This window comes from Agarivorans sp., from assembly GCF_050295395.1.
Taxonomy (GTDB): Bacteria; Pseudomonadota; Gammaproteobacteria; order Enterobacterales; family Celerinatantimonadaceae; genus Agarivorans.
This window is the reverse complement of sequence record NZ_JBNKPP010000269.1, coordinates 1-56555: the sequence shown is the minus strand read 5'-3', so window position 1 is coordinate 56555 and position 56555 is coordinate 1. Positions and strand designations below refer to the sequence as shown.

The window sequence follows — 56555 nt, the reverse complement described above, 5'->3', positions numbered from 1 at the left end:
CAGCAAGGCAGCGCTGGCCTGAACATGATGAAAATGAGTGGGCCCGCTGTGGCTGTGACCAGCCCCGCCAACAGCTATACTGAACGTAGCTTCGAGCCCGCCAGCCTTATCGCCAGCAGCGACTACGACCCACAAGTAGAAGCCGCCCTTAAGCACTACTTCAAGTTGCATCGCACCGAATTAAACGGCACCAAATACCAATGGTGGAAATTTGATTTAAATGGCGATGGCCAAGACGAAATCATCACCTATGTAGACTGGTGTGGTAGCGGCGGCTGTAGCCTGCTGATTTTTGAAGGACACAACAATAGCTGGCGCTTCTTAAGCAAAACCACCTTAGTGCGCACACCCTTCTTCTTAGCTAGCTCCAGCCATGCGCGCTGGCAAGATTTATTGCTAGAAGTGTCCGGCGGCGGTGCTAAAGCCAGCCTGCGCTTACTGCGCTTCGACGGTTTAAGTTACCCACTCAACCCCAGCATGCAGCCCGAAGCACCACAACCCGCGCCTCTCAGCGGCGTGACCTTCCACGCCGAAGCCTTTGGCCAAGGTGCGGGTCGCGCCCTAAAATAAGCCCCTGCTACAGCGCTGGCTCCTAAGCCATGCGCAGAGTACAATGCCCCTGATTTTTCAGGGGCAAGTTATGACACAGCAATTCGACGTAATTATTATTGGCGCAGGCGCCGCCGGCTTAATGTGTGCGGCCACCGCGGGCTATCGCGGCCGCTCGGTATTAGTGCTAGATAATGCCAAAAAGGCTGGTCGAAAAATTCTTATCAGCGGTGGCGGCCGTTGTAACTTCACCAATACCCAAGTTGGCCCCGAAAACTACCTATGTAGCAACCCCCATTTTGTTAAGTCGGCTTTAGCTCGCTACCCCTCTAGCGACTTTATTGAGCTGGTAGAGCGCCACGGCATTAGTTACCACCAACGCGACCACGGCCAACTGTTTTGCGACGACAGTGCCAAAGACATCGTAGACATGCTACTCACCGAATGCGACTGGGCGGGAGTGAGTATTCAACTGCGTAGCGAAATCTTCGCCATCAGCCAAAACGACCAACAAGGCTTTAGTGTGCAAGCGGGCGGCCATAGCTACCAGGCAGAATCCTTAGTCATCGCCACCGGCGGGCTGTCGATGCCTAAACTAGGCGCCACCCCGTTTGGCTATCAAGTGGCCGAGCAATTTGGCTTAAAAGTATTACCCACCCGCGCCGGCTTAGTGCCCTTTACGTGGCATAGCGAGCAAAAACAACGCTTTGAAGCCCTCTCTGGTATCGCCGTGCCCAGCTGTATTACCGCCGCCAATGGCAAGCAATTTAGCGAAGCCTTGTTATTCACCCACCGCGGTTTATCGGGCCCAGCTATTTTGCAAATTTCCAACTACTGGCTGCCCGGTGAGGCAATTAGCATCGACCTGCTGCCCAAGCAAGATGCCCTCGCCCTACTGGAACAAGTGCTGCAACAGCACCCCAAGCAAAGCCTAAAAAATACCCTCAGCCAATGGTTACCCAAACGCCTAGTAGAAGCGCTATTTGAGGAAAATCTGCTCAGTAAAGCGCTTAACCAACTCGGCCACGGTGAGCGCGAACAAATCGCTGCCAAACTAAAAGGCTGGCAACTAGTAATGAATGGCACCGAAGGCTACCGCACCGCCGAAGTCACCCTAGGCGGCGTAGATACCAACGAACTCAGCTCTAAAACCATGCAAAGTAACAAGGTGAAAGGCCTCTACTTTATCGGCGAGGTGATGGACGTAAGTGGTTGGTTAGGCGGCTTTAATTTTCAATGGGCCTGGGCCAGCGGCGTCGCCTGCGGGCAAGATTGTTGATTATTTTGATAAAATTATAACGAAGACAAAATTGTATTTTTTTGCACATCAAAATGCTTAACAGTATGATAATTAAAGGTTTAATGTTGTCTTCGTTTTGCTGACGTAGCATTAAGTATGAACTTAAAGTACTGAACGATACTGCTACTCTTATATTCATTTACCTTGTTATTCTTCGCGCAAAAATTCACTTTGTCGAACCGCTGATAGCGCTGAAGCCTTATGCTCTAGAAGGTTTGGCTGTATAAACCTATAGCCCTGCTACAACGCTCTTTGCTTTCAGCCAAATTAACAACAATTAAGCCTGATCAGTTTTATCACTCGAAGTAACTCGTGTTCTATAGCCTCGGTAGGCTCAAACCCAATGTTTAATCGTAGACAATCTTGATAACGCTCTGAGGCGGTAAACCAAGGGCCAATACGTATGTCTAGCCCTGCCTCTTGAGCGGCGGTGGCTAAGCTAGGCGCATCTAAGCCTGGTATTTGCAGCCAAAGCACCAAGCCCCCCTCTGGTTGAGTTATACAACTACCTTCAGGCAAATGCTGCCCCAAAAAATTTAAATAATGTAACTTGTTTTGGCTGAGTTGATAGCGAGCTCGACGCAAATGGTTTGCATAGGCTCCCGAGTCAATAAAATCGGCAACCACATGCTGAATAAACATGGGTACGCCAAGCATACGTTTAATAAACGACGGTAAAAATAGTCCGGGCTTACACCAACCTAAGCGGTAACTTGGTGCTAAGGTTTTAGAAATAGAGCCGCACCATATAACATAACCACTGGTATCATAATACGCCGTGGGTAATGAGCTTTGTTGATGGTGGGGTAACTCATAATAAACATCGTCTTCAATAACCGGTACTTGGTATTGCTCCGCCAGCCCCGCTAGTTTTATCTTCTGTTCTGCCGTTAAGGTAATGCCCTGCGGATTCATATGGGTAGTACAGAACAGTCCAGCCTGAATCTCCCCACGCTTTAAGTGATGCTCTAGCCTCTCAAGGTCGATACCGTCTGCTGTAGAGGGAATTTCTATCAGCCGCAGAGATAACTCAGACAACAACTCTAACAAACCGTTATAACAAGGCGAGCTCATTGCCACCGTATCGCCGGGTTTGGTGCAAACCAATAATGCTGTTTTTACTGCGTCCATACAGCCATGGGTAATCACCAGCTCATCACTATTTATAGGAAACCCATGTTTACTAAAGTGGCAAGCGAGCGCTTGCCGTAACAACGGCTCCCCCTGCAGCTCTGGGTAGTCGCTAAGCGTATCGGTTATACGCCTCATCACTCGTCGCATGCTGCGGTCCAGTTGTTGGCGACTGAGTTTATCAAGCTGCAGGCGTGAAGTACCTAAGGGCCCTTTGGCTATTGCTACTTGCTCAACTTGGCTTTGGGGTATAGCGACTTGACTAGAAAAGGTTCCCCAAGTGGGTGAAGAACAAGCTGGCGGATAGTCGGCAATAACAAAACCCGACTGAGGACGAGCAATAAGCCAGCCCTTCGACTGAAGCTCGGCATAACAATTTACCGCTGTAGAAACACTAATATTGTGCAGCAGGGCAAACTGGCGCAACGACAACATTGTGCTTCCCGGTGTGAGCTTGCCAGTCTGTATGTCGTTAACGACTTTTTCCGCTAGGTCTCTAAATTTTGCCATGTTCACCAACAACTGTATTGGAAAAATCAGCAATAATTGTATCTGTACTGAAACTATACCGTAAAGCACAATTTCTGTATCTGTAATCACTGAGATAGAGCGATGCGAGCTAAAGATTTGGTACTGATTATTACTGTTATGGTCATTTGGGGCTGTAACTTTTCGATGATAAAACTGGGCGTTAAAGACTTTGATCCCTTGTTAATTGCAGCGGTTCGTTTCTTATGTGCGACTTTTCCAATGATATTTTTTATCGCTAAACCCAATGTTAAATGGCGTTATCTGCTTGCTTACGGGCTGGTATTTGGCACAGGGATCTGGGGCATGGCTTCAAGCTCTATCACCCTTGGGCTGTCATCTGGGATGGCATCGGTATTGCTTCAACTAGATGTATTAACAACGGTATTTGTTGGAGTGCTGCTTTACAAAGAAACTCTTTCGGCGAGAGCGGTGGTGGGTATTTTAATTTCGCTGCTAGGGCTTACCGTTTCAATTATATACACCAACGGTAACATTACTGGGTTAGGTTTACTTTGCATAACGGTTGCCGCTATTTGCTGGCCGTTGGCTGGGGTGATCATACGCATGTCGAAAACGCGTTCAGCATTCGCATTTAACATATGGGGTATGTTGTTTGCGCCTATCCCATTAATTGCTTTAAGTGTGGCATTCAATGGCTGGGACGTTATCAATGCCACCTATCAACAATGGAACAGCAACGCATGGATGTCGGTGTTATTCCAAGCCTATCCCACCACTTTGTTCGGTTATTGGGTTTGGAACAAAATGGTTCTTAAATACCCGATGAGCCAACTGGCACCATTAACGCTATTGGTATCGGTATTTGCCTTGCTAAGTGGTTACCTTGTATACGGAGAGCAGCTTACCGTGCCCCAGTGGGTTTCCTGCAGTGCCTTTCTTATTGGTATTGGCTTGGTGTTATATCCGAGTAAACAGCAACCTCAAGTTCCGGTTAATCACTTGAAACGTTCTTATGAGTCATAGGGCGTATTTGCCCTATCAACATATAGTGATTAAGACCCGAACAAAAAAGCAGGCAAACGAAGAACTTATTTGATGAACTCAAAAGTCACAAAAATAGCGTATTTTGCTAGATGCACTGATTAAACCATCTCGCGATCCACTCAGCGAGATTTTTGTTACTATTAACAAGATATTGCACCACCTAGCTAGATGAAGAACAACAGTTTTTCCAACTGGCAGGTGATGAGCGACACAAAAAACAACAATTAGCTCATGTCTATATCGAAGCAATGGCCGGCTAAAACAGCTTACAAAATTAAGCTTTAAAGGGAGGCACATGTTCATCATCAAATATTATCTGCTTAGCTCGTTACTCTCGCTAATCGCGGCTATTTACATTCCAAACCCGGTAATCAGTATACTGCTATTTTGGATTGCGCTTTCCTTGGCCTTAGTGAGTATCGCTTACCTGTTTGATACTCCATCTATTTTCAGGAAGAGACAAGACGGTAAAATTGTTTGGTGGATCCGCTGGGCTTTTATTCCCTTCTTACTGGGGGCGAAAATCTACAATGCTTGGCAGAGGCGGCACGATAGTGTGCCTCCTATTCAGCAAGTTGGCGAAAATCTTTATCTTTCTCGTCGCCTGTTTCCCAGTGACTTAGAGTTTCTCGAATCTCACGGTATCTCATGCATTGTCGATGTCACGGCAGAATTCGCCGGGCTAGAGAGTGCCATGACCGACAAACAATTCCACTACCTTTCTATTCCGGTTTTGGATCATAAAACGCCTACTTTACTGCGTTTACGCCACGCGATGAATTGGATAGATAGCCAAATCGCTTGTGGCCGTTCGGTGGTAGTACACTGTGCCTTAGGCCGTGGTCGCTCGGTATTTGTAGTAGCGGCCTATTTGTTGAGTAAAGATGTATCGCTTTCGGTGGAATCAGTGATGCAGCAAATCAACAGTGTGCGCAGTACCGCTAGGCTCAACCGCTTGCAGCTCAAAACACTGCAATCGATCCGTGATAAAGAATTACTTACACTGGAAGACCCCATCTGCATGGTGGTAAACCCTAGCGCCGGTGGAGGGAAATGGCAGCAGTACGAACAACAGGTAATTCGCCATCTTACCCAAAAACATCGGCTACACATTCACCAAACAGACGAGCACACCACTGCAACCAGTCTAACTCAACAAGCAAAACAAAGTGGGGCAAAGCAGATCTTGGTATCTGGTGGCGACGGAACGGTGACAGAAGTAGCAAGCCAACTGGTCGATACCGACATCACACTTGGCATCATCCCCTTGGGCACAGCCAATGCCTTATGTCATGTTTTGTATGGCGTAGGCGTGAAGTTTTCGCCGGTTGAAAAGGCCTGCGACACTATTCTTGCAGGGCATCACCAACGCATAGATACAGCAGCATGTAATCAACGTTTAATTTTATTAGTACTGGGTATTGGTTTTGAACGGAAGATGATCGAACACGCCGGCCGCGCAGATAAAGATACCTTTGGACAGCTAGCGTATTTGGCGGGCTTTTTTAACGCCGTCATTTCCGAAGATACTCACAGCCTGCAAGTGACCATACCAGAGCACATGAGCAACGAAGCTAAATGGAATGAGAAGACTATAGATGTTCACAGTTTTGTGGTTGCCAACATCGCCCCTTTTAGCACAATGCTAGCCCAAGGCGGTGGCGCACCACTGCCGGATGATGGCCAACTGCATATTACCTACCTTGACAGCCTTGAGTCTCTTGGCGGGCGGCTAGTCGCCTTATCGGATTTAACATTAACCAGCGTAGGAGCTCAAAACAAATCAAACCTGTTTAAATACATGCGCGCGACTGAGCTTACCATTACCGCTGATAAGCCCATCGACTATGTCATCGATGGCGAACTCTATTGCGACAGCAGTTTAGAAATAAAGCTCAGCCCTCGCTCTTTGAATGTTTTTGTGCCTGCTTAGCTTCATTAAAGGCAATAGCTTCGGCGGCTAGAGGCTTAGTGAGCCCTTGCTTAACGTATCTATCCTTGGTTATCACCATCATTGCCCACAGTGAGCAAAACACACCACCTGGCTAGCAACATGAAATAATTACAAAGAGCCATGGGATCTAGGAAATTATTACCGATAAATTTAAAGACAAGCACCCCATCAAGATATTAATTAATTTAAAACAAACAGTTATATAGTTGGCACAGTAATCGCCATATCACTAATGAAGGCGCGGAAAATTTTTTAGTTTACTCAGCTAGAAAATCAACCGTGCTATCAACAATGAGTAGCTAACGGAGTCAAATTATGGCAACGGCCAAAAAAAGTACAGAAACACCTCAAGAGCAATTAGAAGAAGCCTACCATCTTGCAGGGCAAGCAACCTCAGATGCTGTTGGCGCAATGAAAGAGCAAGCCAAAGATAAACTGGAAGCAGGCACCGAAAGCATTCAACAAGCTACCCAATCAACAGAAAACATGGTTAAAAAGCACCCTCTGTTGAGTGTTGGCTGTGCATTTCTGGCAGGCTGGGCGGTATCTAAGCTGATCAAATAGGCTTGTATTTTGCTGCAAGCAGATAGGAAATGCTCTATGGATGACTCAAACAATACCGACAAGCAGCATAAGGGTTCGGCTACTGCGGATAGCCGAACTCCAGGGGAGGCTGAAACTCAGCAAATAGAACAAGCCATTAAGGGCTTACAAGCGCTACTATCGCAAATCAGCACACTCTCTTCGTCGCTTAAAACATGGTCAAACTCTAGCTTAGATTTGTTTCTGCTGGAGATGAAAGTCAACATGGCTGCCGCTCGCCAAATCGTATTGTGCAGCATCATTTTTACCCTGCTAGCGGTATTGTTTATCTTTAGCCTGTGTGTAGCGGCTGGGCTAGTCACTTTCCATTTTACCGCCCACTTATTGCTAAGTGTGGCAGTGTTTATAGGCTGCTTAGGCTTAGCCTTAAGCGCTTTAGCGTGGTGGCAGCTGCGACTCACCCACTTCCTTGGTTTTAAAAATACCACTAAGCAATTACAAGAGGGATGGTATGCGTTCTCTAATCAAACTAGACCGAGCCATGCAGATAAAACGCATTGAGGGTAAAGCGGCGCTTGAGCAGTGCTTACTGGCTAAGCAAACTCTCAAGTATAGCTGTAAACGGTATGTGCAAGACCATCCATGGACAACGCTTGGAATGAGCGCCTTACTGGCGATAACAGTAACGAAACTTGGCAAAAGCTCTCGAATTAAGTCCTCCATCTCGTCTATTAGCTTGCTGTTAAATGGCGCCTTAAATCTGAACCAACAACTTTCTACATCCGCAACAAGCTCGGCTGCGCTCTCAAGTGAAACTAAGGCCGAAAGACCCAACGACGCACCAGCGTTCAAGAATTCTATGACTTAACATTTGGATAGACATGAAGAGTACTTATGGCCGAGCCAATACGAGTATTGGACAAGCAGCTACGCACTCCATGATGCTGCTGCAGGCGGCTTTTATTTCAAACCGCCTTAAGTAATGGCAGTATCACTTGGAGACATCATGCTACCGCTTGTGCAGCCACTCAAGGGGACCAACATATGCTACCTCATTTTCAACATTAACTTTCTTCGCTAATTTAACGTAAGTTAATGGCGGCGGCACCTCCGAAGGCGCGCTAACTTAGCCGCCATTGCTCAGCACTTAAGCTTGTAACAGCTCTAGAGCGCTGAGCAGTTGAGTATTCAGTTCGGCATTGCTTAACTTGCCTTGTTCACTATCGAAATTATCGTGAAAGCTAGGCACTGATAGGCTTGCCTTCACCGTGCCACCAAAAAATGGCATCGACGCTTCGGCGCTGGCTAATACGCTCTTCGCGCCGCCGGGGCCGGGAGAGGTAGACAATAGAACCAAGGCTTTGTCTTCATAAACTTTTGAGTTAATCCGCGAGGCCCAGTCAAACAAGTTTTTATACGCTACAGTGTAAGAGCCATTATGTTCGGCGAAAGAAATTACCAAGCCATCGGCCGATTGGATTTTATCAATAAAGGCTTGAGCCAAAGGAGGCTGACCCAATTGCTGCTCCTTATCCTGGCTAAACAGTGGCAGCTCATAGTCATTTAAATCCAAAATTTCGATTTCACAATTCTTTAATTGCGAGACGGCATAAGTCACCAATTGTTTATTGATAGAAACACTACTGCTAGAGGCGGCAAAACCAACTATTTTCATAGGACTGTCCTTGTTAACGATGAAGGAGAACTTTAAGCACTCTACCGCAGCCAGCCTTAATATTCACCTCAGCGATGAACGATTAAACCAAGTTAGCACAATCGCTCAATGATGTTTAATCGCCAAGTGTCAGCGGAGTGTGGGGCTAACCCAAACTACCGCTCGATATTCGGTGACGCTACAGCTAAAGCTCTGCGGCACGCTTTAGTAGCGTGCTGATGTGGTTCAGTACTTTAAACGCAGTTAACCGAGCTGGGGATCAGCTCGCTAAGACAGGTGTTGGCTCACCGCAGGCTTGGCGGCCTGATACAGCCTCGTTGATTGGCTTAAATGGACCATTAACTCACAACTTACACTGCTTACCGACTTACTTTACATTTTCAGCGAGGAAGCATTAAGCGCTATTTCCCCCCTTAACCAAACCTTAAGCGTTTCATTCTCTACAACGAAGCCATCAATTAAGAACAAAATGTAGTAATTCATTCTATATATTCATCATTGTATGGAATAACGACCCGAGGGATACTTTAGTCACACCGAGGCAACAGCTCGGGAACAACAAACGATTACCGATGAGGAACATAAACATGAAAAACATAACCATTCTAGCCGCTGGCCTACTTGCAACTGTTTCTGTATTTGCTTCTCCACTTACCGTTAACAGTAACACCACTGTAAATGCGGGTACTTTTGAAAGTAAAACTGCTGCCTATGATGCCGGTTTTGCTCTTGCTGACTCTTTACAAGAGATGGACAACAGCCAACTTAGCGAACAACTTGCACTATGGGCCTACACTCGTACCAGCAACATTGAAGTAGCTAAACCTGAAGTAAAAGTGGTAGAAGTGGCCAACAGCCGTGACAACATTCAATACCGCGCCGAAGTTAACGTTGACTACCGTTTTAAAACCGTTGAAAGCAACTAATGTAGAAACAGAATAAACAAGGCGGGCTGACGTAGTTTAACGCTCAGCCCGCCTTGTTTAGTTTTAGCCAATAAGCCTTAGGCTTATTGGCTAATTTTTAATAGGCTAACAAACTCGCTCACAACCAAGCGCCTACTTTCATAAATTGGCTAGTAGCATCTTCAGGAAGGTCTAAGTCCTGATTATGCGCGTAATCGATGAAATAAGTCCCTGTCTCATACAAATTACTCACATGCTCTGGCATACCTGTTGTAACGGTATACAGTGCCTTACCACCACTAAAAGTACTGGTAACTTTAGAAAGTAAATTCCCCACGGTAAGACCTTTTCCCTGTGCTAAATCTGCCGTATCTTGGGCAAAGTCGATCCCCGAATCAACTAAACGTCCCGTGGCATATCCTCCTGCAAGAAAGGTAGCAATACCAATAACTAAGCTTTTACGCTGCTCGGGTTGTAGCTCATCCACTTCAGCTGCTGCTTGGCGGATCGCGTCACTGGCTTCTTCACTATATAAACGGTGTTCTTCGACTTCGTTACGCGACAAACTAGAACCCGATAACAAAATCTCACGCTCTTTAAGTAACTGTTCGGTGGTATCTTTTAAATCCAAGGCTTGAGAAATACATAACATTGAACGGTTAACCAATGCCGAAGAAAGAGTGTACATCAACATCATCTCTGAGCCAGCATCTTCGGTCCCCTGACTGACAGTGTAACGAGCAACCAAGTCGGTCACCATTTTAGATGAAAGTGAATCACAATCGGTCTCTGCAAAAACTGGGTCTTGGTACCAATTGTCTATGGCTAACATTACTGGCGCCTCTAGCTGCTCTTCTGCAGTACTGGTCTCCTTATTAGTCGCAAATTGACTCAACAAATCATCAGGGCTAGTAGCACAGCCAGCTAATAGGCTAACAGCAACAGCCAGTGCTGCTAATCCAGTTTTTTGTTTAATTACGCTCATATTAAAGTCCTTTTTAAGTTTTTTTATCTAATATTTTTGGCGCTTAACTTAGCAACAAGTTGTTTTGCTACATCTTCAGCCGCCAGTTTTAACGCATTGTTTTTGGCCACGATTGCCGTTGGCCCTAAACCGAAATACTGAACCGGGCCCACTTTCGCTACCGCAGCACCGCGTTTATGAATCGCTAAAATTTGCGCGGTCACCGACACCGGTACCTTGATATTGCCAGTCACTTCATCTTGTAACTGCTCATCAATATCGAGGGTACCAATGGCAAGGTAATCGATGGGATCATCCAAGGACTTCAAGCCCTTAAGGGCTTCTCGGCGGGTTTGTGCGGTAACGTCATTTCCCTGTTCGTAATCACGAATAAAGTTTTCAACATCGAGCAAATAGCTGGTTTCTTCTTCGAGCAGATCCGCGTCTATCACTAAGTAATTGGCGTCGGTAAACACATCGCCAATCGCCACGTTAATTTCATTGGCGGTGGAAACACGCCAAATACGTTGGTCGTTATAACGGGTTTCTTTCGAGTTTGTAGTGGTACTGTTGGTATTGGTTTCGCTGAGCTCGCGGTGAGAGTCAGAACCAGATTTTTCAATACGCTTGGTATTAGTATCGCTAATAGCGTTGGTCTTCTCATGCTGAGAGTTGACTGACTCAAGTTCCCGCGCCACAAACACAAAGGTGAGGTAGGCTTGCTCTGCCGCGGAGCTTTGCTCGCCTTTATTGACCAAATAACTGAGTACTTTAGTTTCGTTAATGGTGGCGCGCACAACTACTTTAAAACGTTTGGTGCCGCTGTCTTTTTCGCTATCGAGTACCACGTACTTAATGATGAAATCCCGAATATGGCTATTCATGTCATCTTTTACTTGTAGATAATTAGCGTAGTGAGAGTCGTGGTTTTCACTGATCCAGCCCTCTAATGCCGCTTCTAAAGCAGCAGTTTCGGCAGCTAATTTTTCGTCTTTATCCAACCATCCGCTATAACTCGCTTGTCCCACACCTTTATATTCAGCGACACCGGCAAAACAAGCATTGGTGGAAAACACCAATGCGAAAAAAATGAAGATTAGCCGTTTCATAAAGCGATTCCTTTCCGTTTAATTAAATAGTTTCTTATGCTGCTTTAGCTGTTGATAAAGAGACTTGCTGTCACTATGTTGCTTCACCCAGCTACGCTGGGGTTGCGGCAATTGATGAATAAAATCGTCAAGCAATACTTCCATGGCATCTTGGTAGGCCGCCCATTCGTCTACTTGTTTGTGATTGGGAGAAATCAATTTAGCCACAGCGTAATGAATGTGGCCCTCTGCCAAGGTTTTTTCCGAGAAAGGCTCATCTAGGCTAACTTGCATACGGCAAGCAAACAGCATGTCGTCTTTGTAAGGGGCTTTTTTAAGATTGCTCAGTTGTAACTTAAATACATAGTCAGGTTTGGGCAGCGTCAGGTTGAAGACATCGCCATTAGCAAAACGCCCCGCCATTTTGTTACCAAAACCGGCACCACGAACATAGGGCAACACCGCCACTCGGCCTTGATTGGCTAGCTGCGCAGTAAAATATTGACCTATGTATTGAGTCACCCCTTGCTCGGAATAGTTGCTTGGCAGCAGTGGCACTAAAGGCTCAGCCAGTGACACTTCAGCGACTTGAAAACGACGCGTCACCTTGGTTGAAGCCAACAACTCGGGAAGTTTTTGACTGGCCAAGGCCAACAAGCCTGGCTGGTCTTTACGGCCAAGATAAAGATCTTCAAACAGCTGCTGCTGAGCGTCTTGCACACTGGCCTTACTGCTTTGCACGTGGTTTTTAGCCGCTGCCACCGGAACGCTGGACAGCAATACCCCGCGCTTATAATCAAATAGCAACAATTGAGCGCTGACTTTGGCAATTAACTTGCGTTTATCACCAATTAACTCGGTGCTGAGGTATTCCTTTTCGATACCTAAAGAAATCACCACGCTGTTACCTTTGCGGTAATCGGCTAAATCAAAACGCACATTCAACGCCGCGGTTTTATGTTGCTGCATCTGTTGCCGCAAGGCCTGATCGAGACGGCCCACAGCAGAGTCAGTTTGGGCGTTAATGCGCAGGGCTTGAGGGTAGTTTTCTTGCAATAATTGATGCTGGCCTAAGTAGGATACTCCGGCAAAATACACATCTTGCTGCGCCATACTGCAAAGCGAGAACAGGCTCAGCAGCAATAGTCCGATACTCTTTAATACTGTTTTTTTTACTGCCATGAATACGTTACGTCCTAGTACTACTGGGGCTTATAAGTTGATTGGGGTGTCAATATTCAGCCATTGGGAAAGCGACAAGCGCTGCCAGTTTAGCTTCAAGCTGGTTAAGGCTTTTTGCCGGGCGTTTTGCTCTGAGCGATAATCACGCCCTTTCGCAAAATAGTTGGCCTGCCCCAGCACCTGGCCTTGATCAAGGCTCACCACATTCAAGTGCAACTCGCATAAATAGGCCTCGCGCGAGTCCTGAACACAATCAAACTGCTGTTCCAAGCTAATACCAGATTGTGCTTGCTTGGCCACCTCGATACTGCGTAATTGCTGCGCTGACAAGGTTTCTTTAACCAGTGCCAACACCTCATCGGCGGCTTGGGCATACAGTTGCACCACCGCCAAGCGCTCACTATTAGCAAGGTCGTTTTGATAAGCCATGTAACGCTTTATTTCGCTGACAGGCGGTGGGCTGTCTAATACGCTCAGTTGCTGAATGGTGCTCCATTGCTGCTGCATTGCTGCCACAACACTGGGGTAATAGATCGTTTCCTTTAAGCTCCATTGCTCAGCGGAATAAGGCTTTAACAAAGGTCGTAATTGGGCATCTTTGGTCTGCCAACGCAGCTTTTGCTGCTGGGCAAACGGCGCACGCTCAAGCGCTGCGCGGGCCCAGAAGAGATCGCCCTCTTGTTCAATCTGGTCAAATTGATAGTGGCTCAAATCGACCGGCTTGATCAGGGTATGAGTTTCTAGCTTAAGAGCTTGGCTATTTATCCCATCTTGCTGACGCACCAGTTGGCTTAATTGCTCTTCCACTTGATGATTAAACTTACCGGCAATATCCAACAGAGCATTGCGCTTGGCTTGCTCCACAGTGCTGCCACTGGCCACACCAAAAATCAGCTGCGGGTTATCGGCTTCGACCGAACTCACCCAAGCAGGCAGAGCCATAACTGAGCAGGAAACAGCGCTTAACAACAGGCTCAAGCAAGCAATCTTCTTCATAACTTATCGACTCATTCCAATACTTTAAATTTGACTCACTTGTTGTTCGTAATAAGTCATCGCTTGGGTGACTTTCTTCAAGTACTTTCGAGTCTCGCTATAGGGCAGTCTTTTCAGCAAGGTGTGGTATACCTGCTCGGAACTCATACCATTGATTTTTACCGCCGCCTCTTTAATTCTCATACTGGAACCATTGAAGGTTTTAGCTACGTTACCGGCGCCGGTGTTATACGCCGCAATGGTGCAATACAGGCGACTCTTAGGGTCAGTAATGCTCGACAGGTAACGGTAATAAAGAATATGTAAATAGGTGCTACCAAAGGTCACGTTTAAATCGGGAGTAAACAGTTGATCCTTACTCGGTGCCTTTTTGCTCTTATTCAGATGTTGGTTCACATCGATGCCGGCACTATTCGGTACGATCTGCATCAGACCAAAAGCCGGGATCGGCGAGACCGCCATGGGGTTAAAGCTAGATTCGGTTTCCATGATGGCATAGATAAGCTGCTCAGGAAGCTCGGTACTTAGCGCCGCACTTGATACCAAACGGCGATATGAAGAAGAACGTTGCCAACGCTTACTCTCTATATTTAAGCGATGTGAACGCACCTGTTTTGCTGCAGGGTCAGTTTTAAGTTTAGCCAGCACTTTCTGATATTGTTGCTGTTCTTGTTCGCGGTCTTGAATGTTTTTCCGAGTCAGTTCCAGCTCTTCATCTAACTTGGCTTTCTCTGCGGCATCACGACTCTGTTGGCGCGCGGCTTCGGTAGATTTTAAGTACTCTCTTAGCTGCTGTTTTTCTTGGTGCAAACTGTCTAGGGTTTCACCAATGGCTTTCTCCGCTTCGCGAGGTTGCTGGCTGGCAATCACCTGCTTGGCTAATTCGGGCACCTGCTTAACTGGCACCGCCAAAGCGTCGGCCAAACTCGTTTCCGTTTTAGCCTGCTGTATAGCCTGTTGCTTCGCTTGACCAATCGGCTCTAGCAGTTTCTTCTCAACCCAACTGGCAACTTGCGCGGCGCTTTTTTTGGAACCCGCGGCTTGTTCCACCAACACTTGCTGACTGTCAAAGTCCACTACCAGCTTTTCTTGAAGATCTTCAGAGTAAATCACCGCTTTATGTTTGGTGGATACCTCGGCGTAACCCCACTTGCTAGCGACATTGTTTTTAAAATCCAGTAGCTCTTGACGATATTGGGCAGCATAGCTTTGATACTCTTCGTCGGCTTGCTGCTTAAAGCTATCAAACTCTTGTTGGAAGTCTGCGGCAAAGTCAGCAAAATCATCCGCTTGAGCATGACCACAGAGCAAGCTAAGCCCTAGCACGCTGGGTAGTATTAATTGTTTTATTGCCGACATCCTTAATCCTTAATAGAAGCGCTGATATTCGTATTTAGTCAGCAGAGACTCGTTAATAATCTCGCCATCAACTGCAGCTAAGGCATAAAAGTTAGGTTTCACCAAGTGGCGTAACTCTTCACTCAAGCTGGCTACCTCATCGTCAGTTCCCAAGATGATGCTTTGCTGTAAGTCGTAGAGCCTTTCGGCGTAACTCACTGAGTTATCGTAGTTAATTTGCCCAATGGCGCGGTTAAGAAACATTCCGCTATAACCCAAATTGCTGGTTTCCATGAAGTAGGACAAATTCACCGTATCCGCAGCAATGCTATCGGGTGAACTAGAGCTAATAGCAAACAATGTGGCGCTATTAAGTTGATTGGCGGTAAAGGGGATCTCGGGGCTGAAATCATCCACCGTAGCCATTACGCTAAACCCTTCTAAGCGCTGGCCTTTATAAATAGCCGTCAGCAAATACTTGTCGTTGAAAATATATTCAAAAGAATGTTCGGGCGAGAGCGTTGAGCTTTTGATGACTTTGGGCTTACCCACCAACATCTCTAGGTAGTCTTTGGTAATGCCCACATCGATTTGACTTAAGGTCTTATATTCAACGTTGTGCGTAAAGTTAGAGATAATAGCTTCATAGATGCTTACCGCTAAGTCTTTACTGTCATTCCACTGGCCAAAACCCAGCATTAAGGCAATGATGGTGAGTAGAAAGTTGCGAAAGCGGGCACGAAAATCACTTTCCGAATTCACTTCGGTATTAAGGCTTTGTTCCATCCTTAGAAAACTCCATGATATCAACCTCAGTAGCGAGTCCTAGCTACTGAGGTCTAACAATGTTTAGTTAGCGTTGAATTCCGCAAGAGCTTGCTCGAGGCTTTGCTCAGCTTTATGAGCTTTAAACTCTTGATACATGAAGTCTTTCTCTGTTTGATTTAAATCTGCACTACCGGCACTTAGGGCTTGATTAAAAACCAGCTGACTTTGTTGTTCATCCATTACTACGTGAGCACAGTAATGATCTTTGCCATTGATGGTAGCAATGCCAAATTGATCCGCTTTACTACCGGCTAGGCTTTCACTGGTAATACTCTTTGACACTGCTTCAAAGGAAACCCCGGTTTTATTTTGCTGGTCAACATCTTGGCGCTGCAGATAATTCTTTTCTAAGGCCTCAACCTTGGTCTGCAACTGCTGAGCTAAAGCCACTCTTGCATTACTTACCGCTACCTTCTGATCCACCGACAAGTTACCAGAGTAAACCACACAACTTGCCGCCCCCAGTCCTTGTTCAGGGCTAGGGTTAAGTACCCAAGCGGGAATCGATTGAAAGTTGTCATTCACTTTGACGGGAGTGGTTTCGGTAGAGGCGCAAGCACTAACAAGGCTAACAAGCCCAAGGGCCAGTAAAAGACGAACAGCCATATTCATCGTAACATCCTGTAATAAGTAGTTATTATTTTTTGAGTATTTAGTCTAAGCGCAAGTCTATAATCGCCCATCTGTTATTTCAATAATTTAAAATGACAAATGACAATTAACAGACTTTTTATTGACCCCAATCTGCCCAAATCGGTTTAGCGTATATAAATTAACCACTTAACGAATGACAATAACCACAAGCTAGGAGCCTAGCTGATACACGGCAAGCTCAGCAGAGCCAACCACTCTGGCAATCGGGCTGTGGGGTAGCGGTAACATGAAAGTGGCCGACAGCCATGATGATATTCAATAGCCCGCCGCGCTTAATCTAGATTAGCGCTGCAAAGCCATTAAAAATAACGAATACAGAAATGAAAAAAGACTGCTCAGAGCCATCTATTTACCTAGCCGCTGGGTGGCTAAGCCGCCATGTTGCGCAAGCCAACGCAAAGGCGCGAATTTAAAACTTAAGTCCGCGCCTTTGTTTGCCGCTGACAGGCGGTTCAATAAGCTAAAGCTAGTTGGCCTGCTTGGGCACTATTCTTACACCATCACTATCAAATAAATGGCAAGCCGCAGATTCACAACTTAAGCTAATGTCGGTATATAGCTCAGGGCTTTGGTCACCATTTAAGTGAACTTTAAAGCCATCTACTTGGGCGCAGCGACCAAACATGTAAGTGGCATTCCCCAAACGCTCTGTCACTTCATTGTTAAAGTTAAGTTTTACATCCCCTTGCAGTTCTAAACTCAAGTGCTCTGGACGAATACCGAAAGTCAGCTTTTGCCCTTGTTGTAAGTCATAACGCTGGCCATCCATGCGCAAGCTATCACAGCCATTTAATAACAGCTCAACGTAGCTGTCGCTGACCTGCTGTACTTCGGCGGGTAAGAAATTCATCTTAGGTGAACCAATAAAACCCGCTACAAACAAGTTGTTTGGCGTATGGTAGAGTTCCATTGGCGTGCCCACCTGCTCGATATGCCCTTTATTTAATACCACTATCTTATCCGCCAAAGTCATGGCTTCGACCTGATCGTGGGTCACGTAAATCATGGTATTTTTTAGCTCTTGATGCAGCTTGCCAATTTGAAAGCGCATATCTACCCGCAGCTCGGCATCTAGATTGGATAGCGGCTCGTCAAACAAAAATACTTTAGGGTCACGCACAATGGCCCGGCCAATTGCCACGCGCTGGCGCTGGCCTCCCGACAATTCCTTGGGAGTGCGAGCTAACAAGTCCTCTAACTGCAAGGTTTTAGCCGCACGCATCACTTGTTTTTGCACTTCGGCTTTGGGATGGCCATTCATCCGCAAACCAAATCCCATGTTGTCGGCCACATTCATATGGGGATATAAGGCATAGGATTGAAACACCATGGCAATGCCACGTTCTGCTGGGTCGCGCTGATTCACTAAGTTGCCATCAATGTAAATTTCACCATCACTGATGTCTTCTAGGCCTGCAATCATACGTAAGAGGGTTGATTTACCGCAGCCCGATGGCCCGACAAATACCACAAAATCACCTTCATCAATGTCTAAGTTAACACTGTGAATGGTTTGTACATCACGATAACGCTTAGTGACATTTTTAAGAGAGATATCAGCCATGGTTCACCTCTAGCTGTTCGGTTGTTTCTGACGTAATCTGAAAAATAAGCTGTTGTTCAGCAAATGTTTGACTGTGGATCTTCAAGAAGGCCTCACCTTCGTCGTAAGCGCGCACCCATAAGGCTGCAACCCCGCCGTCGATGCTCAAGACCTTAGGCCCCAGCACCTGTAAATTAGCACTCGTTTCAAAACTCAGTACATCTTTGAAATAAGGCAATAACAGACCATTTTGGTCGAGGGCTTGAATAGTTACGCGGCTCACGTCTCCTTGTTTAGCCAACAAGGTTTGCGTTTGCGCCTCCACCAATAATCGGCTTGGCAAAGTAGACGCAGCTAGCCATAACTCTTCCACCATTTGCTCACCGATGTAACCGCGGATCCGTAAGTCATTCCAAGCATAACCCCAGTCGCCTAACGGGAAGTCACCTAGGTTCCATTCGTCAATCACCACCGGTGGATTGGGCAAGTTAGGGAACATGGCTCGGTCAGCGAAGAAGCTTTTACACTCACCTGTGGGCATGAAAATCTCAACCCGCTCGCAGTTGGTCAGTATCACTAAAGGCAAAGGTTTAGCCTCGGGCCGCTCGCCTCTAGTCCAATAAGTAACGGGCTTTAACACGACTTGTTTACTGGCAGGCTGTTGGCTGGCATACACCGAGGCAGCAAACTTAGGCATGCGGAAGGCGTCGTTGATTCCGTGATAACACACCTTATCGCCACTGCCAAAGTCGCGGTGGGTATTGTAGTCAAACAAACACCAAGTAATTGCGCCGCTAATATTGGGATTGGCATGGCTAGCATCCAACACCTTTAAGTGGCGCATAACATGTTCAATTTGCCAGCTTTCACAGTCGGTGCGCTTGGTGGGGAACATATGCCCGGCGTATTCGGTCACCAAATAAGGTACCGGCTTAGCTAAACCAGTGACATTTTGCGGACTGCGCAAGTTTTTACTGCCATCACCCAGCACAAAGTCGTTCATGGTGTAGACGTCTTCAAGGAACTCACTATCTTGAATGCAGCGCACTCCACCAGTTTGCCGCGTTGGATCTAGCTGTCGTGCCAAACGATTAGTTTTAGCATAAAACTCATGGTTATCGGGTGACTCGTTAATTCTTACGCCCCACAGAATAATGCTGGGGTGATTCCAGTCGCGTTGGATCATTGCGCGAACATTGTCTAAGGACTTCTGTTGCCAAGCTTCATCGCCAATGTGCTGCCAGCCAGCGATTTCTTCAAATACCAACAAGCCCAGCTCATCACAGCGATCTAAGAAATCTGGAGATTGGGGATAGTGAGAGGTTCTTACCAAGTTAAAACCTTGCTCATTCTTAATAAGCTCGGCATCCAGCTGTTGAGCACGTTTGCCCATGGCATAACCCACATAGGGATAACTTTGGTGACGGTTCACCCCGATAATTTCAAGACGTTGATTATTTAAGAAAAAACCCTCGGTACGAAACTCTGCCTCTCGCAAACCAAAACGGCTTTGGCAACTGTCGAGACAGTCTTGGGCACTTAAACTCACCTTGATCTGATAAAGATAGGGATTATCACAATCCCACAGCAAGGCGCCTTCGGTTAAGTTAAACTGACAATTTACGCTGTCGGCCCATTGATCTAAGCGCAAGTGTTGGGAGGCCAGTAGCTCCGCAGCGGGGTCGTACAAGTCAAATACCAGCTCAATTGGTCCGCTTATCGGTGCAAATTGCTGCAAGTAAGCGTCAACATTGATCAATGGCTGCGCCAAGACATTCTGGCTTTGCACTTTTAGATTTTTGATCCGTGCCGCGTCGTGGTGATGCAGCGTCACATCGCGATAAATTCCCGGAAAACAAAGGTAATCAATGGCGCCACCAAAGGGCGGTATGGCGGGGTTTTCTACCCCACTCAACAATACGCTAATCAGGTTAGCCCCTAACTTAAGTTGCGGCGTGAGCAGCGCATCGAAGGGGGTATAACCATCACTATGCTCAGCCACCAGCTGACCATTCACATACACCTTGGCATTGCTTAATGCGCCAGCAAAATGCAACAGCATAAACTGGCTCAAGTCGGCTTCGCTACACTCCAGCGTGTAGTAGTAGCTAAAGTCGCGGTGCAAGCGGGTTTCATCAAAATAATTAAGTGGAATATCTACCGCATTATGTGGCAAATCAACCTGTTGAGCCTGACTTAAATCACTCGATGAAGGGCTAATTGCATGCCCTTCAAGGAACAGCCAGTGGTTATTAAGTAAAGTTTTACAAGGCATTATTTAATTGCTCCGGTCATGCTGGCAATAAATTGTTTTTGCATAGCAAAGAAAAGAAGAAGGCTAGGTAAGGTCGAGACCACGGTACCCACCATAATTAGGCCAAAATCCGGTGCATAGGCAGAGGCAAAGCTCGATAGCACCAAGTTAATAGTTTTTAAATCACTGGACTGCAGCACAATCAGGGGCCAAAGAAAGGCGTTCCACGAGGCCATAAATACAATAATAAAGGCCGCCGAATAGCTTGAACGCATAATGGGCACGTACACGTAGAGAAAGATTTTCCACTCTTTCACGCCGTCAACCCGCGCCGCATCAATCAGTTCTTTGGGAAAGGTTTTGGTGCACTGGCGGAAGTAAAAAATAATAAAGGCGCCAGATACGGTTGGTAGAATCACCGCCAAGTGCGTGTCCAATAAGCCCGCCTTACCAAACATGGTAAATAACGGGATCATTAAGGCCGCAAAAGGGATCATCATAGTGGTTAGCAGCGCCGCATAAACTCGGTCGCGATTCTTACTCTGGTAAATCTCGAAGGCATACCCGGCAATCGAGCACACCGCCAAGGTAGCAAAGGTACTTAACAGCGCGATTTTACTGGTATTCCAGAATATTAAGGGTAAATCCACTTGTGAAGTCAGGTTATTAAAGTTCACCAATAGCTGATCACCAAAGGTGAATTTGCCCATGTTGATATCACTGGTTTTATTGGTGCTGGATACCACCATCCAATAAAACGGGAACAAAGAAATCAGGCTCATCAGCAGTAAAAACACATGCATGCTGATATTTTGAATGCGTGAACGGCTCATATTAACGGTCCTTGGCAACTTTGAATTGCAGCAATGCCAGTACTGCGGCAAAGGCAACAATCACGTAAGACACAGCAGCCGCGTAACCAAAGTTAGGCACGAAACTGAATGACAAATTGTAGATATACAGTGACAAGGTCAGCGTCGAATTGGCTGGCCCACCGTTGGTAATATTCATGACCTCATCAAACAGCTGTAAGGTACCAATGGTGGAGGTAATACTGGTAAACAGAATCACCGGTTTAAGTAGCGGCACGGTAATAAAGAAAAACTGTTTGATTGGGCTTACCCCGTCGATACGCGCCGCTTCATAGACCGACTTATCAATGTTTTGCATCGCCGAGAGATAGAAGATCATGTTGTAACCAGTCCAGCGCCAGGTAATCGCGATAATAATCGTCACCTTGGCCCAGAACGGGTCGGCCAACCAGGCAATCGGTTCATCAATAATATGCAGAAATAGCAAAAATGAGTTAATCACCCCATCTAACTCAAACATACTTTTAAACAAGATGGAGTACGCCACTAGCGAGGTCACACAGGGCAAAAAGATAGCGAGGCGAAACCACTGTTTATACTTCAGGCGTGGCGAGTTTAAGCACGATGATATTGCCAGCGACAATAAAATCATGATCGGCACCTGAATCACCAAGAAGGTTAGGGTATTGAGCAAGGCGGTTTTAAACATGGGGTCATGAAATAAACGCACCACATTACCAAAGCCGACAAAATGGGTGACAACCCCCCTACCCGAATGCAGTGACAGCCACAATGAGTTTACTATCGGATAAATGGTCATCAGAGCGATAAGGCCTACCGCAACACTGACGAACGCCCATCCGTTCACATCATACAGCTTGTGAAGTTTAGTCTTTGACATCTGTGAACCTTTCTAAGAACTGAGCTGGGGGAAGCTCCCCCAGCCAAACGACTTACATGATTTGGTATTTAAGGTTGTTTTCTACTCGTTTGAGGATTTCATCCACGGGTTCACCCTTGAGTAAGGCCGGGATTTCGGCGGCAATCGCGTTATCCACTTCTTGAGTGAACATGCCGTACTGCACCTGAGGAATCTCGCCCACCCATTTAGCAAAGTCTTGGAATACTTTCTGGCCGCCAAAGAATGGCGCTTCTTCTGCGTAAGCCGCGCCGCTACTAGCTGGCAAATACGTGGCTAAGGCACCGCGTTCTAGCAATAGCTTTTGATACATGTCGGTATCATGGGCAAAGGTGGCATTTAAAAACTCAATTGCCGCCTGTTTGTTGGCGCTAGCATTTAATACATACCAGCTAGAACCCCCTTGGTTTGAGGCTTGTTTAGCGCCTTCAAGCTTAAGCCGTGGGATCGGTGCCACCCGCCATTTACCCGCTTGCTCTTCTACGCTTTTAATCGAGCCGATAATCCAAACGCCCGACGTGACCGTGGCGACTTGTCCAGCATTAAAGGCCCCTACAAAACTTGACCAACCCGAAGTAGGACGGACAATTTTGGCATCGTTAATCTTCTTAATGGTAAGCAGGGTTTCTTTAAGGGCTTGGTTATCGGCAATGTTTAACGAGCCGTCTTCCTTAAAGAACCACTCGCCACCGGACTGCATCATAATGTGCGGCAATACCACATCATTGATGTCGTAGGTCAGCATGTTTACGCCGGTTTTTTGTTTAACTTGTTTACCGATTTCGATGAACTGATCCCAGTCCAAGTTCTGCATGTCTTGCTCGCTATAACCGGCTTGGCTAAGGTAGTCAGAACGATAAAACAAACCGGCCACTCCCGAGTCAAAGGGAATACCGTAAACGTTTTTATCAATGCTCATCACTCCCACCTTATAGGGAGCAAATTGGCTGTAATCCACCGTATCTTGCATCGGTGCAAACGAGCCAGGATAAGCCTGTAAGAATTTTTGAGCGTTGTAGTCTTCTATCAACACGATGTCGGGAAGCGAGTTGGTGATCCCCGAGGCCAACATGGTGTGCAGTTTCTGCTCGATATCTTCCTTACCCGAATCCATCACAGTAAGACTGAAATCAGCGTGCGTTTGTTGATAGCGACTGGCGGCTTCATTCATGGCTGCCACATTAAAGTTGGGATCCCATGCCCAAACGGTGAGTTCTTCAGCGGCAATTGCGCAACTCGCCAAGCTTAGGGAAGTGCTTAATAGTAGGGTGGTAATTTTATTTTTTGTTGTCATGGTAGAATATTCCTTTGGCTATATTCACCATCCAACATTAGAGTTGCCCCCCCGCTAATACAATCGCGCACAGCGGCTAAATCTACAGCCAAAGTGATCAGGTTCACGCTTTGTTAGGGAGAAATGTTGAGGATTTGATCAACGTAAAAAATAATTAGGAAATATTTCCTTTAAAAACACCCTCTATTTTGCTTAAAAAGGAAATATTCAGACTAAGTAAGAGTATTATTTCCCTAGTGCTTGCTGACTAAAGCTATCTCGCCATATGAATTGATAGCCCAACATCACATCTTTCTTATACTCTCGTCCAGCAGCCAACTCGAGAAACAGATCTACCGCCGCCTCGCCCATTTCCTTTGGGTACAGCCGCATGCTGCTTAGGCTAGGATTTAAATGTTCAGAAGTGGGAATGTCATTCATGCCCACTACTTTTATGTCGTCGGGAATACGCAGATTATTTTCCTGTATGGCACGGTACACACCAATTGCCACAATGTCGGTAGAAGCAAACACCACGTCGGGGATTTCTGCTTGCTGCAGCATTTCGGTCATTGCCACATAACCCGACTCGATACAGAAATTTCGACTCACCTTACACAGCGCTTCTCGATACACTCCGAGAGCCTGAGTCATGCGCCTAAATACATGTAAACGGGTTTCACTATTACCGATGAAAGCGGGTCGAACAGCACCACTTTTTAAAATGTAACTCACTACTTCTTCCGCCGCCGCCGCACGGTCGAACTGTACCGAATCACAGAGTTTTTGCAGCGGATTCGAGTCGATGAAAATTAAGTTTTTATTCATCGAATAGAGGCTATGCGCTTCCTGCTCAGAAAAATGCCCCACACAAATCACCGCCTGACTTTCGCTTAATAAATGGCGATTGGCAGTCAACTGACTCTTAAAAGTATTACGCAAGGCCACGTTGTGCTTGTGGCAATAATTTTCAATGCCGATCCGAATAGAGGTATAAAAAGGGTCACCTAACTCTTCACTAGGGGTTAAAAAATGCACCACAGCCAAGCTCAATTGAGCGTCGGCCACAAAGGCCGAATTACCCGCAGAGGGTTGGGCGGGTGCTTTGGCCTGTTTACGCTGTCGAGGTGATTGGTAATTTAAGCGTTCCGCGGTGCTAATAATCAGCGCTCGTGTTGCTGAACTAACCGACATCGAACTGTCGTGACTTAGTACTCGAGAAACCGTAGAAGGAGCCACCCCCGCTTGCTGGGCAATATCTTTAATTGTCGCCAAAACTTTCCCAAATAGTTTCCTAAATTTTTCCTCATTCTATACCGACAAAAACACTAAAACATGCAGTAAAAACAGAATAATTAGTGACCCACCTCGCTAAATGAGAACTTTGTTAGTCTGTAACTGAATCATTGAGGTATCGAAATGACGGCTCTACAGGTATTAAGCAACATAACGACAACTATGCACTCCCGCCGCACAATACAACAACCATAAAAGGGTATAACCATGGCCACTCTTAATATGGCCATGGTTGAGCGGGCTTAGGCTTGGCTCGCTAGCTTCATCCCAGCGCGAGCCAATTCAGCGAGGTCTTTATCGATGAAGAACAGTAACTTATTGTCATTTTCCACCAAGGCAATCTTATCTAAAATCCCCTTAAACAACTTCTCTTCTTCATGTTGCTCGGCGACATACCATTGCAGAAAGTTAAAGGTAGAATAATCCTGAGAACTGAACGCAGTATGGGCCAGCTGGTTGATTTTCTGAGTAATTAATTGTTCGTGCTGATAAATTTCATCAAACATGCTGAACAGCGAGTCAAACTGATGCGGGGGCGCATCAATCGCGCCCACAATAGGTAGGGCTCCAGTTTCGCTAACGTAGTTAAATAGCTTGGTCATGTGCTGCATCTCTTCCTCAGCATGACCGCGTAAAAACGCCGCTGCGCCTTCAAAGCCCTGATCGTCACACCAGGCACTCATTTGTAAATAAAGATTGGACGAGTAAAACTCCAGATTGATTTGATTATTTAGGCAATCAACCATTTCCTTTGCCAGCATTTTTGCTCCTTAATGAATAGTTTGCCTAATCAATGCCAGAGCCACTTTTAAAAATCAAATTTAACAGACAACAACTTATCCAAGCTCAATAAAGGCAGTGCTTCCGCTAAGCGATAGCGCCCAGCCATGGCATACTAATAAACCAGCGCCCCCAATTAAATGAGCCTAAACCGTGAAGAAAATCGCCATATTTGCCGATGTACAAAACATCTATTACACCTGTCGCGAAGCTTACGGCAGACAATTCAACTACCGCAAGTTATGGCAGCGACTACAAAGCCAAGGGGAAATTGTCACCGCCTATGCCTATGCGATTGACCGCGGTGACCAGCAACAACAGAAGTTTCAAGACGCTCTCAAACACATCGGTTTTGAAGTCAAACTGAAACCCTTTATTCAACGCAGCGATGGTTCGGCAAAAGGCGATTGGGATGTGGGCATTACCATCGATGTGCTAGAAGCGGCGCCGGATGCCGATATTATTGTGCTGTTGTCGGGAGACGGCGACTTTGCCATCTTGCTCGACAAACTGATTCACAGCTACCATTGTGAAGCTTGGGCCTATGGAGTGCCTAGCCTCACCGCTCATGCCTTAATCAATGCGGCCAGCCGATTTCAGGCCATCGAGCAAGATTTACTGCAATAAAGCTGTTATTTTTTGCCCAATTGTCGGCGTTTTCGGCTATTATCGCGCCCCCCCTAAATAAATGCAGGGGCTTAACCTTTTATTTTCCCTCGACGAGGACGCCATTGTGAGCCAAACCGATTTCACTAGTCTTGCCCTACACCCTGACTTACTCAACAATTTAGCCAGCTTGGGTTATAACACAATGACGCCAATTCAAGCACAGAGCCTGCCGCCAATATTGGCCGGTAAAGACGTGATAGCCCAGGGAAAAACCGGCTCTGGCAAAACCGCTGCCTTTGGCTTGGGCCTGCTCAATGCCTTAGAAGTGAAACGCTTTCGCATTCAAAGTTTGGTATTGTGCCCCACTCGTGAGTTGGCAGACCAAGTGGCTAAAGAAATTCGCAAACTGGCTCGCGGCATTCACAATATTAAGGTATTAACCCTGTGTGGTGGCATGCCCTTCGGCCCACAAATTGGCTCTTTAGAGCACGGCGCTCACATTGTTGTGGGTACACCGGGACGACTCGAAGAGCACCTTCGCAAGGGTACCCTGCGTTTAGATGACCTTAAAAACCTGATCTTAGATGAAGCCGATCGAATGCTAGAAATGGGCTTTCAGTCAGCCATTGACGCAATCATTGAGGCCGCACCCCAGCAGCGTCAAACTCTGTTATTTAGCGCCACTTTTCCTGAGCAGATTGAAGCCATTGCTACCAACATCCTGCGCCAGCCTATTCGAGTCGAAGTGGCCAGCAGCCACGATCATGCATCAATTGCTCAGCATTTCTATAAGGTAGACGAGTCGCAACAGCGCTTATTGGCATTACGTTTATTACTGCTGCAACATCGTCCAAAATCCAGTGTGGTTTTTTGTAATACCAAGCGGGAAACGCAAGAGCTGGCCGACGAGCTACGCGTACTAGGCTTTAGCGCGCTGGCGCTACACGGCGACTTAGAGCAGCGCGAGCGCGACCAAACCTTGGTGCAATTTGCCAATAGCAGCGCCAGTATTTTGGTTGCCACCGACGTGGCCGCGCGAGGCTTAGACATCGATGCGCTAGATGCAGTATTTAACTACCAGCTAGCCCGTGACAGTGAAGTACATGTGCATCGAATTGGCCGCACCGGTCGCGCTGGCAGCAAAGGCATGGCCTTCTCATTCTTTAGCGATAACGAGCACTACAAAGTGGCGCTATTAGAAGACTACCTACAACGCCCCATCGAAGATGAAGACTTACCACCGATGAGCTTGCTAAATCAACAGCCTGCAGAACCGCTAATGGCAACTTTGCAGATTGATGGCGGCAAGAAACAAAAAGTGCGTGCCGGCGATATTCTAGGCGCGCTAACCGGAGAAAACGGCATTGCCGGAGCGCAAGTCGGTAAAATCAACCTATTTGATAACCGCGCCTATGTAGCAGTGGAACGTTCGGTGCTTAAACGGGCCCGTAAAAAACTAGAGCACGGTAAAATGAAGGGCCGCACATTTCGAGTACGTCACCTGCCCTGTTAAAGGCTGATGCCGCTTAATAAGTATTGTAATTAAGCACCAAGCTGCCACCTTTTATGGCGCTACCATAGTTAAAAATCAGGCCTATGTTGAGGTTGTCTAGCCAGCCTTTGCCATAGGCCCCAGTGCCCATCAGCAAGTCAAAACCCAATTCGTAATAATGCGGCGTCTCTAAGGCTTGTCGAGTATGGCCGGTTAAATCAACCCGCGACCAACTAAGCTGTCCCGCCAAAGAAACATCCCAAAGCCGCCCTAAGGGATGGGAATACGCCGCGGTATTACGCCAATAGGTTCCTTGAATATTAAATTGATGAGCGCTAAGAGCAGAGCCAAAACTTTCACCATAGAGCTGGCTCAGCCGCGAGCGATAACGAAACTTATGGCGGCTCCAACGCTTTTGATACTCCAGTGCAACCTTGGGTTCTAGCATCCAAGCATTCAGTGAAAAATTACTTAAAATGCCATCAAACAAAGGCTGAAATTGCTGACTAATCGAGTTGTTATAGCTATAACGCTGCTCCATCCGCCTGAGACTGCCTCCCAACTCGGCGCTTAAGCGCCAATTGGACCACAGATCCCAATGCACGCCGCCCGCCAAATATAATGAATAAAACCGCACTCGCTCTTGGTCGCGCCGCGCATCTATTTCCTCAAACAAGCTAATTTCGTGATAGCGCTGAGTAAAACCCAAATGGCCAGTAAAATAAGATTCCCAGCTAGCGCCATGCCACGGCAAAAACTCAGTAAAAGGCAGAGTAAACGCTTTGATCTGGTTTTTGCGTTTTCTCGAGTCTTCATCTCCTAAGTCCTCATCGTCGATGGGGATAAACTTTCTAGGGTTGAAGTTAGCTACGCCGATAGTAAGGGTTTCACGATCATGAAGCACCGCATCGGCGGCGAAACTACCGGCTAAGTTACGTTGCACAAAGGGTAAAATTTCATGTTGCATGTGTCCTGCAACCAGACGCGCCTTAGCCTGCGTCGACAGCACCAGTCCTAATATCGCCAACAAGCGCCAAGCAAATACGCCACCAATAGGCACTCGGTAGTTAGCCAGCTTCATTGCTCCCTCTGCGTCAAACCGTTACGACAAATTAAAACAATATAAATAAAACGCAGACAAAAATACCATTATTTTTATTTTTGCGGGTATATGATTCATAAAATTGCGACAAATTAGAGCAAAACTCTAATAAATAGATGGGTAAGCTGAAGCGTGAAGCTAATAGTAGGTGAGCTACGCCACTACTGGTGAACTAATGACGCTGCCGACTAAAAATCGTCAGCAATATGCCACCCAGCACTAAACAAGCGGAGAATAAAAATCGCCAACCTAAAGCTTCATCCAACAGCCACCAACCACCAGCCGCGGCAATAATTGGCACTAATAATTGCAGTACCGCAGCTTGGCTAGCCGATAGTGAAGCTAAGGCAACATACCAAAGCCAATAACCTAGTCCAGATGCGACAGCGCCCGAGGCCGCTGCCAGAACCACCCCCAGAGCAGTAAACTGCCCATCTTTAAGCAGCCACGGTAGTAGCAATACTAACCAAGGAAGGCTCAAGCAAAAGTTAATATAAGTATCGCCACTGGGGCTGGTAGACGTTCGGCCAACTAGGCTGTAGATGCCCCAAGCAATGCCCGCCACAAGCATTAATACGAAACCGATAATAGACAAGGAAAATTGCTCGCTAGGCGCAAGTAACAATACCAAACCACTGAAAGCGCATATGACTCCCAGCAGCTCTGCCGGTTTGAGTGGCGCCCCTTTCCACCAAGAGATCAACAACATACTTAACTGCACCGCGCCAAACAGGATTAAAGCCCCGATACCGGTATCTAAATACACGTAGGCAAATGAAAAACAACTGGCATACACAAACAACATTAAAGCCGAGCCAAGCTTGGCTCGCCGCAAGCGCGGCAACCGACCTTGAGAACAACGCAGCAATAGCGCCAGCGTCAACGCACCAGATAGCAATCGCACCCCGGTAAAACTGGCAGCATCAATTTGTTGTTCCCCCAGCGCCAAACGACACAGCAGCGAGTTAGCAGCAAAAGCCAACAAAGCCAGAACAGTACTTAGCAGGGGTTTCAGCTTGATGCCCTCAGCCATGGGCAGACCAAACCGCAAATTCATTGCCGCTGGGTTCACAAAAGTGAAAGCGGCGACCACCGGGAAAATGAAAAATCGCTTTGCTGATTGTGCCACCGGCAGCCAGAATGTTGGCTTGGGTTTGCTCTAGATCATCACTGTAAAACATTAATAAGGCTGCGCCTTGGCGACTATCGGAATGCAATGCAGCCAAATAGAACCCACCCGCTAAGTTAGGCTCGGAAAACGCAGTATAGGCCTCGCCAAAGTCTTCAAACTGCCAAGCAAAGACTTGAGTGAAAAACTGCTTAGTAGCGTTTAAATCACCACTGGGATATTCCACGTAATTCAATGTTTGGTGCTGGTTCATGCTTGCTCCTTGTGGTTCCATCTAGGGAATTATAAAAATAGCTGTCCTTCGAGGTAGGTTTTGGCATGACCAGCAACACAGACTCGCGAGCCCTGTACCTGACAATGTAATATTCCTCCTCGGCTTGAAGCCTGGTAAGCGAGCAATGTGGTTTTAGCTAGACGCTTACTCCAATAAGGGGCCAAGCCGCTATGAATGGAGCCAGTAACCGGATCTTCACCACCGCCATTAGCCGGCCAGAAATAGCGCGACACAAAGTCGTACTCAATACCCGGCGCGGTAGCTACCACATCGTAAGGCGTTAAAGTTTTTAGTAGGGCTAAATCCACTTCCAACTGCTCCACTTGCGCTTGTTGCGAGTAAATAACGAAATAAGCCTGTTGGTTGCGCCGCACCTCTATAGGGGCAATCGATAAACCATCTAGTAGCGCCGCCGGCGTTTCAAAATCTAAGACCGGAGGATAACTGGGAAAGTCCATGGCAATGAGGCCTTGCTCGCCACGTTGCGCGCTTAGCTCTCCCACCTGTAAGGTGGAAAAACCAATCTTGGATAGTTCTGGATGCTGCTGAAATAGTACATGGGCCGCCGCTAGGGTGGCGTGGCCACAAAAATCAATTTCACACAGCGGCGAAAACCACCTGATCATGTATTCATCGGGTTCAATTCTCAACACAAAGGCGGTTTCCGACAAATTATTTTCTCTGGCAATATTTTGCATCAGTTCATCTTCTAACCAAGATTCGAGCAACAGCACCGCCGCAGGATTTCCTTTAAATAAATCCTGAGTAAAGCTATCTACTTGGTGAATTTTTAAGTTCATAATAATCCTTAGTATTTGTTCAAATCATTGATTAATTTTTTTATAAAAAATATATCACGTGATTTTTCTAAGCTTCTCACAGACTTAAGTAGTTTACGAAAGATCACACATAGCGCTTTACATTACCCCAATATAAGTTACACTGCGCTTGCTGGTAAAGGTTACAGCGGATATTTATGCCCCATACAAATACGTCGATTTTTAGCAATTTCCACCTGTTTGTTCGTAAGTAATTTCTGCATCTTTCGGCACCCCAATTTATTCAGATTCGGATAAATTTTACTTATTATTTTTGGAGATTACTCATGGCTACAGGTCGCGTAAAATGGTTCGACGAGCAAAAAGGTTTTGGTTTCATCGAGCGTCAAGACGGTAAAGATGTATTCGTACACTTCCGTGCAATTCAAAGCGAAGGTTACAAAACTTTAGCTGAAGGCCAAGAAGTTACTTTTGAAGTAGAAGAAGGTCCAAAAGGTCCTCAAGCTGCTAACGTAAAAGTTGCCTAAGCTGCTCATTAAGGCATGAGTATCTAACTGGTTAAAAATTAGTTCGACACTCGCTTTAAGCGATAAAACGGTCCCGATGGACCGTTTTTTATTGCCTACGATTTAAGCCCGCAGCGATTTTGCTACTGCGGCCGCCACATGAATCACCGTGGTATCATATAAAGGCAAGTCACTATCTGTTTGCTTCAATAACAAACCAATTTCGGTGCAGCCTAAAATAATAGCTTCAGCTCCCGCTTGTTTTAAGCGCTCAATTTGCGACAAATAGTATTGTTTAGAAGAGTCGTTGATCTGTCCTTGGCAGAGTTCCTCATAAATAATCCGATGTATCTGTTCTCGCCCTTGGCTATCGGGAATGACCACTGCTAAACCTTGCTGCTGCAAGCGCTGCTTATAAAAATCCTGCTCCATGGTGAAACGGGTACCGAGCAAACCTACCTTGCAGATCCCATCCTCCAACAAAGCCTGGGCGGTAGCATCACCAATGTGTAATAAAGGGATATCGATAACCTGCTCTACCTCCGCGGCCACCTTATGCATGGTATTGGTAGCAATTAGCAAGAAATCGGCGCCAGAAGCTTGTACCGAGCGCGCGGCCTGCTGCATGCTAGCTGCCAAAGCAAGCCAATCGCCTTGATGCTGTAAGCGTTCAATTTCAGCAAAATCCACGCTCACCAAATTCACTTTGGCGGAATGCAAACCACCTAGCTCTTGTTTGATGCCTTGGTTAAGCAGTTGGTAGTAACTCAAGGTAGACTCCCAACTCATGCCGCCAATCATTCCTATTGTTTTCATTTAAGACCTCATTGCGCTTAACGCCATCTCACCGGCTTTTCAATTTCATACAGATCATCAGCAATGTTATCGACACGGCTTTGCACCACCGCCTGCGCATCCTTTAGCCCTTGATTGTAATAAAAGGCGCCGATTTCATCGGCGAAGAAGTCCAGCAAGAACTCGGCATCAAACTGCCCCACTTCAAGATCTAATTGCTGTTCACAATAGCTTTGTATTTTCTCTACTAGGGCAGCCTTTTGCTCTGGTTCAAAAGTGATTTCAGCCATTTTCCAGCTTCTTCTGTTGGCGGCTAATTAAATCATTCAATTGCTGCTCAGTTTTAATCTGCAACTGCCAGTAAGCGACATTGATCCAACGACCGAACTTATAACCGACCTTTTCCAGCTCAGCCACTTTACGAAAGCCGAGGCGTTGATGTAAGCCTTCACTGGCCTGATTAGGTAAAGATATTCCGGCTAAAACAGTGCTAATAGGATAGTCATCCAGTTGCTTCAACAACTGCTGATAGAGTTGTTTGCCCAAACCTTTCGACTGCGCATGTGGCGCTAAATAAATAGAGCTTTCAGCGCTAAAACGATAAGATCTACGAGGCCTCCAAGCGCTAAGATAAGCATAAGCCACCACTTGCCCATGTTGTTGGTAAACCAGCCAAGGAAAACGCGCACTAACCTCAGCGATGCGCTGAGCCATAGTATCTTCGCTCACCGGCTGTTCCTCAAAACTCGCGCTACTATTTAGTACGTAATGATTGTAGATTTGACAGATAGCGGCACTGTCTTCGGTGCGTACCGCTCTTATGGCTTCCCTTTGCCCGTCCATGTAGATGCCCCTTGCTTGTTATAAAGCATCATCACAACACATTCATGCTAGAAAAAAAAGCATCTGATAAACCCATAAAGTTAATATAAAAAAAAACGAAAATATTAATTTGTCATATGCTCGTATTAAACCGCTGAGAAGCTTGAGTCAGTATCTTGGTTTGGATATATTGGCCAAGAAAAACGTTAAAAAGGGCTAATAACCAAACTAACAATAAGTTGTATTCAAGGATCGTTTGTGAAATTTATAGCAGTAGCGCTTAGCGTCATCTCATTCCCACTGTTCGCCTATAACAGCTACTTAGTAGCTGACCAACCCACCGAGTACATCGATGCTAATGCCCAAATTAACTATCGTTATCATCATAGCAGTAACGGCAATACTCCTGCTGGTATCAGAGGTTTAGTTGGTATTCTTGACCATTACGCCATGTTGCAAATGACCTGCTCTAATGAAGGTAAGGTAACCATTAAACACAATTTACTGAATAGTCATTTGCAGCAGGTTTATGTAGATAATCACCCCTTACTGAGCCCTTTGGGAAACAGCCAAGTACTAAATGCCTCTAGTCAGCAAATCGAGCAATTACGACGCGGTAAGTATCTACATTTTAGTCAACCCCCCATCACCTTGGGTAATATTACTCTGAACCAAAAAATCATTTCACTACGAGGCTTTGCCGAAACCTATCAACGCATGCAAAGCTTATGCAGTGACAGCACTGGTACTTAACCCGCTAAGCTTATCAGGTTTTAGACACAAACCGCTTGAGCATCCACACATCACAGCCGCTATGTTCACTGGCGGCAAATGGTGTGCTTAAGTGCTGAAAGCCCAAAGCTTGGTACAAAGCAATCGCTTGACTCATGCTACTAAGGGTATCGAGGTAACATTGCTGGTAGCCCAGCGCTTGAGCTTGCTTTAAACAATGTTCAGCTAAAGCCCGTCCATAACCATGGCCTCGGGCTTGCGGACTAACAAACAATTTACGTAATTCACAGGTAGCCGTTGCGGCATCAAACTCCGCGATACCAGCGCAGCCCCACACTTGCTGCTGTGCCTCTAGTACATAATAAGCACTAGTGGCCGCTTGATAATATTGGCTCATTGCCGCTACTTCTGGGTCTGAAGGGCCAAAGCCTTCACCAATGGCATTAAACTCACGGCCTCCCTGCTCAATAATCTGCTGCACTCGGGCATCATCTCTAGCTTCGATGGGGCGAATAATAAAGCTCACTGTCACTCCTAGCTTGTTGGTTAAAACGATCATTCAATCAAGCCGCTCACTCTAGTCAGTTGCGCGCCAAGCGTAGCATGATAGTTAGTGTGGCAAGGCTTGACGAATGTTGTCGGCGGCGGCTTCACTTACCCAAGTCTGCCATATCATCGGATACTCTCGAAGAAAATAATGCATACTTGCCTCAGCATCGGCTTGGTGTTGTTCCATCCAAGCTAACAAGTGATTCATTTGCAAATTAGTAAAAGCGCGCTTGCTAATGTAGCCGTAAGCCGCCGGGGCCGAATTGGCAAAATTTTCGGTGCTAATACTGTGCACCACAGCTGGCGGATACATCGTCACCTTAGGCTGCTGACATTGTTGCTGAGTAGTACAATGAGTAAATTCTTCTGTGTCAACGCCACTGGCAAAATCCACCTTCACCATCGGATACTTGCCTAGTACCGCAGTAGGGGCCCAATAATAACCCACCCAACCTTGCTGCTGCCGATACGCGTCGGCGATAGACTCAGATAAACTTGCTCCTGAACTGGGGGTTATCCATTTGAAACCGGCGTGTTCCAGTTGCAAGGCATCGAACAAATGCTTGGCCGAGAAATAACAATTCCAGCTCTCAGGACAACCATAAAAGCCTGACTGAGCAGCGTTATCAGGATGAGGAAACAGCTTAGCATGGCGTTTTACGCCTTCAATCGTGGCCAGTTCTGGGTATTGCTCAACCAAGTATCGGGGAAGCCAAAATCCTTCTTCCCCTCCATCTAACAAAACCGTTCCCGCCACTCGCAAACGTTTATCAGCCACTCCTTGGTCTAATAAGCCTTTGACCGAGTTAGTCCATACCTCTGGGGCTATATTCGGCTGTCCTTTTTCCAACATCGACTGCATAGTCGGCATGGTCGCGCCCGGCACCAGCTCAACATCACAACCATAGCCATGCTCAAGAATAAACTGATCTAAGTGAGCGATGATGGTGGCCGAACTCCAATTCATATCGGCAATAGTGACCTTGCCGCAGCTCGGTTCAGCTTGCGCGCCAAGGCTTAACAACAGCCAAACAGCATGTCTACACTGCATATCCTCATCCTAGTGCATGCTTAGGGGATGCCAAGGCCGAGCAAGAACCAAGCTAAAGCCCGACCTTTTCAGCTTGTTAGTATTGAATAGGCGTGATTAAAAACCAAGTACAAGCCTCAGAAAACCCGCTCATAAAATGAATATTAGTTGGGGAAATCGCCAAATCAGCCCACTTTAGCGCTAGCAAAGCCACTGGCGAAGCGAAAAGCTGAGCTTAACGGCCAGCCTGATGCTTGGCTAAAATGCTGTCTAGGTGGCTAGCAAAGGCTTTGCGGTCAGCTTGGCTCAGTGCAGCAGGCCCACCGGTATGCACGCCACTGGAGCGCAGGGTGTCCATAAAGTCACGCATATTTAAGCGCGATTTAATATTGCTCTTGGTATACAACTCACCACGTGGGCTTAAGGCTTGTGCCTGCTTAGTGATGACTTCGTCCGCCAAGGGAATGTCTGAGGTAATCACTAAATCACCCGCCGACACCCTAGCCACAATTTCGTTATCCGCCACATCGAAGCCGGAGCTCACTTGCAAGCTGCTGATCACTTTAGATGGAGGGGTTTTAATGTATTGATTAGCCACTAAGGTTAAGGGAATCTGAGTTCGCTCGGCAGCACGAAACAAAATCTCTTTAATGACCACCGGACAAGCATCGGCATCTACCCAAATTTTCATGATTATTCCACCCTTAGTTAAACGGCTCTACTATGCCAGCAACGGCTGCAATTACAAGTCGCTAGCCAAGATTGAAGCACCACATCCAGCCACTTGCCCCACTCGACTATACTGAAGCATCACTAAGCCTTGCATGTTAGGCGTAAAGACATTGGCGCTTAGACACAACTTACTGTAAGCTGCACGCCCGCATAAGGCGGCCACGCTAAGAACTGACCACAAGAGACCATGCTATGAGCTTTGCTTCCCTCGGTTTATCAAAACCTTTATTAGATGCTGTTGCCGAACAAGGCTACGACACTCCCTCACCTATTCAAGCCAAAGCAATTCCGGTGATCCTTGAAGGTAAAGACATTATGGCCGCCGCGCAAACGGGAACCGGTAAAACCGCTGGGTTTACCCTGCCCTTATTAGAGCGCTTAAGCAAAGGCCCCAAGGTGCGCGCTAATCAGGTTCGCGCCTTAGTACTTACTCCTACTCGCGAATTAGCCGCACAGGTGGGCGAAAGTGTCAGTAACTACGGCAAACACCTAGACCTTAGCTCTACGGTAGTTTTTGGCGGGGTAAAAATTAATCCGCAAATGCAAAAGCTAAGACGTGGAGCCGATGTATTGGTGGCTACCCCCGGTCGCTTACTCGACCTTTACCAACAAAACGCCTTTCGCTTTGAGCAACTAGAAGTGATCATCTTTGATGAAGCCGACCGCATGCTCGACATGGGTTTCATCCACGACATTAGAAAAATCCTCGCCCTGCTACCCAAACAGCGCCAAACCCTGATGTTCTCGGCAACCTTTTCTGAAGAAATCAGAACGCTGGCAAAGAGCTTAGTGAAAGATCCGGTAGAAGTGTCAGTAGCGCCACCCAATGCCACCGCAGCTAGCGTCAGCCAATGGATCGTACCGGTAGATAAAAGTAAAAAAGCCGGCCTATTAAGCCAGTTAATTAAAGACAACGACTGGCAACAAGTCTTGGTATTTAGCCGCACTAAACACGGTGCTAACCGCTTAGCCAAACACTTAGAACAGCGTAAAATTTCTGCCGCGGCGATTCACGGTAATAAGAGTCAGGGGGCCAGAACCCGCGCCTTAGCTGAATTTAAAAGTGGTGATGTACGGGTATTGGTCGCCACCGACATTGCAGCTCGCGGCTTAGACATCGACCAACTACCGCAAGTGGTTAACTTCGACTTACCCAATGTATCGGAAGACTATGTGCACCGCATTGGTCGAACCGGCCGCGCTGGTGCATCTGGTCAAGCTGTATCGCTGGTTTGTGCCGAGGAAGTGGGTGACTTAATTGGCATTGAGCGCTTAATAGGGCAACTGTTAGAGCGAAAAGAAATCGCCGGCTTTGAGCCCAGCGTGAAGCTGCCAGCAACTAAAGATACCCGCCCGCCGAAGGGGAAAAAACCGAAAAAGGCCAAGCCAGCAAGAGCCGAGCATAAAGATGGTCAACGCTCTGGAGAGAATGCCCGCGGCAACAAGCCGATTGGAAAAAACCGTCGCCACACCGGCGACAATAAAACCAGTCGCCGTTTTAGCAAGCCCAAGTCGAATAACTCAGGCAATCAATAAGCCAAGCAGTAGCAACTAGCCGAGGAATTCTCGGCGAGTTGATTTACTCGCCTTAAACTTACCCCCATAAGCCGAAGTTTGGGTGCTAGAACTGGCATCCATCACTCCGCGCGCCTTCACGCAGTAGTGAGTAGCCTCAATGCTCACCGCCACATCTTCAGTGCCCAGTAAACTTTGTAGCGCCACTAACACTTGTTGGGTGAGGCGTTCTTGCACCTGAGGTCGCTGAGCAAAGAAGCGCACAATACGGTTGATTTTAGATAAACCGATAATTTTGTCTTTGGGCAAATAGGCTACTTTGGCGAAACCATCAATGGTCACAAAATGGTGTTCACAGGTGCTGGTGAAAGCAATATCTGAAACCTTCACCATCTCTTCTAGGCCCATCTTATTTTCGATGATACTAATGCTGGGAAAGGCCGAATAGTCGAGGCCGGCAAACACTTCATCAACAAACATCTTGGCAATACGATGCGGCGTTTCGGCGAGGCTATCGTCTGTTAAGTCTAAACCGAGGGTCGCCACTACTTCCGTCATACTGGCCTTAATCTTCTGGTACTTCTGCTCGTTACTCAAGGTATTTTCCACTAATGGAGTTTCAATACCCTTGTCGATCAAAGCTTGGCGTACTTGAATGGCCTCTGCAGACAAGCCAGCGTCTGTACTAAATTGTTTTTCAGCTAGCGCTACTTTCATAATCACTTCCTATCGCTGGTTTGTTTGCTCATCTACCGCCAGGTTCTACGCCACAACCCGCCGGCGGAAGCGAGGCCATAACCACTAAACAGCGTCTCTGTCAGGGCTTACCCTGTAACACTCTGTTTAATATTTAACAACGAAGGCGCAATAGTATTCACTTTTTGCGCGGGTGCAAGTCGAACCACTAAGGAAAGGCTAAAATTCGCTAAATTAAACTGCTCACAGTAGCCTTTACTTTGTTTTGGCCAACTTATCACTGTTTATTCTCTGTCACGTTTTCCAGCCAGCGTCACCGATACAGAATCGGCAAAACGCAAGGCATGGGGTTTGTCCACGGTAATGCTGGCACTTAATACCCGCGGTTCATCCATCACCAATTGCAACAAGTCGGCACACAATTTTTCCAGTAAGCGAAATTGTCCCTGTTCAACATGAGCAATCATTGCCTTGGTTATCACCTTATAGTTTAAAGCCAATTGTTCGCTATCGGCTTCACAGGCTTGACTCGCTTGATAGCGAATTTCGGCATTAATCACCACGTCTTGCTGCTTGCTCAACTCTTCCTGATTAAAACCAATATAAGTACGCAGCCTTAGATTGGTAATGGTGATCAGGGCCGGCTCTAAGCTAAATCCTCGCAATGGCGCTGCCAAATTAGAAACATTACTCATTTACATCTCTCTTTGCATTTCGCTTAATAAATACCTAGCTTAATTTACCGCGCTTTAACAAGTTCTAAGCCAACTAATTCGGCATTCTGTGAAGACAAGGAAGTACCCTTGCGCTACTTTTTAATCACCAAACTGACCGAACCCACAGTAAAGCCAAATTTAGTTAGGCGAGATTCATTAATCAAGGTTGTGGGATTAACCAAATACATCTTATCTTCCACCACAACATCGAGTGGCTTACCGCGGTACTGCAAGCTCAATACGTAGTCCATAAACATGGCGTTACCAGCCAGCCGAATCGGCGCAGCAATCGGTACATCGTTGGCACTGGCAAGGTAGCTGCCATCGGCTTGCTTTTGTAACTGCCATACACGTCGTTGCTGCTCACCATCATCAAACACAAAGTACTCATCTAACTGACCGTTGCCCGCCTCATCCCAGCTCGCCTGTATGCTGGCATTAAAATAACGAATCAATTCACCCGAGCGGTTTTTAACAATGCCATGAGCGCTCAGTTCACCAGTAAAAAACTCACTCAATACCAGGCGCGGTTGGTTATTAGCGTAATGCTCCACATCGGCGCTAGAACAAGCAGTTAAACCGAACAGGCCCAACAACAAGATAAGGACTCGGCAGCGAAGTGTAACTTGCGACATAATTGTTCTTAACTAGAGAATGATAGTTATAGTACGGCGGATAAAATAGAAAGGATCGATCAAACTAAAAAAATGATTTAATTCCAATCGCGAGGAGCAAGCTGCTGGCATTTAATACAGTCTAAGGTTTTGCCCAACATGTTAGCGCGTCCATGATAGTCCAGCACCCATGGACGGTTTTGCCAAGGAGGGAGGTGGCGCACATGCTGCAAATGGCCGCAAGCCAGTCGTGCCACCCAGTGACGATCTTCATCTAACTGAAAACCCACAATAACCTGTTTCATTTTTTACCCTAGCGGCTAAACATTTCCCTTAACACCATATGGGTACGCACCATGACCATCTTCTCCATTTGCTCTAATTGCAAACGAATTGCTTCCAAACGGGCCATTGAATCAACTTCAACGTAAAGTAGCATGTCTACCTCCCCAGAAATAGTTTGGCAGCGCTTAATTTCTGGGATGCTACGCATAATTTCAGTATATGCTTCACAGTGGTGTTCATTATAGCGTAGCTCCAAATGTGCCACGATGGGGGCAGAACTTTGCTGACTGCCTAGTTTGGCGTGATAACCACTGATCACTTGCTTTCGCTCTAGGTTGGCGATTCGCTCGGCGGTGGCCGAGCGCGATAGATTTACCGCTCGGGCAATTTGGCTCACTGGGGTGCGGGCATTGTCCACCAGCATTGCGACAATCTTTTGATCAAACTTATCCAAGCACTCGTTCCCTATTCGGCTTTAGCTAATTACGCCTCATTCGGCGGCGTCGCCACCAAACCACGCTAATTGATGGTGCAGTTGAGTTACGCTCCCCACCACAATCAACGAAGGACTTTCCGCTTGTTCAGCCAATACGGCTAAGTTATCTAAAGTACCGGTAAATACCCGCTGCTGAGGGGTGGCGCCACGCTCAATAATGGCGCAAGGCGTGCTGCTTGCCAAGCCGTTATTCAGTAGATTTTGCCGAATTTGTGGGCACTGCTTCAAGCCCATATAAAATACCAAAGTATGGTTCGACTGCGCTAAAGAAGCCCAGTTAATGTCTTCGCCGTGCTGTTTTAAGTGTCCAGTAATAGATTGTACGCTTTGGGCGTGGTCACGGTGGGTCAGCGGAATCCCCGCGTAAGCGGTACAGCCTATTGCGGCAGTAATGCCCGGCACCACCTCGTAGGCAAGGCTATGTTCGGCCAACGCTTGTAACTCTTCACCACCACGACCAAAGATAAAGGGATCGCCCCCTTTAAGCCGAACCACATGTTTACCCTGCTGGGCACGCTCAACCAAAATTTGATTGATTTCTGGCTGGGGAACAAAGTGGTGATCCAGCTGTTTGCCCACATACACCATCTCTGCGGTGGGTGAAGCCAAGTCTAGTATGTCTTGCGACACCAAACGGTCATAAACAATCACATCGGCATTACGGATCCGTTTCACCGCTTTTACGGTGAGTAAATCAGGATCGCCAGGCCCGGCTCCGACTAAGGATACAAAACCCTGCTGGCTCTCTGGATGAAGATGAGACATCGACCATTTCCTTTACAATTCATAATCTTCAATAGCTTGAAAAGACTGCACTTATACTTCGGCAGCGGCTACTGATACCTGCGTTGTTGCTTTATACCTATAAAAAAGCCCCTCAGCAAGCAAAGCGAGGGGCCCTTTTAGACTGTTTTGTTTAGGCTAAGACTTAAACTGCCTTACGCGAAGGTAAGGTTTTAGCGTGAGTTACATATAAACTCAGCCCGGTAACCATCAAACCACCCACTAAGTTACCTAAAGTCACTGGGATTTGGTTCCAAATTAACCAATCGCTTATGGTGAAATCGGCACCCAACATCATGCCCAGAGGGAACAAATACATGTTGACCACGGCGTGTTCAAACACCAGACCGAAGAAGATAAAGATCGGGAACCACATCGCCAATACTTTACCGCCCACTGTTTTAGAGGTCATTGCACCCACCACACCTAAGCACACCATCCAGTTACACAAAATGCCCTTCACAAACACGGTAATCCAGCCGTTTAGCCCGTGCTCGGCAAAACCTAAAGTCCGTGCGGTTGAGGCTTTAATGAAGGCTTGCCCCACGGCGCCAGGTTCCATACTGAAGTTCATGGTAAAGGTGAGAGCCACCAAAAAGGCCACCGCTACCGCACCAATCAGGTTACCTAAACCCACCAATAGCCAGTTGCGTAATACGCCTTTAGCGGTGACTCCAGGGCGCTTTTCAAATAGCGATAAGGGAGCTAGGGCAAACACGCCGGTTAGCAAGTCAAAACCCATTAGGTTCAAAATACAGAAGCCCACTGGGAATACCAAAGCACCCACAATCGGCACGCCGGTTTGTACTGCGGCGGTAATGGCTACCGCCACTGCAATCGCGAGGATCGCGCCAGCCATAATACCGCGAATAATGGTATCGCGAGTGGACATAAACACTTTGCTTTCGCCGGCATCGATCATCGTTTGAACGAATTCAGCTGGTTTTACGTAAGACATATTTGTCCTTAATGTTAAAGTTAAATTGAATTCTTTACGCGCTTACGGCGACCTTGCCAGCGCTAACGCTTACTGGATAACTCGCTACCGCTACCTCTGGGTTTTCCAGACAAACGCCGGTTTGCAAGTTAAACCGCTGTTTCTTAAGTGGGCTAGCTACCCATAGCTGGCCCTGATGCTCACAAATCAAGCCCCGCGATAACACGTTGGATTGAGCAAAAGGGTCCATGTTATTAATGGCGAACACCTGCTCATCGTCACGCGGACGAAATAGCGCGATTTGCGCACCGTTCACCAAGGCACAAACGCCGGTTCCAGGAATGATGTCGCTCAATTGACAAACTGTTTCAAAACGCATGCTTATGCCTCCAACTCAAGGTGTAAAATATCGCCCTTCGGCTGTGGATGTTTTTCCGCCCAAGTGGCTGGACGGTGCTGCTCACGTTCATCCACAAACACCACGTTGTCATCACGTTGCTCGCTGTTAATAAAGTGGGCAAAGCGCTTCAATTGGCTTTCATCATTGATGGTTTCGCTCCATTCACAGCGGTAGTTTTCGATCAACTTGGCCACATCGGCCTCTAGTTGTTGGTTGATGCCGAGTTTGTCGTTAACAATCACTTCACGGAGATAATCAACCCCACCTTCTAGACTTTCTAGCCACACCGAGGTGCGCTGTAATTTATCGGCGGTGCGAACGTAGAACATCAAAAAGCGGTCTACATATTTGATTAAGGTTTCTTGGTCTAAATCGGCTGCGAGTAAATCGGCGTGGCGTGGTTTCATGCCGCCGTTACCACCTACATACATATTCCACCCGGCGTCGGTGGCGATAATGCCTAAGTCTTTGCCTTGGGCTTCGGCACATTCGCGAGTACAGCCAGACACCCCAAACTTCATTTTGTGTGGCGTGCGAATGCCTTTGTAGCGGTTTTCTAAGAGTACCCCTAGGCCTACACTGTCTTGCACGCCAAAGCGACACCAAGTGCTACCCACACAGGTTTTTGCCATACGTAAAGCCTTACCGTAGGCTTGGCCAGTTTCATAACCTGCAGCAATTAACTTGCGCCAAATAGTAGGAAGATCGTCTTTTTGCGCGCCAAACAAGCCGATGCGCTGGGCGCCAGTCACCTTGGTGTATAAATTATATTCCGCAGCCACTTCAGCTAAGGCCGCAAGCGCTTGCGGTGTCACTTCACCACCAGCCATGCGTGGGATCACCGAATAGGTGCCATCTTTTTGCATGTTACCGAGGAAGTTATCGTTGGTATCTTGTAAGCTCACGCGCTCTGGCGCCAGCACATGTTCGCCCCAGCAAGAGGCGAGAATAGAACCCACCGCCGGTTTACATAGCTCACAGCCGTAACCCTTACCGTGTTTAGTTAGCACTTGATCGAAGCTTTTTAGCCCTTCTATACGCACCAAGTGGAATAGCTCTTGGCGTGAATACTCGAAGTGCTCACACAGGTGATTGTTAACTTCAAGCCCAGCCTTGGCTAATTCGGCATTTAATACTTGACCAATCAGCGGCAAACAGCCGCCACAACCAGTACCGGCATTGGTAGAGGCTTTAATTTCGGCCAGTGTGGTGTGCCCTTCGGCTACGGCGGCAGCAATTTTACCTTTGGTCACATCGAAGCAAGAACAGATCACCGCAGAATCAGGCAGGGCATCTGCGCCCATCGCTGGCTTTTCACCACCGGCATGGGCCGGAAGAATTAAGCTATCGGGATGCTCAGGCAAATCAATGTCATTGAGCTTAAGCTGCAGCAAATTGCCATAGTCTGCGGTATCACCCACCAGCACCGCACCCAGTAATTTTTTGCCGTCTTCGGAAACAATCAAACGCTTATATACGCCCTGTTTATCATTTTGATAAACATAGCTTTTACACTTAGGCGTGCGGCCATTAGCATCACCGATACTGCCCACTTTAACGCCGAGTAATTTCAACTTGGCGCTCATGTCTGCGCCGGTGAAGGCACTTTGTTGACCGAGTAGATGATCCACCGCCACTTGCGCCATTTTGTAGCCCGGCGCCACCAAACCAAAGAAGCGCTGGTTCCAAGAAGCACATTCACCAATTGCGTAAATATCTTGGTCGGAAGTGAGGCACTGGTCGTTAATGGCTATGCCGCCACGAGGGGCGATGGTTAACTCAGCTTGGCGAGCCAGTTTGTCCTGTGGACGAATACCGGTAGAGAATACAATGAAATCTACCTCTAACTGGCTGTCATCGGCAAATACCATGGTATTGCGAGCCTGTTCGCCCTGCGCTTTAATTTCTAGGGTATTTTTACCGGTATGCACCTGCACACCCATACGCTCAATGGTGGTACGCAATAATGCTCCACCCTGCTGATCTAACTGTTCAGCCATTAATACGGGAGCAAACTCCACTACATGGGTAGTTACACCTAAGGCTTTTAAAGCGCCTGCCGCTTCTAAACCGAGTAAACCACCACCCACCACGGCGCCACTCTTGCTGTTCTTAGCACAGGCTTCAATGGCTTTAAGATCTTCAATGGTGCGATACACAAAACAGTCTTTTTGCTCGCTACCCTTAATCGGTGGAACCCAAGGGTAAGAGCCGGTGGCAATGATCAGTTTGTCGTAACTAAGCTCTCTACCGCTATTGGAATAAACGATTTTTTGCTGGCGGTTAATGTTAATCGCCCGCTCGCCTAATAAGACTTTAATGCCGTGCTTTTCATAAAAGCCCTGCTTTACCAGTGACAGCTCTTCAGCAGTGTGGTGAGAAAAGTAAGACGACAAGTGAACTCGATCATAAGCCACACGCGGCTCTTCACAGAAAACCTGTACATCGAATTGGCTAATATCGGCCTTTTCAACCAAATCTTCTAAATAACGGTGACCCACCATGCCGTTACCAATAATGACCAGTTTCAACTTGCTCATACACTTCCCACACAAAAAAGATTAATGGGCGGATAATAAGATGTAACAAAAGCAACGAAATGATGTAGATCAATAACAACTTAAAACTACCCTAAAGAGGTAGTTTGCGCAAAATAGCAGCTAACAAGGTAATTTTATTTCACTTGGGTAATAAAATGACGACAAAATGCACGAATGTCGCCCAACTTGATTTTACCATTCGCACTAATTATTTTTTTACAAATCGCCTTACTTAGCTGAAAAACTAAAATATTCACTTAACCTAACCCACTGAAGTCGGTGAAAAGATCAGCTAAAACCTAAAAATATCGCGGCAAATGTAAAAATTTGGTTAATGATTACATCACCAATATAAAGCTTAGGCCTGGCGGTTAATGCTAAGCCTTGTAGAGCGATACCGTTAAATTCACGGAAAAACCCGCAATTTGCCGCTGGCTTTCCGCCATATTGCTAGCTCCCTGCTAGGGCTAAAGGCGCTATGATTTTGCTCTTCTCTATTTTAGTAGTGCATTATTATGAGCCGTTTACATCAGCAACTGGGTATAGGCCAAGGCGCCGCCTTGTTGGCCACCTCTCTCTTAGGTACTGGGATTTTTGTGGTGCCCGCCATTGCCGCCCATATTGCTGGGCGCGACTCCCTGTTGGCCTGGCTATTGCTGATTGCCTTAGTGTTGCCGATTGCCTTTACCTTTGCCGCCTTAGGTAAGCACTACCCTCATGCGGGTGGTGCCGCCCACTTCGTTGCCAAGGCCTTTGGCCCGCGCGCCGAAAAAATCTGCGCCTTCTTGTTTATTGCGGTACTGCCAGTAGGATTACCTGCTGCATTAGTGATGGCCACCGGTTTTTGGCAATCCATTTTTTCACTTAGCTCAGGCGAGCAGTTAGCTGTGCAGCTCGGCAGTCTGGCCGCAATTTGGTTATTGGGCTTAGGCGGCGCTAAATTGTCGGGCAATGTGCAGGGCTTAATCGCGATTTTTATTATCGGTTTGATCCTCAGCCTTAGCTGGCAAGCCAATATTCAGCCGCTGGATTATCAACTGCCCACCAGCTTTTCAGCGGCGAAGATTGCTCCCGCCTTAGCGGTGATGTTTTGGTGTTTTGTGGGCATTGAGGCCTTTACCCACATGGGTGAAGAGTTTCGCAAACCGCAACGCGATTTCCCCATCGCCTTATTGCTGGGCGTATTGATAGCGGGCACGGTCTACTGGGCCACCTCGGTACTGGTACTAAAATATGCCAGCTATGGCGACCAACACGCCAATACTCAGTCCTTAGCTCGCTTGGTAGCGATACTATTTGGTAGTAAAGCCAGTTACTTAGCGGCCATCATTGGCTACTTAGCCTGTTTCGCCAGCATCAATATTTATATTCAGGGTTTTGCTCGCTTAATTTGGAGCATGGCCGACGAAGGGCAATTACCGGCGTATTTTGCACAGCTATCGGGCAACAAGGTGCCACGCCGAGCCCTGACTTTCATCGTGCTAGCCTGCATGGTCAGCAGCCTTTCCATCTGGCTATTTAAGCTACCTTTGGAAGATTTAATTCGTTATGCCAACGGTAACTTCATTGCGGTGTACTTGCTCAGTATGTTGGCTGGAGTGGTCTTGCTGAAGGGCTTAGCTCGGCTACTAGCCTGTATCAGTGTGCTACTGTGCTGCGCCTTACTGGTGGCCTTAGGCAGCCAAGTCACTTATGCACTCATCTTGGGCCTTGGCATGTTCGCCTATTTAAGCTGCAAACCTTACTTCAAGCGACCCTTTGCTCAAGCACTGCCTCCTAGTGAATAAACATCTAGCGGTTTATTGCTAATGTGAGCCGCTAAGCTGCGAGTGTGGCTTAGCGGCTTTGCCAAACAGATGCCTTTTTATCCTCTAAGTATTGCCAGGCTGAGCCACTTCGCTTAGGCTAAAAACTCATCATCAAGGAAAGTTATGACAACTCACTTCTCTCACCTAGTCAGCTCGATTATTGGCGCTAATCACTTAGCTCCTAATCTACTGTGGCTGCTACTTGGTTTGGGCAGCGGTGAGGCTTAGTTAATACTTGATCACTGGCTGCGAAGCGCAGTCAGTGTTGTGTCCTTCGTAGCCGTTATATTCATCATTAGGCAATAAGGACATGCACTTGAACAACTCATCCAGCGCAGCTCTACGAACCCGCATTTCTACTGTTAAGGCCAGCCTCGGATTGAGCCTAGCCTTACTGGCCACCGCCTTATTTTCGCTGAAAGGGATCTGGATAAAACTGGCCTATCAATACGGCATTGATCCCGCCAGCCTAATGACCTTGCGTATGGCCTTTAGCCTTCCGGTGTATCTGGGCCTTGGTGCCTATTGGTGGCGACGCGGGCGCTTTCAAAGTCGCCATATAAAGTCGGCCATTTTACCCGCAGCCTTGGTCGGCAGTTGTGGTTACTACTTAGCAAGTCTACTGGACTTAAGCGGGCTACAGTACATTTCGGCCCCCTTAGAGCGGGTAGTATTGTACGCCTACCCGAGTTTTACCTTATTACTCGCTTGGCTAGTTTATCGGCAACGCCCGCAACGCGCGGTGTTTTTTGCAATTCCACTCAGCTGGTTAGGCGTTTGGCTAATGGTATGGAACGAAGCGCAGCAACAGCTTAATCAAGACCAACTGGCCTTAGGCACCGGCTTAGTGGTGGCCAGTGCCGCCAGCTTTGCCTGTTATTTGGTGTTCAGTAAAAACATCGTCAGCAAAATCGGCAGCCAAGCCTTTACTTGCATTGCTATGGTGGCAGCAAGTTTCGCCATTTTTATTCACTTTAGCTTACAACCTAGCTTGCCTTCGCTGTTGGGCTATCCGCTGCCGGTCTATGGCTACGCATTATGTATGGCGCTATTTTCAACGGTCATTCCGTCGTTTTTGTTTAGCGAAGCCATTCACCGCATTGGCGCCCAGCGTACCGCCATTTCGGGAAGCTTAGGTCCGGTAATTACTCTGCTGCTAGCAGCGTGGATCTTAGGAGATAGCATTAGCTGGCTGCAGCTTATTGGCATCACCTTAGTGGTAACTGCGATAAGTCTGCTTAATCGAAAATAGCAATTGCACATAGTGAGTAGGCGCAGGGCTTAGTGATTTTTACTAGGCCTTGCCCCTGCTGCTGTTTATACTGCGGGCAACAGCAGCAGGGCTTAGACAATGCAACAAGTGAACTACCTCAGCGCTTATCCAGCGGCGCTACAGCAGCAAATTCAACAATTGATAGAACAACAACAGTTGGGTCACTGGCTGCGCGCTAAATATCCCCACGAACACCAGTTGAGCAACGACCAAGCCCTGCGCGACTACACTATCGAATTAAAAAACCGCTACATGCGTAAATCTGCGCCGCTCAGCAAGGTGGTGTACGATCCCAAAATTCATGTGCTAAAACATGCCTTGGGTTTACACAGCTATGTGTCTCGAGTTCAAGGCAACAAACTAAAAAGCAAGAACGAAATACGCATTAGTAGCCTGTTTAAAAAAGGGCCGGAAGCCTTTTTACAAATGATAGTGGTACATGAGCTCGCTCACCTTAAAGAGAAGCAGCACAACAAGGCCTTCTACCAATTATGTCAGCACATGCTGCCTCACTATCATCAGCTAGAATTTGATACTCGTGTCTATCTCACTCACTTAGAGCTGATAGGCCCGGTCTATAGTTAAGTAGAACCAGTGAATTAACCTGCAAACATAACCAAGTAGGCGTTGAAAACGACTATGCTTAGTGGGCAAATGTGGGGCCGCAGCCACAGCGGCAATCACCAAGGTTTAAACATAAGTCATTGATATAAAATAGATGTCGGCCATTTGTCGGGTTACTGTCGTTACCTAAATGGAATAAACTAGCTAAGGTTGTGGTCGGAATAGCAGTAAGGGAATAATGATGATCGTAAAAAAACTCCGGTTGCAAAGGGCTTGGTCTCAGGAGCAATTGTCTGAGCTTACCGGCTTGAGTATTAGAACTATTCAACGCATAGAAGGTGGGCAAAAACCCAGCCTCGAATCACTAAAAGCCTTAGCTGCTGTATTTGAAATTGAGCTTAGCGACCTTCAGATGGAGCCCGACATGAACAGTAATATTCGCGTCACCGAAGACGAACAAAAAGTCTTCAAACAAGTACAAGCAATTAAAGGTTTTTACTCTCACCTCACCAGCTATGTACTGGTTATATGTATGTTGTTTGTAATTAACCTAGTCACTCACCCAGAATACATTTGGGCCTTCTGGCCCGCATTGGGTTGGGGCATCGGCATTGCTAGCCACGGTTTGAGGGTCTTTAACGTAATTAATTTCTTTGGCCCTCAATGGGAGAAAAAGCAAATCGAAAAAAGACTCGGCCGTAAGCTCTAAACCTATTATGGCCCCTACGCGCAGCGGATCCCTAGTATTCGCTGCTAGCGTAAAATATCAGCAACACTTGATGTATTCGATCCTGCAAACAGGATTAGCGCCCTACTATAACTAGCACTAAGATGGCTTCATCCTATTACTTCAGATGAGCCAAACTCAATACACCGCGTTAGTTCGCCGAATCTGTGAGCTTATTGCGCGGGATAAATCGATAAGGCCTTATTTGGCAAAGCTATTTATTTCAGGGCAAACAACAATGAAAAATATTATCTCAATACAATCGCATGTGGTGTTTGGCCATGCGGGTAACAGCTCTGCAGTGTTTCCTTTACAACGCATGGGTTTTGAAGTGTGGCCAATCCATACGGTGCAATTCTCTAATCATACCCAGTATGCCGAGGGCTGGACTGGCCAAGCCTTTAGCGCCGCGCATATATCACAATTAGTAGATGGCATTGCCGCCATAGACCAGCTCAAAAACTGTGATGCCTTAATATCGGGCTATCAGGGCAGCGCCGAACAATGCCTCGCCACCTTTGATGCGGCAACACGCCTAAAACAAGCCAACCCACAGGCGCTGTACATTTGCGACCCGGTAATGGGAGACCCACAGAAGGGCTGTATAGTGGCCGATGGCGTGAGTGAGGCCTTATGCCAAAAATTACTGCCCATGGCCGACGTGATCGTGCCTAATCAATTCGAACTCAGCCAGTTTGTTGAAATGGACATCGAGACCCTAGATGATGCCATTGAAGCCTGCCAACGCGCCTTAGCCAAAGGCCCCAAACTGGTATTGGTTAAACACTTACACTGCTTGTCTGAGCAACAATTTAGCATGATGCTAGCCAGCCGAAAGGGCTGCTTCTTACTGCAACGTCCTCATTTAGACTTTGCCAAAGCTCCGGTGGGTGTGGGTGATTTAATCACTGCCACTTTCAGCGGTGCCTTATTGCAAGGCTTAGCTCCAGTGGCGGCTTTTGAGCACTGTCATAATGCCGTATATGGGGTATTGAAAACCACTCAACAAAGCCAACAGTGGGAGCTGCAAACCGTTGCTGCACAACAACAATTTATTACGCCAAGCTCAAACTATCGCGCCCAACAGCTCAGCCAATTAAGCACCATAATTTAACCCAAGTATCACCGCGATAGTCAATCGGCAACAAGCCTATAACAGGCGGGTTTAAAGGGAGCTGGTTCGAGGCGGTGATAGGCTTTTAGCTAAGTCAAAAAAAACTGATTAATGTGCAATAAATTGCTTGTCAATCTTATCCAGCTAAGGTTTAATCGCGAAAAATTTATCCAGCTCACTACAAGCTGGACAATCAATATACGCAATACTTCAGTAAAAGGTTTTTTATGGTTCTCGCGGCATAAGCCGTGAAAGTTGCCTAGCGCATTTTTCACGGTGGAAAAGAGCATATATATTATGAATACATCTATCAGCATTAAAACGTTGTTTCGACAACTACGACTCTTCGTCGTCACCCTCTATGCAGTTCAAGACTGCGACAATTTTTATCATCCCTTAGTCGCCTATTTCCGTCGAATTCGCGCTAACGCCTCGCGCGAAGAAGCCGCCACGAACTACGCCTAATCTCTCGGTTATTACCTATATTTACTGTGCTTGAGCAGGCTTTATTGCTACCTGTTGCTCAACCAGCACGGCGCATTTTAGCACCCGATTTTTGTTTTAGAGGAATACCCATGTTAGTTGAACAACGCTATTTTGAAACCCTACACCCCGGTTACGGCCAGTACTTTGACGTAGAGAAAGTGCTGTTTGAACAAAAAACCGAACAATGGCACTTAGTGATTTTTGACAATCCGTTTTTTGGTCGAGTAATGGCCTTGGACGGCGTGATTCAAACCACCGAACGTGACGAATTTATTTACCACGAAATGCTCACCCATACCCCCCTACTCGCCCACGGCAACGCGAAGAGCGTATTAATTATTGGTGGCGGCGACGGCGGTATGCTACGCGAAGTGGTTAAGCACAGCGCCATTGAACACATCACCATGGTAGAAATTGATCATGCCGTGGTAGACATGTGCAAAGAATTCTTACCTGGGCACTCGGCTGGGGCTTATGACGACCCACGAGTGAACTTGGTGATTGCCGATGGCGCAGAGTTTGTAAAAACCACCGAACAAAAATTTGATGTGATCATTTCCGACTGTACCGATCCCATCGGCCCCGGTGAAGTGCTGTTCCACTCCGACTTTTATGCAGCCTGTAACGCCTGCCTAAACGACGGCGGCATCATGGTGGCGCAAAACGGTGTGGCCTTCATGCAAATCGATGAAGTGACCACCAGCCAAGTACGTTTATCTCAGTACTTTAGTGATTGTTCTTTCTACAGCGCGGCAGTACCCAGCTACGTGGGTGGCATCATGACCTTTGCTTGGGCCAGCCAACAAGCCGAGCTACGCCAAGCACCACTAGAAGTAATTACCCAACGTTTTAATGCGGCCAAGTTGCAGACCCGCTACTACACCCCAGCGATTCATCTCGCCAGCTTCAGTTTGCCTCGCTACATTGAGCAAGCGCTAGCTAACGTTCAGGAGCGATAATATGAGCAAATCCACTTGGTCTGCACAAGATAGCTGCAACCTTTACAACATTCCTTACTGGAGTCAGGGTTACTTTACGGTTAACCCACAAGGTGAAGTGGTGGTGAAGCCTAGCTCGGCGCATCCCGATGCTGAAATTGCTTTAAGCCAACTGAGTAAAGAGCTGAATCGCCAAGGTATTTCACTGCCTGCGCTGATCCGTTTTCCACAAATATTGGAAGACCGCGTAGCGCGGCTTTGTGAAGCCTTTAACCAAGCCATGGCCAATTATGAGTATCAAGGTGACTACCTAGCGGTTTACCCAATCAAAGTAAACCAGCAACACAGCGTAGTTAAAGGTTTGTTGGGCAGCCCTTCAGCCAAAAAACGTCAACTGGGTTTAGAAGCAGGCAGCAAGCCCGAGCTTATGGCCGTGCTCGCCATGGCCCAGCAAGCCAGCTCGGTGATTGTTTGTAATGGTTACAAAGACCGCGAATACATTCGCCTAGCGCTAATTGGCGAGAAGCTAGGCCACCAAGTGTATATCGTGCTAGAAAAACTATCCGAACTGAGCATGGTGCTCAGCGAAGCGAAAAAACTCGGGGTATGCCCACGCTTAGGCCTTCGTGCGCGCCTCGCCTCTCAAGGCCAAGGCAAGTGGCAAGCCAGTGGTGGCGAAAAATCAAAGTTTGGTTTATCGGCCGCCCAAGTATTAAAGGTGATTGAACAGCTACAAAGCCAAGACATGCTAAGCAGCTTGCAATTACTGCATTTCCACTTAGGCTCGCAAATCGCCAATATTCGCGATGTGCGTAAAGGCGTGAGCGAAGCGGCTCGTTTTTACTGCGAGTTACGCCAATTGGGCGCTGATATTAGCTGCATTGACGTGGGCGGCGGCTTAGCCGTGGACTACGATGGCACCCGCAGCCAAAATGCCAATTCAATGAACTACGGCATGAGCGAATACGCCAATAACATCGTCTACAGCATTGGCGATATTTGTCAGCAACAGCAACAACCCATGCCACGGATTATGTCTGAATCTGGTCGCAGCTTAAGCGCCCACCATGCGGTACTGATTACCGATGTGATTGGCAGTGAAAGCTATCAACCCGAAGACATTGCCGCGCCAAGCGAAGACGCGCCGCAATTGCTGCACAATATGTGGAGCACTTGGACTGAACTGAGTCAGGGTTCAGACCAACGCGCCTTAGTGGAAAGCTACCACGACAGCCAAAGTGATTTAGCCGAAGTGCATACTCAGTTCAACCTGTCGCTAATCAACCTGCAGCAACGTGCTTGGGCAGAGCAACTTAACCTGCGAGTAAGTTACGAAATCCAGCAGCGCTTATCGCGCCTTAATCGTAGCCATTTAGCACTGTTGGATGAGCTTAGAGAACGCTTAGCCGATAAGTTTTTTGTTAACTTCTCGCTATTCCAATCACTACCCGACAACTGGGGCATCGATCAGGTATTTCCTATTTTGCCTTTGTCGGGTTTAGACCAAGCCCCACAACGCCGTGCAGTGATCCTCGATATTACCTGCGATTCCGATGGCAGCATCGACGAGTACGTGGATGGCAGTGGCATAGAAACCACTTTGCCAGTGCCAACCTGGCACAAAGATAAACCTTATTTAATGGGCTTTTTCTTGGTGGGCGCTTATCAAGAAATTCTCGGTGACTTACACAACCTATTTGGCGATACCGACTCAGCAGCGGTGGTAATCAACCAAAAAGGCAAGGCCGAAGTAATAGACATTCACCCCGGCGACACCGTAGAAGATGTATTAGCCAGCGTGAATTTAAACAGTGATGAATTTGTACGCAGCTATCGTGAGCTAGTAAGACAAAACATCGCCAAAGACCAGCAGCGTGCCATTCTTTCTGAACTAGAGGCGGGTTTGCGCGGCTACACCTATTTAGAAGACTATGCAGAGGGCTAACTAAGATGACGCATTTGTTTTTTGAAGGCTCGGAGAAAAAACTCGAGCTAAGCCTAGTGCCCGGTAGCCCTTCGCTACGCTCGCTAGGCTATGAATTTTGGTCACAAGCAGTACACATTGCCAAAGCCGAGATCCTCTCGCAAATTAGCAATGAGTACTGCGATGCTTATTTACTTAGCGAGTCCAGCCTGTTTGTTTGGGATCAGCGTTGTTTAATGCTGACCTGCGGCAATACCACCTTGGTGGATGCGGCGATTTGGCTGGATCAGCAACTAGGCAGTGAAAACATCGCCTTTCTTAGCTACCAGCGAAAAAATGAGTATCAATTGCAGCTGCAACCTTCTTGCCCCAAAACCGACTTAAGTCGCTTGCGCGAGGCCATGCCGATGAAAGCCTACCAGTTAGGCTACTTAGACAGCCATCACCACTTTGTTTGCCACTTAGACAAGGCCTTTACACCGCCGCCCAGAGACATCACCTGTGAGCTGTTGATGTATCACGTACAAGGGCCAAACGCAGATTATCTGCGTAGCGAAGGTCAGTCTATAGAGCAAGTAAGGAAACTGCTTAAGTTAGACTTGCTATTTCCCGGCTTTACCATCGACGACTACTTGTTCGAGCCTCACGGCTACTCGATGAACGCGCTCCGTGGTGAACATTACGCCACCATCCATGTTACCCCAGAGCAGCATAGCTCTTATGTAAGCTTGGAAACCAACCTCAACTTGGGCAGTACCCATGCTTATATCGTGAAGCAGCTATTAAGCGTACTGCAACCTAGCAGTTGGGACACCCTAGGTTTTAATTGCCAACCCTTCTCGCCCTTAGGCGCCGAGCAAATTGAAGTGAGCAAGGGTAATGTAGACCTAAGCTGTGGTTACCAAGTGGATTTTCGCCACTACCAACACCTGCAGCGCCGAGTTCAACCGGTGATTCAACTGTAAGCGTCTAAGCCAGCCGAGCCTTCGGCTGGCTTACCGACTAAACCCTTAACTTTATGCGCTTGCTATAAGCCCCGCCCTGTTGTGAGATAATGCAACCAATCATTGCTACCTCTTAAACTGGCAGCCTTTGCCGCTTTCTGCTTGTCATAGGCAACGTGAATATGCTCACAACAACGGCATTAGCTGTGCTGCAATCTAAAATGGCATAACTTGCGTGTGGGCTGTAGTTTTCCATCACGTGCGGCAATGGCTCGGCATCATTGTAGGTTGGCAAACCAACACTGCCAGGATTGACGATTAATTGCCCAGAGCGGGTAACAACGCTACGCGGTATATGAGTATGACCACACAATATAAACTCTGATGTTTCACCCGCTAACAGGGCCACTATCTCACTATCCAGACGCACTACAGCACGGCCTGCTTCAACATTTTCTAGCAGCTAGACTAAATCATCGCTGGGACTGGCATGACAAAGAAAAACTTGTTCAGTTAATTGATGACTAAAGGGCAGCTGGCGCATCCACTCTAAGGGTTTGGAACCAAGGTCTTCGAGTATGAACTGCATGGTTGAATTGGCATCTATCTCACTTACCCTTGCTTCATAAATTTGCCGGTCTTGATTTCCTCGCACCGTGACCAGCTGATTTTCCATTAGCAGCTCGTAGGTATCTTTCGGGCTATTGGCCCATAAAGAATATCGCCTAAATTCACAGTAACATCTACGCCACGCTTGCTTACATCTGACAATACAGCTGACAAGGCAAATACGTTGCTATGAATATCGGACAAGACCGCAATTCGCATTTCTATCCTTTTAAAAGCTTATAACGGCCATGCAAAGCAATGCAGCAAAGTTGTGCCGAAGCCGATTCAAGTGCTTGTTATGGTTTTCTTAATTCAAGCACTTCATCTTCTATATGATCGGTTTCACCCGAAAACCGCCAGCCTAGGTGTCGATAAAACCCATGAGCTCTTACATCATGATCCGAAGATGCCGTCAGCCAAAGCTTATTTAGGCCGGAGTGAAACAACTTCTCTACCACCATGGTAAGAAGATTTTTAGCTATACCATTCCCTTCATACTCGGGTAATACAGCTAAAACAAGAATTTCGCCAGTTGCCATATCAGCGAAACAAAAGGCAATCACTTCATCTTCGAATTCAGCCACATCGCCAATAATACTTCCATTTAGCAATAAGGGTTCCCATGCCTCTTTTGTCACACCATTTTTTCTCAGATGTTCTCTAGAGATAGGGTTATCTCTTGTCATGCCTCTAATTGCTATGCAGCGCTCAAGATCCCTAACTTCCGCTTCTCTGAATTTAATGTTCACTTAATAATTGTCTCCAGCGTTGTCACCAAAACAAAACCCCGCCATTGGCTGTCCAGCTCAGCTTGACTAGGCGAACAACATGATCTTGTTAGGCGCGACCTTACCCATAATGAGAGTTACGCTGGAGCTCACCATTGTCGCCCTAGTGGCTCACCGAGTTAGAGAATACGTTCATTACAAATACGCCACTGACGATGAGCAGCATGCCGATGATGGCGGGTAAATCGAGTTTTTGACCAAATAACACTGCGCCCACAATGCTAATGAGTACGATGCCTAGGCCCGACCAAATTGCATAAGCCACACCCACTGGCACAGATTTCAATACCAGCGATAAAAAGTAAAACGCCACCGCATAACCTAGTA

General features: G+C 47.1%; 61 protein-coding genes (1 of these 61 running past the window's edge). 21 read left to right on the top strand and 40 right to left on the bottom strand.

The window, feature by feature from the left end; genetic code table 11:
* Nucleotides 1-570 carry the 3' end of a copper resistance protein NlpE N-terminal domain-containing protein gene (locus ACQY6Q_RS15860; RefSeq protein WP_427982885.1) on the top strand. The gene continues 960 nt to the left of window position 1, outside the view, so the window shows 570 of its 1530 coding nt (coding positions 961-1530); the start codon falls outside the window, past its left edge; it ends in the stop codon at nt 568-570.
* A gap of 70 nt (nt 571-640) precedes the next feature.
* Nucleotides 641-1828, top strand: a complete 1188-nt coding sequence (locus ACQY6Q_RS15855) for an NAD(P)/FAD-dependent oxidoreductase (protein WP_427982883.1) — start codon at nt 641-643, stop codon at nt 1826-1828.
* Between the two features lie 288 nt (nt 1829-2116).
* Here ACQY6Q_RS15855 and ACQY6Q_RS15850 read toward each other — a convergent pair whose 3' ends face one another.
* On the bottom strand, nt 2117-3490 hold the full coding sequence (locus ACQY6Q_RS15850) for a PLP-dependent aminotransferase family protein (RefSeq protein WP_427982881.1): 1374 nt from the start codon (nt 3488-3490) through the stop codon (nt 2117-2119).
* Nucleotides 3491-3592: 102 nt separating this feature from the next.
* Here ACQY6Q_RS15850 and ACQY6Q_RS15845 point away from each other — a divergent pair, with 102 nt between their 5' ends.
* The 4 genes from ACQY6Q_RS15845 to ACQY6Q_RS15830 all read left to right on the top strand — a co-directional run bounded on the left by ACQY6Q_RS15845 (nt 3593) and on the right by ACQY6Q_RS15830 (nt 7574).
* Nucleotides 3593-4495 carry an EamA family transporter gene (locus ACQY6Q_RS15845; protein ID WP_427982879.1) on the top strand — a complete coding sequence of 301 codons (903 nt, stop codon included), beginning with the start codon at nt 3593-3595 and terminating at the stop codon, nt 4493-4495.
* A 316-nt stretch (nt 4496-4811) separates the two neighbouring features.
* Nucleotides 4812-6449 carry a diacylglycerol kinase family protein gene (locus ACQY6Q_RS15840; RefSeq protein WP_427982878.1) on the top strand — a complete coding sequence of 546 codons (1638 nt, stop codon included), beginning with the start codon at nt 4812-4814 and terminating at the stop codon, nt 6447-6449.
* Between the two features lie 336 nt (nt 6450-6785).
* Nucleotides 6786-7034 (top strand): hypothetical protein, encoded by a 249-nt coding sequence (locus tag ACQY6Q_RS15835; RefSeq protein ID WP_427982876.1) that lies wholly within the window; start codon nt 6786-6788, stop codon nt 7032-7034.
* 36 nt (nt 7035-7070) lie between these two features.
* Nucleotides 7071-7574: a hypothetical protein gene (locus ACQY6Q_RS15830; protein ID WP_427982875.1), complete on the top strand. Its 504-nt coding sequence runs from the start codon at nt 7071-7073 to the stop codon at nt 7572-7574.
* 586 nt (nt 7575-8160) lie between these two features.
* On the opposite strand, the gene ACQY6Q_RS15825 is transcribed toward ACQY6Q_RS15830, so the two are convergent.
* A complete protein-coding gene (locus ACQY6Q_RS15825) occupies nt 8161-8688 on the bottom strand; it encodes an NADPH-dependent FMN reductase (protein WP_427982873.1) in 528 nt (175 codons plus the stop codon).
* A gap of 587 nt (nt 8689-9275) precedes the next feature.
* Between ACQY6Q_RS15825 and ACQY6Q_RS15820 the strand changes: the two genes are divergently transcribed.
* Entirely contained in the window at nt 9276-9614 is a 339-nt protein-coding gene (locus tag ACQY6Q_RS15820; protein ID WP_427982872.1) for a DUF3316 domain-containing protein, read from the top strand.
* Nucleotides 9615-9732: 118 nt separating this feature from the next.
* Here ACQY6Q_RS15820 and ACQY6Q_RS15815 read toward each other — a convergent pair whose 3' ends face one another.
* The 14 genes from ACQY6Q_RS15815 to ftnA all read right to left on the bottom strand — a co-directional run bounded on the left by ACQY6Q_RS15815 (nt 9733) and on the right by ftnA (nt 25501).
* Nucleotides 9733-10578 (bottom strand): hypothetical protein, encoded by an 846-nt coding sequence (locus tag ACQY6Q_RS15815; RefSeq protein ID WP_427982870.1) that lies wholly within the window; start codon nt 10576-10578, stop codon nt 9733-9735.
* Nucleotides 10579-10601: 23 nt separating this feature from the next.
* On the bottom strand, nt 10602-11666 hold the full coding sequence (locus tag ACQY6Q_RS15810) for a hypothetical protein (RefSeq protein WP_427982869.1): 1065 nt from the start codon (nt 11664-11666) through the stop codon (nt 10602-10604).
* 18 nt (nt 11667-11684) lie between these two features.
* Nucleotides 11685-12827: a hypothetical protein gene (locus ACQY6Q_RS15805; RefSeq protein WP_427982867.1), complete on the bottom strand. Its 1143-nt coding sequence runs from the start codon at nt 12825-12827 to the stop codon at nt 11685-11687.
* A 30-nt stretch (nt 12828-12857) separates the two neighbouring features.
* Nucleotides 12858-13823: a hypothetical protein gene (locus tag ACQY6Q_RS15800; RefSeq protein WP_427982866.1), complete on the bottom strand. Its 966-nt coding sequence runs from the start codon at nt 13821-13823 to the stop codon at nt 12858-12860.
* Nucleotides 13824-13847: 24 nt separating this feature from the next.
* Nucleotides 13848-15182 carry a transglycosylase SLT domain-containing protein gene (locus ACQY6Q_RS15795; protein ID WP_427982864.1) on the bottom strand — a complete coding sequence of 445 codons (1335 nt, stop codon included), beginning with the start codon at nt 15180-15182 and terminating at the stop codon, nt 13848-13850.
* Between the two features lie 9 nt (nt 15183-15191).
* The gene (locus ACQY6Q_RS15790) at nt 15192-15947 is read right to left on the bottom strand and encodes an ETEC_3214 domain-containing protein (RefSeq protein ID WP_427982861.1); all 756 of its coding nucleotides are present in this window, start codon (nt 15945-15947) and stop codon (nt 15192-15194) included.
* 63 nt (nt 15948-16010) lie between these two features.
* The gene (locus ACQY6Q_RS15785; RefSeq protein WP_427982859.1) at nt 16011-16601 is read right to left on the bottom strand and encodes a hypothetical protein; all 591 of its coding nucleotides are present in this window, start codon (nt 16599-16601) and stop codon (nt 16011-16013) included.
* A gap of 508 nt (nt 16602-17109) precedes the next feature.
* Complete coding sequence (locus tag ACQY6Q_RS15780) at nt 17110-18207, bottom strand: ABC transporter ATP-binding protein (protein ID WP_427982857.1); 1098 nt, start codon at nt 18205-18207, stop codon at nt 17110-17112.
* Nucleotides 18200-20461, bottom strand: a complete 2262-nt coding sequence (locus ACQY6Q_RS15775) for a glycoside hydrolase family 2 TIM barrel-domain containing protein (protein ID WP_427982856.1) — start codon at nt 20459-20461, stop codon at nt 18200-18202. The genes ACQY6Q_RS15780 and ACQY6Q_RS15775 overlap by 8 nt, the downstream gene beginning before the upstream one ends.
* Complete coding sequence (locus ACQY6Q_RS15770; RefSeq protein ID WP_427982854.1) at nt 20461-21273, bottom strand: carbohydrate ABC transporter permease; 813 nt, start codon at nt 21271-21273, stop codon at nt 20461-20463. Before ACQY6Q_RS15770 ends, ACQY6Q_RS15775 begins: the two co-directional genes overlap by 1 nt.
* A 1-nt stretch (nt 21274) precedes the next feature.
* Nucleotides 21275-22153: a carbohydrate ABC transporter permease gene (locus tag ACQY6Q_RS15765; RefSeq protein ID WP_188407560.1), complete on the bottom strand. Its 879-nt coding sequence runs from the start codon at nt 22151-22153 to the stop codon at nt 21275-21277.
* 52 nt (nt 22154-22205) lie between these two features.
* Nucleotides 22206-23465 carry an extracellular solute-binding protein gene (locus ACQY6Q_RS15760; protein WP_427982852.1) on the bottom strand — a complete coding sequence of 420 codons (1260 nt, stop codon included), beginning with the start codon at nt 23463-23465 and terminating at the stop codon, nt 22206-22208.
* A 225-nt stretch (nt 23466-23690) separates the two neighbouring features.
* A complete protein-coding gene (locus ACQY6Q_RS15755) occupies nt 23691-24719 on the bottom strand; it encodes a LacI family DNA-binding transcriptional regulator (protein WP_427982850.1) in 1029 nt (342 codons plus the stop codon).
* 263 nt (nt 24720-24982) lie between these two features.
* A complete protein-coding gene (gene ftnA, locus ACQY6Q_RS15750; RefSeq protein WP_427982848.1) occupies nt 24983-25501 on the bottom strand; it encodes a non-heme ferritin in 519 nt (172 codons plus the stop codon).
* A 172-nt stretch (nt 25502-25673) separates the two neighbouring features.
* On the opposite strand from ftnA, the gene ACQY6Q_RS15745 reads away from it, so the two are divergent.
* Together ACQY6Q_RS15745 and dbpA are read left to right on the top strand one after the other, a co-directional pair.
* The gene (locus ACQY6Q_RS15745; RefSeq protein ID WP_427982847.1) at nt 25674-26147 is read left to right on the top strand and encodes an NYN domain-containing protein; all 474 of its coding nucleotides are present in this window, start codon (nt 25674-25676) and stop codon (nt 26145-26147) included.
* A gap of 61 nt (nt 26148-26208) precedes the next feature.
* Complete coding sequence (dbpA, locus tag ACQY6Q_RS15740) at nt 26209-27642, top strand: ATP-dependent RNA helicase DbpA (RefSeq protein ID WP_427982845.1); 1434 nt, start codon at nt 26209-26211, stop codon at nt 27640-27642.
* Between the two features lie 13 nt (nt 27643-27655).
* Here dbpA and ACQY6Q_RS15735 read toward each other — a convergent pair whose 3' ends face one another.
* The 4 genes from ACQY6Q_RS15735 to ACQY6Q_RS15720 all read right to left on the bottom strand — a co-directional run bounded on the left by ACQY6Q_RS15735 (nt 27656) and on the right by ACQY6Q_RS15720 (nt 30926).
* Complete coding sequence (locus ACQY6Q_RS15735; RefSeq protein WP_427982843.1) at nt 27656-28702, bottom strand: Solitary outer membrane autotransporter beta-barrel domain; 1047 nt, start codon at nt 28700-28702, stop codon at nt 27656-27658.
* Between the two features lie 193 nt (nt 28703-28895).
* Nucleotides 28896-29756 (bottom strand): DMT family transporter, encoded by an 861-nt coding sequence (locus tag ACQY6Q_RS15730; protein ID WP_427982841.1) that lies wholly within the window; start codon nt 29754-29756, stop codon nt 28896-28898.
* Nucleotides 29749-30105, bottom strand: coding sequence for a VOC family protein (locus tag ACQY6Q_RS15725; protein WP_427982840.1), 357 nt, complete (start codon nt 30103-30105; stop codon nt 29749-29751). The genes ACQY6Q_RS15730 and ACQY6Q_RS15725 overlap by 8 nt, the downstream gene beginning before the upstream one ends.
* Nucleotides 30106-30134: 29 nt before the next feature.
* On the bottom strand, nt 30135-30926 hold the full coding sequence (locus tag ACQY6Q_RS15720) for a PhzF family phenazine biosynthesis protein (RefSeq protein ID WP_427982838.1): 792 nt from the start codon (nt 30924-30926) through the stop codon (nt 30135-30137).
* 305 nt (nt 30927-31231) lie between these two features.
* Here ACQY6Q_RS15720 and ACQY6Q_RS15715 point away from each other — a divergent pair, with 305 nt between their 5' ends.
* The gene (locus ACQY6Q_RS15715) at nt 31232-31432 is read left to right on the top strand and encodes a cold-shock protein (RefSeq protein ID WP_427982835.1); all 201 of its coding nucleotides are present in this window, start codon (nt 31232-31234) and stop codon (nt 31430-31432) included.
* A gap of 102 nt (nt 31433-31534) precedes the next feature.
* On the opposite strand, the gene ACQY6Q_RS15710 is transcribed toward ACQY6Q_RS15715, so the two are convergent.
* The 3 genes from ACQY6Q_RS15710 to ACQY6Q_RS15700 are packed head-to-tail and all read right to left on the bottom strand — an operon-like array spanning nt 31535 to nt 33049.
* Nucleotides 31535-32227, bottom strand: coding sequence for an aspartate/glutamate racemase family protein (locus ACQY6Q_RS15710; protein ID WP_427982833.1), 693 nt, complete (start codon nt 32225-32227; stop codon nt 31535-31537).
* Nucleotides 32228-32244: 17 nt separating this feature from the next.
* Nucleotides 32245-32496, bottom strand: a complete 252-nt coding sequence (locus ACQY6Q_RS15705; RefSeq protein ID WP_427982832.1) for a DUF2164 domain-containing protein — start codon at nt 32494-32496, stop codon at nt 32245-32247.
* Nucleotides 32489-33049: an N-acetyltransferase family protein gene (locus ACQY6Q_RS15700; RefSeq protein ID WP_427982829.1), complete on the bottom strand. Its 561-nt coding sequence runs from the start codon at nt 33047-33049 to the stop codon at nt 32489-32491. Before ACQY6Q_RS15700 ends, ACQY6Q_RS15705 begins: the two co-directional genes overlap by 8 nt.
* Before the next feature lie 237 nt (nt 33050-33286).
* On the opposite strand from ACQY6Q_RS15700, the gene ACQY6Q_RS15695 reads away from it, so the two are divergent.
* Nucleotides 33287-33781, top strand: a complete 495-nt coding sequence (locus ACQY6Q_RS15695) for a hypothetical protein (RefSeq protein WP_427982828.1) — start codon at nt 33287-33289, stop codon at nt 33779-33781.
* A 13-nt stretch (nt 33782-33794) separates the two neighbouring features.
* On the opposite strand, the gene ACQY6Q_RS15690 is transcribed toward ACQY6Q_RS15695, so the two are convergent.
* From ACQY6Q_RS15690 to ACQY6Q_RS15680, 3 genes are all read right to left on the bottom strand, one after another.
* Complete coding sequence (locus ACQY6Q_RS15690) at nt 33795-34286, bottom strand: GNAT family N-acetyltransferase (protein ID WP_427982825.1); 492 nt, start codon at nt 34284-34286, stop codon at nt 33795-33797.
* A gap of 84 nt (nt 34287-34370) precedes the next feature.
* Nucleotides 34371-35360: a glycine betaine ABC transporter substrate-binding protein gene (locus tag ACQY6Q_RS15685; protein ID WP_427982822.1), complete on the bottom strand. Its 990-nt coding sequence runs from the start codon at nt 35358-35360 to the stop codon at nt 34371-34373.
* Nucleotides 35361-35574: 214 nt separating this feature from the next.
* Nucleotides 35575-36030 (bottom strand): YaiI/YqxD family protein, encoded by a 456-nt coding sequence (locus tag ACQY6Q_RS15680; RefSeq protein WP_427982820.1) that lies wholly within the window; start codon nt 36028-36030, stop codon nt 35575-35577.
* Nucleotides 36031-36263: 233 nt separating this feature from the next.
* Between ACQY6Q_RS15680 and ACQY6Q_RS15675 the strand changes: the two genes are divergently transcribed.
* Nucleotides 36264-37607 carry a DEAD/DEAH box helicase gene (locus ACQY6Q_RS15675; RefSeq protein ID WP_427982817.1) on the top strand — a complete coding sequence of 448 codons (1344 nt, stop codon included), beginning with the start codon at nt 36264-36266 and terminating at the stop codon, nt 37605-37607.
* Between the two features lie 15 nt (nt 37608-37622).
* Here the strand turns inward: ACQY6Q_RS15675 and folE are convergent, their stop codons facing one another.
* The 9 genes from folE to nirB all read right to left on the bottom strand — a co-directional run bounded on the left by folE (nt 37623) and on the right by nirB (nt 45053).
* Nucleotides 37623-38303: a GTP cyclohydrolase I FolE gene (gene folE / locus ACQY6Q_RS15670; protein WP_427982816.1), complete on the bottom strand. Its 681-nt coding sequence runs from the start codon at nt 38301-38303 to the stop codon at nt 37623-37625.
* A 263-nt stretch (nt 38304-38566) separates the two neighbouring features.
* On the bottom strand, nt 38567-38977 hold the full coding sequence (folX, locus tag ACQY6Q_RS15665; RefSeq protein ID WP_427982813.1) for a dihydroneopterin triphosphate 2'-epimerase: 411 nt from the start codon (nt 38975-38977) through the stop codon (nt 38567-38569).
* A gap of 113 nt (nt 38978-39090) precedes the next feature.
* Complete coding sequence (locus ACQY6Q_RS15660) at nt 39091-39633, bottom strand: DUF3833 domain-containing protein (RefSeq protein WP_427982811.1); 543 nt, start codon at nt 39631-39633, stop codon at nt 39091-39093.
* 77 nt (nt 39634-39710) lie between these two features.
* A complete protein-coding gene (locus ACQY6Q_RS15655; protein WP_427982810.1) occupies nt 39711-39917 on the bottom strand; it encodes a DUF3565 domain-containing protein in 207 nt (68 codons plus the stop codon).
* A gap of 8 nt (nt 39918-39925) precedes the next feature.
* Complete coding sequence (locus ACQY6Q_RS15650) at nt 39926-40351, bottom strand: Lrp/AsnC family transcriptional regulator (protein ID WP_427982809.1); 426 nt, start codon at nt 40349-40351, stop codon at nt 39926-39928.
* 36 nt (nt 40352-40387) lie between these two features.
* On the bottom strand, nt 40388-41158 hold the full coding sequence (cobA, locus tag ACQY6Q_RS15645) for a uroporphyrinogen-III C-methyltransferase (RefSeq protein ID WP_427982807.1): 771 nt from the start codon (nt 41156-41158) through the stop codon (nt 40388-40390).
* Between the two features lie 163 nt (nt 41159-41321).
* Nucleotides 41322-42134: a formate/nitrite transporter family protein gene (locus ACQY6Q_RS15640; protein ID WP_427982806.1), complete on the bottom strand. Its 813-nt coding sequence runs from the start codon at nt 42132-42134 to the stop codon at nt 41322-41324.
* A 34-nt stretch (nt 42135-42168) separates the two neighbouring features.
* Nucleotides 42169-42492, bottom strand: a complete 324-nt coding sequence (nirD, locus tag ACQY6Q_RS15635) for a nitrite reductase small subunit NirD (protein ID WP_427982804.1) — start codon at nt 42490-42492, stop codon at nt 42169-42171.
* A 2-nt stretch (nt 42493-42494) separates the two neighbouring features.
* Entirely contained in the window at nt 42495-45053 is a 2559-nt protein-coding gene (nirB, locus tag ACQY6Q_RS15630; protein ID WP_427982802.1) for a nitrite reductase large subunit NirB, read from the bottom strand.
* 515 nt (nt 45054-45568) lie between these two features.
* On the opposite strand from nirB, the gene yjeH reads away from it, so the two are divergent.
* The 9 genes from yjeH to ACQY6Q_RS15585 all read left to right on the top strand — a co-directional run bounded on the left by yjeH (nt 45569) and on the right by ACQY6Q_RS15585 (nt 54852).
* Entirely contained in the window at nt 45569-46840 is a 1272-nt protein-coding gene (gene yjeH, locus ACQY6Q_RS15625) for an L-methionine/branched-chain amino acid transporter (protein WP_427982800.1), read from the top strand.
* Nucleotides 46841-47177: 337 nt separating this feature from the next.
* The gene (locus tag ACQY6Q_RS15620) at nt 47178-48113 is read left to right on the top strand and encodes a DMT family transporter (RefSeq protein WP_427982798.1); all 936 of its coding nucleotides are present in this window, start codon (nt 47178-47180) and stop codon (nt 48111-48113) included.
* 99 nt (nt 48114-48212) lie between these two features.
* The gene (locus tag ACQY6Q_RS15615) at nt 48213-48719 is read left to right on the top strand and encodes a YgjP-like metallopeptidase domain-containing protein (RefSeq protein ID WP_427982797.1); all 507 of its coding nucleotides are present in this window, start codon (nt 48213-48215) and stop codon (nt 48717-48719) included.
* A 268-nt stretch (nt 48720-48987) separates the two neighbouring features.
* The gene (locus tag ACQY6Q_RS15610) at nt 48988-49407 is read left to right on the top strand and encodes a 2TM domain-containing protein (RefSeq protein ID WP_427982794.1); all 420 of its coding nucleotides are present in this window, start codon (nt 48988-48990) and stop codon (nt 49405-49407) included.
* A gap of 256 nt (nt 49408-49663) precedes the next feature.
* Nucleotides 49664-50539, top strand: coding sequence for a pyridoxal kinase PdxY (pdxY, locus tag ACQY6Q_RS15605; RefSeq protein WP_427982791.1), 876 nt, complete (start codon nt 49664-49666; stop codon nt 50537-50539).
* Between the two features lie 297 nt (nt 50540-50836).
* Nucleotides 50837-51004: a hypothetical protein gene (locus tag ACQY6Q_RS15600; protein ID WP_157051725.1), complete on the top strand. Its 168-nt coding sequence runs from the start codon at nt 50837-50839 to the stop codon at nt 51002-51004.
* 110 nt (nt 51005-51114) lie between these two features.
* Entirely contained in the window at nt 51115-51984 is an 870-nt protein-coding gene (gene speE, locus ACQY6Q_RS15595) for a polyamine aminopropyltransferase (RefSeq protein ID WP_427982788.1), read from the top strand.
* A 1-nt stretch (nt 51985) separates the two neighbouring features.
* Nucleotides 51986-53908, top strand: a complete 1923-nt coding sequence (gene speA, locus ACQY6Q_RS15590) for a biosynthetic arginine decarboxylase (RefSeq protein WP_427982786.1) — start codon at nt 51986-51988, stop codon at nt 53906-53908.
* A 5-nt stretch (nt 53909-53913) separates the two neighbouring features.
* Entirely contained in the window at nt 53914-54852 is a 939-nt protein-coding gene (locus ACQY6Q_RS15585) for an adenosylmethionine decarboxylase (RefSeq protein ID WP_427982784.1), read from the top strand.
* Between the two features lie 112 nt (nt 54853-54964).
* On the opposite strand, the gene ACQY6Q_RS15580 is transcribed toward ACQY6Q_RS15585, so the two are convergent.
* The 5 genes from ACQY6Q_RS15580 to ACQY6Q_RS15560 all read right to left on the bottom strand — a co-directional run.
* Nucleotides 54965-55240: a metallophosphoesterase family protein gene (locus ACQY6Q_RS15580; protein WP_427982962.1), complete on the bottom strand. Its 276-nt coding sequence runs from the start codon at nt 55238-55240 to the stop codon at nt 54965-54967.
* Nucleotides 55241-55294: 54 nt separating this feature from the next.
* Complete coding sequence (locus tag ACQY6Q_RS15575) at nt 55295-55507, bottom strand: hypothetical protein (protein ID WP_427982782.1); 213 nt, start codon at nt 55505-55507, stop codon at nt 55295-55297.
* Complete coding sequence (locus tag ACQY6Q_RS15570) at nt 55507-55659, bottom strand: metallophosphoesterase family protein (protein ID WP_427982779.1); 153 nt, start codon at nt 55657-55659, stop codon at nt 55507-55509. Before ACQY6Q_RS15570 ends, ACQY6Q_RS15575 begins: the two co-directional genes overlap by 1 nt.
* A gap of 77 nt (nt 55660-55736) precedes the next feature.
* On the bottom strand, nt 55737-56189 hold the full coding sequence (locus ACQY6Q_RS15565; protein ID WP_427982778.1) for a GNAT family N-acetyltransferase: 453 nt from the start codon (nt 56187-56189) through the stop codon (nt 55737-55739).
* A 142-nt stretch (nt 56190-56331) separates the two neighbouring features.
* A partial coding sequence (locus ACQY6Q_RS15560; protein WP_427982776.1) for an SMR family transporter occupies nt 56332-56555 on the bottom strand: 224 nt, incomplete at its 5' end.

Coding starts and splice junctions, on each gene's coding strand:
- ACQY6Q_RS15855 (WP_427982883.1), top strand. CDS start 641: ATGACACAGCAATTCGACGTAATTATTATTGGCGCAGGCGCCGCCGGC.
- ACQY6Q_RS15850 (WP_427982881.1), bottom strand. CDS start 3,490: ATGGCAAAATTTAGAGACCTAGCGGAAAAAGTCGTTAACGACATACAG.
- ACQY6Q_RS15845 (WP_427982879.1), top strand. CDS start 3,593: ATGCGAGCTAAAGATTTGGTACTGATTATTACTGTTATGGTCATTTGG.
- ACQY6Q_RS15840 (WP_427982878.1), top strand. CDS start 4,812: ATGTTCATCATCAAATATTATCTGCTTAGCTCGTTACTCTCGCTAATC.
- ACQY6Q_RS15835 (WP_427982876.1), top strand. CDS start 6,786: ATGGCAACGGCCAAAAAAAGTACAGAAACACCTCAAGAGCAATTAGAA.
- ACQY6Q_RS15830 (WP_427982875.1), top strand. CDS start 7,071: ATGGATGACTCAAACAATACCGACAAGCAGCATAAGGGTTCGGCTACT.
- ACQY6Q_RS15825 (WP_427982873.1), bottom strand. CDS start 8,688: ATGAAAATAGTTGGTTTTGCCGCCTCTAGCAGTAGTGTTTCTATCAAT.
- ACQY6Q_RS15820 (WP_427982872.1), top strand. CDS start 9,276: ATGAAAAACATAACCATTCTAGCCGCTGGCCTACTTGCAACTGTTTCT.
- ACQY6Q_RS15815 (WP_427982870.1), bottom strand. CDS start 10,578: ATGAGCGTAATTAAACAAAAAACTGGATTAGCAGCACTGGCTGTTGCT.
- ACQY6Q_RS15810 (WP_427982869.1), bottom strand. CDS start 11,666: ATGAAACGGCTAATCTTCATTTTTTTCGCATTGGTGTTTTCCACCAAT.
- ACQY6Q_RS15805 (WP_427982867.1), bottom strand. CDS start 12,827: ATGGCAGTAAAAAAAACAGTATTAAAGAGTATCGGACTATTGCTGCTG.
- ACQY6Q_RS15800 (WP_427982866.1), bottom strand. CDS start 13,823: ATGAAGAAGATTGCTTGCTTGAGCCTGTTGTTAAGCGCTGTTTCCTGC.
- ACQY6Q_RS15795 (WP_427982864.1), bottom strand. CDS start 15,182: ATGTCGGCAATAAAACAATTAATACTACCCAGCGTGCTAGGGCTTAGC.
- ACQY6Q_RS15790 (WP_427982861.1), bottom strand. CDS start 15,947: ATGGAACAAAGCCTTAATACCGAAGTGAATTCGGAAAGTGATTTTCGT.
- ACQY6Q_RS15785 (WP_427982859.1), bottom strand. CDS start 16,601: ATGAATATGGCTGTTCGTCTTTTACTGGCCCTTGGGCTTGTTAGCCTT.
- ACQY6Q_RS15780 (WP_427982857.1), bottom strand. CDS start 18,207: ATGGCTGATATCTCTCTTAAAAATGTCACTAAGCGTTATCGTGATGTA.
- ACQY6Q_RS15775 (WP_427982856.1), bottom strand. CDS start 20,461: ATGCCTTGTAAAACTTTACTTAATAACCACTGGCTGTTCCTTGAAGGG.
- ACQY6Q_RS15770 (WP_427982854.1), bottom strand. CDS start 21,273: ATGAGCCGTTCACGCATTCAAAATATCAGCATGCATGTGTTTTTACTG.
- ACQY6Q_RS15765 (WP_188407560.1), bottom strand. CDS start 22,153: ATGTCAAAGACTAAACTTCACAAGCTGTATGATGTGAACGGATGGGCG.
- ACQY6Q_RS15760 (WP_427982852.1), bottom strand. CDS start 23,465: ATGACAACAAAAAATAAAATTACCACCCTACTATTAAGCACTTCCCTA.
- ftnA (WP_427982848.1), bottom strand. CDS start 25,501: ATGCTGGCAAAGGAAATGGTTGATTGCCTAAATAATCAAATCAATCTG.
- dbpA (WP_427982845.1), top strand. CDS start 26,209: ATGCAGGGGCTTAACCTTTTATTTTCCCTCGACGAGGACGCCATTGTG.
- ACQY6Q_RS15735 (WP_427982843.1), bottom strand. CDS start 28,702: ATGAAGCTGGCTAACTACCGAGTGCCTATTGGTGGCGTATTTGCTTGG.
- ACQY6Q_RS15730 (WP_427982841.1), bottom strand. CDS start 29,756: ATGGCTGAGGGCATCAAGCTGAAACCCCTGCTAAGTACTGTTCTGGCT.
- ACQY6Q_RS15725 (WP_427982840.1), bottom strand. CDS start 30,105: ATGAACCAGCACCAAACATTGAATTACGTGGAATATCCCAGTGGTGAT.
- ACQY6Q_RS15720 (WP_427982838.1), bottom strand. CDS start 30,926: ATGAACTTAAAAATTCACCAAGTAGATAGCTTTACTCAGGATTTATTT.
- ACQY6Q_RS15715 (WP_427982835.1), top strand. CDS start 31,232: ATGGCTACAGGTCGCGTAAAATGGTTCGACGAGCAAAAAGGTTTTGGT.
- ACQY6Q_RS15710 (WP_427982833.1), bottom strand. CDS start 32,227: ATGAAAACAATAGGAATGATTGGCGGCATGAGTTGGGAGTCTACCTTG.
- ACQY6Q_RS15705 (WP_427982832.1), bottom strand. CDS start 32,496: ATGGCTGAAATCACTTTTGAACCAGAGCAAAAGGCTGCCCTAGTAGAG.
- ACQY6Q_RS15700 (WP_427982829.1), bottom strand. CDS start 33,049: ATGGACGGGCAAAGGGAAGCCATAAGAGCGGTACGCACCGAAGACAGT.
- ACQY6Q_RS15685 (WP_427982822.1), bottom strand. CDS start 35,360: ATGCAGTGTAGACATGCTGTTTGGCTGTTGTTAAGCCTTGGCGCGCAA.
- ACQY6Q_RS15680 (WP_427982820.1), bottom strand. CDS start 36,030: ATGAAAATTTGGGTAGATGCCGATGCTTGTCCGGTGGTCATTAAAGAG.
- ACQY6Q_RS15675 (WP_427982817.1), top strand. CDS start 36,264: ATGAGCTTTGCTTCCCTCGGTTTATCAAAACCTTTATTAGATGCTGTT.
- folE (WP_427982816.1), bottom strand. CDS start 38,303: ATGAAAGTAGCGCTAGCTGAAAAACAATTTAGTACAGACGCTGGCTTG.
- folX (WP_427982813.1), bottom strand. CDS start 38,977: ATGAGTAATGTTTCTAATTTGGCAGCGCCATTGCGAGGATTTAGCTTA.
- ACQY6Q_RS15660 (WP_427982811.1), bottom strand. CDS start 39,633: ATGTCGCAAGTTACACTTCGCTGCCGAGTCCTTATCTTGTTGTTGGGC.
- ACQY6Q_RS15655 (WP_427982810.1), bottom strand. CDS start 39,917: ATGAAACAGGTTATTGTGGGTTTTCAGTTAGATGAAGATCGTCACTGG.
- cobA (WP_427982807.1), bottom strand. CDS start 41,158: ATGTCTCATCTTCATCCAGAGAGCCAGCAGGGTTTTGTATCCTTAGTC.
- ACQY6Q_RS15640 (WP_427982806.1), bottom strand. CDS start 42,134: ATGTCTTACGTAAAACCAGCTGAATTCGTTCAAACGATGATCGATGCC.
- nirD (WP_427982804.1), bottom strand. CDS start 42,492: ATGCGTTTTGAAACAGTTTGTCAATTGAGCGACATCATTCCTGGAACC.
- nirB (WP_427982802.1), bottom strand. CDS start 45,053: ATGAGCAAGTTGAAACTGGTCATTATTGGTAACGGCATGGTGGGTCAC.
- yjeH (WP_427982800.1), top strand. CDS start 45,569: ATGAGCCGTTTACATCAGCAACTGGGTATAGGCCAAGGCGCCGCCTTG.
- ACQY6Q_RS15615 (WP_427982797.1), top strand. CDS start 48,213: ATGCAACAAGTGAACTACCTCAGCGCTTATCCAGCGGCGCTACAGCAG.
- pdxY (WP_427982791.1), top strand. CDS start 49,664: ATGAAAAATATTATCTCAATACAATCGCATGTGGTGTTTGGCCATGCG.
- ACQY6Q_RS15600 (WP_157051725.1), top strand. CDS start 50,837: ATGAATACATCTATCAGCATTAAAACGTTGTTTCGACAACTACGACTC.
- speE (WP_427982788.1), top strand. CDS start 51,115: ATGTTAGTTGAACAACGCTATTTTGAAACCCTACACCCCGGTTACGGC.
- speA (WP_427982786.1), top strand. CDS start 51,986: ATGAGCAAATCCACTTGGTCTGCACAAGATAGCTGCAACCTTTACAAC.
- ACQY6Q_RS15585 (WP_427982784.1), top strand. CDS start 53,914: ATGACGCATTTGTTTTTTGAAGGCTCGGAGAAAAAACTCGAGCTAAGC.
- ACQY6Q_RS15575 (WP_427982782.1), bottom strand. CDS start 55,507: ATGGAAAATCAGCTGGTCACGGTGCGAGGAAATCAAGACCGGCAAATT.
- ACQY6Q_RS15570 (WP_427982779.1), bottom strand. CDS start 55,659: ATGCGAATTGCGGTCTTGTCCGATATTCATAGCAACGTATTTGCCTTG.